This window comes from Bacillus sp. F2HM (assembly GCF_019266135.1).
Taxonomy (GTDB): domain Bacteria; phylum Bacillota; class Bacilli; order Bacillales; family Bacillaceae; genus Bacillus; species Bacillus safensis.
In genome coordinates, this window is record NZ_LRMO01000006.1 from 1 (window position 1) to 57,671 (window position 57,671).

Consider the following 57,671-nt stretch of genomic DNA (forward strand, 5'->3'; position numbering starts at 1 on the left):
TGTCCATGGCACTTGTTAGTGCTTTTGCATCAAGTATCTTGCCCAGAAGAAGTCACTCCCTCCATTATTGATCATAAAGTCTATTTTACCTTTCTCAGCGAATTGGAAAAATAGGCTTTAAGTTACAAAAATAATTTCCATATATTTTTAGAGGAAATAAAACAAGTGATAATTGAAATATTTTTTCTTTCATCACAAAAAAGTCAGTCCTCTTTTGAGAGGACCGACTACATTTTGTTTAGAAAAAGCGTTTTAAACTTTTCTTGAGTGGAGGGATATCCAGCTCGCCTTTTTCAAAGAATTTTTTCAGTAAGTACTTACTAAAACCGGCTGCTTGTGTGTACGTAATTTTCCCAGGTAACGGCGGTTCATTGGTGACAGCAACATCAATAATGACGGGTTTATCAGATTGAAGGGCTTCACTAAAAGCTGGAGCTAGTTCTTCATGTGATGACACGGAGATTCCTTTGCCGCCGCATGCTTCTGCAAACTTAGCAAAATCAATATCTTCCAGCTCTATACCATAATTGATGTTTCCTTTTACCTGTTGTTCATATTCAATCATTCCAAGGTTGTTGTTGTTTAAGATCACAACAACGATTGGCAGTTTATATTTTACCGCTGTCACAAAGTCTTGCATGACCATTGTGAAGCCACCATCACCACAGACAGCAACCGCTTGACGATTCGGTTCATTTAACTTAGCAGAGATCGCTCCAGGCAAACCACAGCCCATTGTGGCAAGCCAGCTGGAAATGATGAAATCCTGCTGTTTCATTTCGAAATGTCGTGCCATCCATACGGTCACATTCCCTACATCAACAGAAAGAATGGCGTCGTCTTCGACTGCTTCTTCTAGTCTAGCAATGACTTGCTGCGGTTTAAGCGGTGATGTGGCAACGGATTTTTCCTTATCCATTTCTTCTCGCCATTTCATCATATGCTCTGTACAAGCTTCAAGGAAACCACGCTGCTCTTTATATTCAATGTAGGAGGTCAGTTCCTGCAAACCACTCTTGCTGTCACTCACGATTCCTACGTCTACTGGATATCTTTTACCGATTTGATCTGGTTTAATATCCAGTTGAATGGCAGGTGTGTCCTCTGGTAAGTAGTCTCTATACGGAAAGGAAGTTCCAAGCATAATTAAGAGATCACACTCTTCCATCGCTTCATAAGCTGGCTTCGTTCCAATTTGACCTAGGTTTCCTAAAAAGTATGGATGCCTGTCTGGTACAACCCCTTTTGCAGGAAGTGTGATGACAATAGGTGCAGCAGCCTTTTCTGCAAATGAAAGAAGCTCTTCTTTTGCATTTCGTAATCCTTTACCTGCTAAGATGACTGGCTTCTTCGCATTGTTAATTAGCTGTGCTGCCTTTAGCAGTTGATCTTTCTTTGGCCGTACCTCTCCCTCAACATAAAGAGGAGATGTATAAACAGGCTTACGCTTAATTTTTTGAGAAAATAAGTCATCTGATACGGTGAGAACAGCCACCCCTTTATGGGTATAAGCTGCTTTAATGGCTTGATTCAATAAATCAGGCAGAGCTTCTGCTGTTTGTACCTGCTGATTAAAGACAGCGACGTCGTCAAACATCCGCTCTAATTTGATTTCTTGAAATGTGTCTCTTCCTACTTCATTCGACGCAACCTGCCCTGCAATTGCTAAAACGGGTGCGCCATCTGCTTTTGCATCGTATAGTCCATTTAATAAGTGGACAGCACCCGGTCCAGCGATGGATAAGCAGACACCGAGCTTACCTGTTAGTTTGGCATCAGCCGCCGCTGAGAGTGCCGCCACTTCTTCATGTCTCGTTTGTATAAATTGTATTTGGCTTGATTCATGCCTAAGCTCTTCAATCAATTCGTTTATGCTGTCGCCGGGCATTCCATAAATATGTTTTACGCCCCACTCTTCCAGTAGCGCTGTTACTTCTTTTCCTGCGGTTCTTTGCGGCATGTGAGAAAACTCCTTTTTTCTTACTCCATACCACCGCACCCTTTTGATCAAACGTTTCAACTTGCTGCTACTTTTTAAAATGATATGGAAGGGTGGCGACCACAATATCCCGTTTCCATAATAGACGGAACCTTAATAAAAAGGCAGATTGGTTATGCAAGATCGTATGCCATCTTTTTTTCGGGATAAATTGAGGCACAAGCACCATCACTTTATATTGATGCGCATTTGCTTTTGCCTCAACCGTTTCAAGAAATTTATCAAGCGGATGAATAAGACTTCGATAAGACGAATGCAATATCACAAGCCGCACACCGCTGTTCAGTTTTTCCCAATCCGCTTCAATTTTCTTATCTTTTTCTTTATCAAAAGATACATGAACTGCTATGACTTGCTCTGATAAGGATTTTGCATATTGAACAGATTGCTCGACGACACGTGTTACTCCTGCTATTGGCACGATGACCACATTTCCTTTTATCTCAACAGGCTCTGTTTCATTCATTAAACGCAATTGTTCTCCAACAGACAGATAATGCTTTTTAATGGAATGAAAGATCAATAGCACAATTGGCATGAAAACAAATACTGGCCATACAAGATGGAACTTGGTCAAAATGAGAATCATGAGAACGGTGAAAGAAATCAGTGCTCCGACTATATTGATAGGCATTTTCGTTTTCCAGCCCTGCGGTTTTTCACGAATCCACTTCACACACATACCGGTCTGTGACAACGTAAATGGAATAAATACACCGACGGCATATAGCGGAATGAGGTGTTCCGTTTTCCCATCAAATAACCAAATGAGCAGCATAGAAGCTACACCTAAAAAGATAATGCCATTAGAGTAACCGAGTCGATCCCCTCTTACAGTAAACATGCGCGGCATATATTTATCCTTTGCTAAGTTGACCGCCAATAAAGGAAAGGCGGAAAAACCGGTGTTTGCCGCTAATATCAAGATTAAAGCTGTGACAGCCTGAATGACATAATAGAAAAATGTACGTCCAAATGTATCTGATGCAATTTGTGATACAACCGTTTCTTCTGGCTTTGGTGAGATGCCAAAACCAAACGCAAGCAATGTTACACCCACAAATAAAACAGCTAGTAATCCACCCATCATCAATAATGTTCTCGCTGCATTTTGTGCAGCTGGTTTTTTAAAAGATGGAATGGTATTTGAAATGGCTTCTACCCCAGTCAGTGCTGAACAGCCAGACGAAAATGCTTTTAATAAAAGAAATAATGTAATGCCAGGTACATGTGTGCCGATCGCTGTATGCTCAGGTGCTGGCGGGATGCCTCCTGTTAATAATTTAAAGCCTCCGACTCCAATTAGTATAAGGAGTGATAATACAAACAAGTATACGGGATAAGCCAAAATAGATGCTGATTCTGTCAATCCACGAAGGTTAAGCACCATAATCAAGATGACCAATACAATTGAAATCAACACATGATATGGATATAGTGCCGGAAAAGCCGATGTGATGGCATCAGTACCCGCTGATATGCTCACTGCTACAGTCAAAATATAATCTACAAGCAATGATCCGCCAGCGACCAGTCCTGGTTTTTCACCTAAGTTTCTGCTAGAGACAACATAGGCCCCTCCGCCTTCTGGATAAGCATAAATAATTTGACGGTAAGATAAAATTAACGCCATTAAAAGAATTAATACACAACCTGCAATCGGGAGTGAGTACCAAAATGCAGCTGCACTAACGACTGAAAGAACAATCAAGATTTGTTCTGTACCGTATGCAACGGATGACAATGCGTCTGATGACAATAATGCCAATGCTTTGATTTTTGATAGTTTTTGTTCTCCTGCTGCCTGTGATTTTAATGGTTTCCCAATTAAAATACGCTTCATCAAACTGTACATGTGATGCCCGCTCCTTTAGTGTCAAACGTTTTATGTTACAAAAGATGGATCGCCAAAAAGACACAGAGGCAATAGAATGCCCCTGCGTCTATTGTTTAGATCACAGGTTGGTCTTTGCTCTCTTTAACGCTTACGAGGTTAGCTGACGGATTCGGGCGCATGAGACTTTGCCCTACCTAAAAAGGATTCACCCCATGTGGTGTCTTGCACCACTAATGGTTCCCCCGCTCATCGAAATGATTCAGCGATTGGTCTTTTATAAAAGAGATCATACTCCCGTTTGACACCAAAGTAAAGACATTTTTTCATGGTCTTTTGATCGTTTATCAATCAGTCTTATTGCGGTTTTTTCGCAGGAAATAAATAATCAGCCCGACCACAAAAATAATCAGCACAGCGATACATGCAAAGTAAATCCAAGAATCATCGATGCCTTGCTTTTCATCTTTTTGGAGATCATTTGTTGTGCTGCTGACCGTTTGATGATTAGAGAACATGTCTTTGTTTCTGCTCTCGATTGCGACTGTTGCCGTTTCCGTATTTGTTTGCAGGAAATGAAGCACTTCATGTGAAAGATCAGCATCAGCTGCATTCATTCCTGAAAAGACGGTCATTGTCTGTTCTTTATTCCATACAGATGGCTGCGTCCATACAATTCGAGCAGTCGTTTCGTTGATCATGCCAAAGGAGGATACATCATACTGATCCTTTTTTACTGGAACGATGAGATCGCCTGCCTTTTCTTTTAAAAGAGAGAACGTTTGAATGCCCCCGATGAAAATGAGAGAGTGATCTTTCAATTGATCATTTGTCACATTTGAAGCTTTAATCAAATGATATTGGGCAGCTTCCGGCTGACTAAATGATTCTGTCAGCATCGCCATTTGATTGATCGTTTCTTGCTTGATTTGATCTGGCATGATGATCAATGTTTTTCCTTGCTGCGTTTTTGATGTGAAAGGAAGCGGCCATGCGGCTAAATCCGGTGTATCACTAGTCGTACCTTCTGGTATTTGAAGAGAGCTATTCTTATCAATGTAAATCCAGCCTTCTTCATCCGTATGTCTGCAGGATTCCATGTTTTTAAAGCCTGTAGTAACAAATTGCAAATCAATATATTCGTTCTTTTGGAGTACTTGTGAATCTACTGGAATTGACACATGATAGAATCCATTCTCATCTTTGTTTCCTAGTTTTGTTAACGGTACATCGTGCGGCTCGTTATTCATCATGACTGTTAAGCGTTCCGACTTGTTCGCTGTATCAGATTTTTTAAATGATAGATTTAGCTTTGCACCTGATTTTTGATTAGCGATCAATGCCTTCGGATAATAGTAATGTTCAGACGACGTCTTTTTGGTTCCAACTGTGACATCCTCTCCACCGAAATCTTTTAAACGAATTTGATGAGATGGTTTTGATGCTTTAGCCGTAACCTTTTGAAGCAGTAAATCGCTACCAGTGAGCTGACCAGTCAGTTCTGGTTGAGTCAGGACATTGATTTTTTCAGCAATTGTTTTTGGCTGTTCAGCAGTGACAAATAAAATGGGCTGTTCTTTTTTCTTTCCTGTCAAGGTTCTCACCGCTAGTGTGAGCTGATCACTTGCTGTTTTCATTTTCGCAGCTTGCTCGATCGATTTCACTCGTCCATCCCAGTTTCCTTTTGCTCCCACAGCAATGGTTGGATGCGCGATTTGCTTGAGGTCCTTTTCTTGGACAATTTTGAGGTCTGCTTGGCGGTCTTTGTTTTTCAACGTACGGTATACTTTCATAGCCGCTTCTAATTCAGCTGCTTCCGGTGAATTTGGAATCACAATATCTGTTTGTTCTTTCTGATCACCAGTTTGAATGAAAGGTGAAGGGAAGCTGTCTAGCGTCACGTCTTTCGTTTGAGTTCCTTTGAAAGCCAGCTCACTTTCCGGATATACTTTCAGCCAGTTGGCAGGTGTCTCTTGGTTGATACACACACCTTCTTTTAACACGCCATAAAATGCGAGCTGAATTTGATGAGAACCTTTTTTCAATTGCGATTTGCTCAATTTGATTTGAATCGACTTCTTTTGGTTTTTCCCTGTTACAGGAATGGTTTTTTCAATTTCTCCATCAATCATGACTGTGAACGATGATGGCGAAATGAGTAATGGTGATGCCTCTATATTCAATGTAAGAATGCTAGACTCTACTTTTTCTTTCTCTATTTGATAGGAAAATTCAGTGCGGTCTTCTTGTCCATACAAGGTCACTACATCTTCTGATAATGCTTGCGTTTCTGTTTGACTTCCTTTTGACGAGCGAATCCAGTCATCTTTCACTTGTACTCGATTTGATTGTGCCATTGCTTGACCCGCCATGAAAAAAGGCTGAATGGCAAGGGATATCATCAATATAAAAATCATCCATTTTACCGATTTCAATTTGTCACCCGCTTTTCTTTTGTTGTTGATCGTATCGCTCAGTTTTGTACCATTTTACTTCTTGTTTGAATAGACGGCTCTTTACCTCTACACATAAGGAGTACACGACTAGCGCAATCCATACTTGAGAATAAGTGAAGTACATGAGCGCCACAATGAGTATATTTTGTTTGGTGAGCTCTGTTTTCTCAATACTTAGTGTAATCATCACTTCTGTTAGAAAGAGGAAGAAGGCCAATCCCCACAGGATCAGTGCAACAGCTCCTACAGATAAGTGAAGGTCAACAAATAGGTTCACGATAAAGATCCCATTTGAGAGCAGGACACCGAAGAAAAATAAGAAATACGTAAAGAAGAAATAAAACAAATCAAAAATCATTCGTTTTCGTTTCAGCTTCATAAACTGTTTTAAAAATTTGAGTACAACATATTGATTGCCTCGAGCCCAGCGCGTTCTTTGCCGCCACCAGACCTTCCACGTCTCAGGCTCTTGTTCCCATGTAATCGCAGCCGGGAAAAATCGAATGACATAGCCAAGGTTATAGACACGAATCGTTAATTCGGTGTCCTCAGCCAGCGCATGAACATCCCAGCCGCCAAGCTCTTCTAAAATGTGCCGGCGGATGGCGAAGTTGGTGCCCGGTATTGTCGCAATGCCAAACCACTTCCATCTTCCGCCCTGCGCCATCCATTGGAAGCAGATGGTCTCAATATTAATAAATTTGGTCAGGAGATTTTTGGCTGCATTGATGACCCTGAATTTCCCGACAACAGCGCCTGCTTTTGGGTCATTCAATAAACCAAGAACCAAATGATAGACGGCCTTTTGTTCGGGCATGTTATCTGCATCGTATACGCAGATAACTTCTCCTGTTGAAGCCTTTAAGCCTTCATTCAGTGCAGTGGATTTTCCCTTTCCTGCAAATGGCGGCTTCGTTTCAATCATATGGACATGATCATATTGTTCACTGAATGACTGCACGATGTCCCCTGTTCCATCAGAGGAATTGTCATTAATCACAATGATTTCAAGGAGATGTTTAGGATAGGATAGCTGGACCATTGCTTTTAGCGTTTGCCGGATGACAACTTCTTCATTATGTGCAGGAATCAGAATGCTGACGGTCGGCAGTTCTTTCCCTTGTTTCGTCCATTCAGGCAGCACTTTTTCGTAGGTCAGGTAGTGCTGAAAGCCGCCCTGCATGAGAAACATGTGGTATAGGAGCATGATCCAAATCAATATTAATGAAAGATAAAATAAGACATCAGCCACCTAATTTTCTCTCCTTAAAAATTCGTTTTTTCATTGTCAGCCTTAAATACAATGTGTAAAAAGCAAATGCCGCAATAAACAGCATCACCACGACTGTGAGAATTCGCAGCATATTTTCCATGCCGCTTCGTTTAACTGTTTTGGTTTCTGCTCTATTGGATTGTTCTACTTGAATATGTCCATTCCCTGATGTTTTGATTTGTACATGTGGTGTTTGGACTGTTTGTTTTGTTTTCTTTAAATCCAGCCATTCACTAGAAGGAATTGCATCCATCAGCGTCATCAGATTCTGCAATCCAGTTATTCCCGATTCCACATCATAGGACAGCCCGATTGCGGCTGATTGAAGATGCTGGATGGATTGAATCTTTTGTTCTGTTAAAATATTTGAACCTTCTTGGTCAGACGCTGGCTCTACTGATTGCTGAGGATATAAGGTCATGCCATGAAGCATGGCGGGCTTCGTCACGAACGGCGGAGCACCGGCTGTTTTCCAAGTATGGTCCGACAGCTGTACCTGTCCAAACAGACTGGACACATGCCTTGATATCACTTCATAGCCTTGTTGAGATATGGCATCATGCGGCACCTCGAATGCCAGTGGATAGAGACCTTGCTGCGCAAGAAACTCAATGCCTTTTGTCAGTTTTTCTTCTGTATAGATGGTTTCTTGCTGCTGATTCGATCTCGTATAAGCATGGAAGTCTTTTTCATTCGAAAAATGGCTTTCTCTTTGCTTCTTCTCGACTTTTTTTGGGTCATTTGACGTAATGGACTGATCATTCTTTGCATCCCAGAACTCAAAGTCCTGACCAGAATCCTCTGTTCGATACGTACGGCTAAATCCATGAAGAATAATGCTGGCTCCATCGCTTTGCAATTGTTTTAACACTTTTACGAGCTTCGGGCGGTCACTCAGTGTCACTTCATCGCCTGTTGTTCGATCCACCCAAACAGGGGTTACCGCTATCAGAAACGGGATATGCCGAGTGGATACATATTGTCCAAGCTCAAGCAGCTTCTTTTCGTCAGTGACAGGACTGATGTTCCCAATCCTTAAGTACTTTGTGGTCAGCTGATTAGAAGAAGGCAGGTGTTTTTCTAGCACTTCTGCAAGAAGCTCGCTGTGCTGCACGACATTTAAGAGTCCAATATAGGCCGCACCTTCCTTTGTTTGAATCACAAATGGAAGATCAGCTTCATGCTTCTTCAATAGAAATTCTCTTTGCAAGTCTGCCCCTTGAACCGTTAACGCAATAATCTTTTTCTCTAGCTGACGGTATGCTTTATCATCTGTATATTTGATTTGACTCGTGTGTTCTTGTTTATGAAAAGTAAGCTTGGAAAATGGGCGCAGCTGGTCCGCATTGTATCCAATGGCTATGATCTTCTGTGCTTCGTTCATTACACGAATGGTCTGTTTTGGTAAGGTTCTCTTTATTTCACCTAGATAGATGACTTGCTGAAATGCGCTGATCTTCTTTTCAGCCAAATGTTCATCAGATACAATCGTCGTCTGTTGGGAAAAATGTCCGGCGAGTAGATCCAGCATATGCACTGCTGGAGTCGCTTCTCCTGATTCTGTCGAATAAACGATCAGGGTATCTGGCTTGGCAAGAGCGTCGGCTGAAGCCATATATTGAAACGAAAGAATCAAAAAAAGAGCAATCATCAAACAGCATTTCATTAAAGAATTAAAGTTCATTCATCATCATCTCTTTTTCTAGTTCTTCTAAAAATTGTTCTGGCGTGCGATACTCCGAACTGCTTGTTAAATGACAGACATGAAATGTCAAGGTGACTTCACGGCCGTTTAACAGCACATGCTTTTTCAATTTATCCTTTAGCTTCTCAAGGACGACAGAGACATTTTCTTCTGGTGTGTGAGTAAGCAGCAGGCCTATTCGTTCTTCAGATAATCGAAATTTCTTATCGGTTTCTCTGACACTTTCGCGAATCTTGTTACTTAATTGCTGAAATAGGTGCTGCATTTCTTTTTCTCCATATAACGATTTGAATTCTGCTGCATAATGGATGTGAAGAAGGATAAAAACGAATGGCTGTTTGTAACGTTCTGCCCGTTTCATTTCCTCAGACAATTCCAGCCTCATCCGTTCTGCATTGTCAAATCCAGTGGTCGAGTCAATCGCCACAAATTGTTTCATCGCCTGCTTTTGTTGTTCAATGGTTTGCCGCATCGTCTTGATCCGCTCATGCAAGCTTCCTGCTGAAATCGCGAAAAAGAGTAGGGCTGCGCCCCAAATCACCACATCTTGCAATGTTTGATTGGAAAAGAAAGGGTTTGTGTGGCCAAGCTCTGTAAAGAACATAGCACTTCCTATAAAGAACAGCATCAGCAAGGTAAAAATTAATGCTGGTAAGATGCCAAATAAAATCCCGCATCCTAACACGACAAAAGTCAGTGTAATCATCAAAAAGCTCTCTGCATCATGTACGCCAAGGTAGCCCATAAACAAAATAAGACCTGCAAACGTGAGGAGCAGAGAATAGTATAAACGATACGTATTACTGAATAACCGATTCATTAAAAAGCTCCCTTTCTGCAATGAGAGGCAATAAATTGTCAAATGAGTGTGTGTCTTTTTCGTTCATGTACCCTCCATAATCATCCTTGAGAGGATCTTGAATTTGTAATTCTTTCATGCGGTCATACACCTCTTTTGCGAATTCCGGTTCGTTTCGTTTAAGAGCATACAAGATGACCAGCGCATATACAGAAGGCGATTCATACGTCACTGCTGGCTGCAATGTGCTCAGTTTATATCTACCGTACAGCTTTCCTTCTTTTTTAAAAGTCGTTTTAAGCCATTTCATGATCGCGGACGTACTCACCTTTGCACGATCGGCATGTAGAGCCGTATAGAGTTGATCAATCATATTGATTTCTCGATCAAATGAATAGGCTTTTTTCTTTATGTCATAGGATTTAGGAAAGAATCCTTTTTTTCTCGGTGCTTGTTTTAGAATGGTCAATTGGTTACTCGTCATTTGTTTCGTGAATATTTTGAGGGATTCCAATTCTTTGATTGCTTTTGGGTCTAAATATGAGAGTGTGATTGTGTGTGAAGTTCGATTTGTTGATGCATCATAATAATCGGACAAGATGCCTCTATACATATTTTTGTCTTTTAACGCTTGTGCGATTTCTTTTGCTGTGGTTTGATACGCTGCATTCTTCCATAAACGATCTGCCTTTTGAAGTGCCGCCACTACCCGTAAATCATCAACCAAGGCATTGGCTTTACTTTTTTGATCAGATTCGATTTGCCAGCTGAGAAGATGATGGTCTAGTAAAAATTCATCTTGCAGGACACCAAATTGTTGGTCAAACGAATTTTGGTCTTTTTTTCGAACAAGATAATCCATCCAAAGCCCAAGCGATTCAGATAAGTAGATATGCTGCTCTGCAAATGAAGTGCGAATCATGCCTTGATCTGTCATGAGGTGATGAGTAATAAAATATTCTCCAGGCAATACAGGCTGTGGTGATACTGGATAAGCTGATTCCTTCTGCTGCTTCCAGGTACATCCGCCTAGTAGAATGACAATGAGTAAAACAATACCTATGCGATGTATGGGTGTATCCATTCGTGTCCCCTTTCAACTCCCGTTCTCTTAGCATTCCAACGATTTATTATAGGTTGTTTCTGTTTAAATTTAAATAAATATTTTATACCAAATTACGAGTCTTTTCGCATAGACATTCCCATTTTCAGAAAAACAATATGTCGATATGCTTGATTACATTGGAAAACCCATGCGTTTCCGCATGGGTTTTTATAATACTATTGATCTAATTTTAATTTCTTTAATTGCTCAGCTAGTGCGTTATTGATTGGTTCTTCCACTTTCTTTTGTTTCTTCATATATTTAGACACATCATGCTTACTGGCTCTCTTTTGATTGGATTGTGATTTACGTTTTTCGAAAACAGACAGTTTTTCTCTATGGCCGCACACACAAGCGAAGATTTTGCCATCGCCTTCTCCGCGCAGCTCGAGCTTTTTATGGCAGTTCGGGCAGCGTGCGTTTGTTTTCTTCGCCACATTTTTACGGTGGCCGCATTCTCGGTCTTGGCACACGAGCATTGTGCCATGTTTTCCATTTACTTTCAGCATAAGTTTTCCGCAGTCGGGACAATGGGTGCCAGTGACATTGTCATGCTTAAAGGTTTGGTTCGTCTGTTTGATTTCAGATACGGCTTGTTTTGCATAGGACTTCATTTCACTCATGAATTGAGAAGCCTTCAGCTGTCCTTTTGCGATTTTAGAAAGCTTTTGTTCCCACTCTGCTGTTAATGCTGGAGACTTTAAGTCTTCAGGCACTAAGGAGAGCAGCTGCTTCCCTTTCGATGTGATGAAAATATCTTTGCCCTTTTTCTCGATTAAGAAGCTGTTGAACAGTTTTTCAATGATATCGGCTCTTGTGGCTACTGTCCCTAGTCCGCCTGTTTCACCAAGGGTTTTCACTAAGTCCTTTTCCTGATTCTGCATAAATGCCGCTGGGTTCTCCATAGCAGATAGCAAGGTTGCTTCATTAAAACGAGCAGGAGGTTTCGTTTCTCCTTTTGTTTCTTTCAGCTGGCGCACTTCTAGTGATTGCCCTTCAGAAAGTACCGGCAGATGCTGATCTGCTTCGGCTGATTCCTCGTCTTCATAGGATTCATCATACACGGCTTTCCAGCCGGCTGATTGCACGGTTTTTCCTTTTGCTGTGAATGTTTCACTGCCTATTTTGGCGATCACCGTTGTTTCCTCGTATTCAAAAGGATTCATGAGTACAGCAAGGAATCGTTTGGCAATAAGATCATACAATTTACGCTCTTTATCACTTAATGCACCAGGATACAGCTCTTCCTCGGTTGGAATGATCGCATGGTGATCTGACACTTTTGCATCGTTGACGAAGCCTTTGTGCGCTTTCACACCTGATTGTAAAATGCGGTTCACATGCTGAGCGTACGGTCTGACATTCATTCCTTTTAATCGATCTTTTAATGTAGGAACGATATCCGCTGAAATAAATCGTGAATCTGTACGCGGATATGTCACAAGCTTATGCTGCTCATACAACCGCTGAAGCGTAGACAAGGTTTCTTTCGCTGAGAAGCCGTAGCGTTTATGCGCATCACGCTGCAATTCAGTGAGGTCGTACAGCCCTGGAGCAAAAGCTTTTTTCGCTGTTTTTTTCAATGCATCGATCACTGCTGGTTTTCCTTTGCAGCCTGCCAAACGCTCTTTTATGGCATTCTCTTGGAATGTGCGGTTTTGCTTTGTTTTGGCATCCTGCCACGTCAAGGTGAGTCCATCTACTTGTGCAGTCATTCCATAAAACGGCTTCGGCTGGAATTGCTGAATGTCTTCTTCTCGTTTGGCGATCATGGCAATCGTTGGTGTTTGTACCCGTCCGCAGGAAAGCTGTGCATTGAATTTGGTCGTCAGCGCTCTTGTTGCGTTGATCCCTACAATCCAGTCTGCCTCTGCACGTGCAACCGCTGAGCGATACAGATTATCATATTCTCTGCCGTCTTTTAGTCGTTTGAAGCCTTCTTGAATGGCTTTGTCCGTAACAGATGAGATCCATAGTCGTTTTAGGGGCTTTTTCACATGCGCTTTTTCAAGAATCCATCTTGCGACAAGCTCCCCTTCACGTCCAGCATCTGTTGCGATGACAATGTCTTTTACATCTTTTCTTGCAAGCTGTGCTTTTACTGCTTGAAATTGTTTGCCTGTCTTTTTCATGACGACAAGCTTTAGCGGCTCTGGAATGATCGGCAAATCCTCTAAACGCCAGGATTGAAATTCTTTTCCGTAGCCTTCTGGATCAGCCAGTGTGACCAAATGGCCAAGGGCCCACGTTACAATGTATTGATCTCCTTCTAAAAAACCATTTCCTTTTTTATGACACTTCAGTACACGTGCTAAGTCACGTCCTACTGAAGGTTTCTCTGCTAATACAACTGTTTTTGACACTAGATTTCACATCTCTTTCTTCTATCCATCCTTTTATTATAGCAGACTTGGAGATGCGGTTCTAATGACGGATTATTTCTTCAAGCGCGTGATGATTTCGTTTGTGATTGCTTGTGTTTGATAAGCCCCGCCGATGTCTGCCGTTAAAAAGCCGTCTGCTGTGACTGATTCGATGATTTCGAGCAGGTGTGTACCCAGTTCTTCCTCACCGAAATGATCAAGCATGAGTTTAGCGGTCCAAATTTGACCGATTGGGTTGGCGATTCCTTTTCCTGCAATGTCTGGGGCTGATCCGTGTACAGGCTCAAACATGGATGGATATTTGCCATTCACATTGATGTTGGCGGCAGGCGCCACGCCAATACTTCCCATAATCGCAGCCCCAAGATCAGTTAAAATATCGCCAAATAAATTGCTGGCAACAATCACATCGAATTTCTCTGGTCTTGTCACAAAGAAGGCTGAGAGCGCATCAATGTGCTGCGAGTCTGCTGTCACCTCTGGATAATCCTTTGCTACGTCTTGAAACACTTCATCCCAAAATGGCATTGTATGAACGATTCCATTCGATTTGGTTGCACTTGTCACATGCTTTCGTCTTTTTTCTGCTAATTGAAAAGCAAAGCGCATGGCTCGCTCTGTCCCTTTTCTGGAGAAAACAGCATTTTGAATGGCAAGCTGATCTTCCCCTTGATAGATGCGGCCCCCGATTTCACTATATTCACCTTCACCGTTTTCTCTTACAACAAGAAGATCGAAATCCTTTGGCTGAGCAAGCGGGGAGCGAATACCGCTCAGCTGTTTTGCAGGTCTAACGTTAATCACCTGCTCAAATTCACGTCTAATTTTAATCAGCAATCCCCAAAGCGATACATGATCCGGCACTAAATTGGCATCTCCGACTGCCCCTAAGAAAATGCTGTCAAAGGCTTTCAGTTGTTCCAATCCATCCTTTGGCATCATTTCGCCATGCTCTAAATAATATTCACAGCTCCACGGAAAATCCTGAAAGGTGAAAGACAGACCGCCATGCACATCTGATACCGCTTTCAAAACTCGGATGGCTTCAGGTACAACTTCCTTTCCAACCCCGTCTCCTGGTATTGCTGCAATTGAAACATGCTTCATTGATTTTTCCCCCTTCGTCATCGGTCGACCGTCGACCATTTAATTCGAGTTTACTAGAGAGTGTCTGTTCTTACAATGGATAAAAGACGCTTTTTTGATCAAAGCGCCTTTTTATCCTGCATCAGCACACGGGGCTTCTGTTTCTTTTTTCCCGTACTTTTTTTATCTGAAAGCAGCAAGCCTCCTAAGGTCAGTGCCGTTCCAAGCGCAGACATGAGGGTCAATCTCTCGTGAAGAACGATTATTGAAATGACCATCGTAATAATGGGCACTCCATAAATATACACACTTGATTTCACCACACCGATCGTCTTCACGGAAAAGCTCCATGTCAGAAAACAAATAGCAGATGCAAAGACGCCTAAAAACAGCAAGTGGAAGGCAAACGATGGATTCGTCAATCGTTCCCAGTCTAAACGAATTTTAAAATGCCAGATCAGTGGAATCATCCATAGCAGTCCATAAAAGAAGACACGCCTTGTTACCTGAATGATATGGTAGCCATATTGGTTGATCATCTTCGATAAAATGGAATAAAATGCCCAGACGATGGTAGCCATAAATGCTAAAGCATCACCGAGCGGATTCAATTGGAACGTCGTCATCCCATTAAAGCTAATCAGTACAATTCCCATCATCGCGATGAAAAAGCCTATGAAAAATCGGCTGTGCAGCGGCTCATCTTTTAATAAAAAATAAGACAATAGAAAAGAGAAAAAAGGGACAACGGAGCTGATGACACCTGCATTCGAAGCGAACGTATAGGTAAGTGCAACATTTTCTAAAAAATAGTATAAGACCACACCGCATAACCCTGCGAGCGCAAACATCCCTTCATGCTTTCTACGCTGCACCTTCATGGTGACTGGATAAATGATCATCAGGGTAAGGTACCCAAGGAAAAAACGAAAAAATAAAATCTCTGTTGGAGAAAAAGCCGTTAATAATATTTTGGTTGATATAAAGGTAGATCCCCATAAAAAAATGGTGAACATGGCTGCTAGATGACCAAGAAGCTGTTTATTTTTCATTTTGCTGTTACCTGCTTTTCAAAAATTTGCTGATACTGCCCTGGCGTAAGCCCAATAAATTCCGAAAAGAAATGAGTCAAATGACTTTGATCAGAAAATCCAGCGGCAGCAGCTACATCTATTGGCTTCATTCCTTGGGCGAGAAGCTCCTTCGCATAGTTCACCCTGATTGTCTGTAAATAACGATACGGCGTAATTCCTCTGAACTTTGTAAAAGCACGCAGCAATGAATATTTGTTCATGGACACGAGCTCACCTAAGTCATCTAACGATATATTTTCCGTGAGATGTGTTTCAATATATTGCTGTACGTCTTGGACTTTTTGTTCATTGGCATTGGCATTGGCTGCTGATGCTTTTTCCTCTGGTGTATCAGAATAGGTTTCGATCAACTGCTTCATCAAAAAGTAAAAGGCTTCCTGTTTATTCAAAGCAGGAGCTTCTTCTGTAATCATTTGATGAAGATCATATAATTGCTTTGCTAGTTCACTTTGTGAAACCACAGGGGCTTTAAAATGCGGCTTGTGCTGAAAGATCTTCTCCAGCAACTCTGGTTCAATATTTAAGCTGCGATAATCTAGCGGCTTGTGATCAAATTGTTCACATCCGTGATTATCGTACGGATTGAAAAGAAGGATATCTCCTTTTCCAATGATGTATTCTTGATTTTGGCAGAACATACGTCTTTGACCGCCTTCAATAAATCCAATCACATAGTATGTATGAAAATGTTTTGGGAACTTTTTGATGATGGCATGAAAGCGATACGCCTCTATTTGCAAGTCCTGGTCAAAATGGACTGTTCGTTCCTCTAATGTTCTCATGTCGATCCCCTCTTTTCACTGAACTCATCATTAGTGTAGCACACCCTTTTTCTCTTGGATTGTACGATATTGACTTTTCGATACAGGCTTGCCTAGAGGGAAAAACTTGGATAACATGAGACAAAAGATGATGTACAAAAGAGGGAATGATGGGATGAATTCATTCGAGATGGAAAGACCAATACCGTATCACATGCAATTTTATGAACAGCTGAAGCAAATGATTTTTGATGGCCAGTTTCAACCAGGGGAGCGCATCAATGAGACACAGCTTGCCAAGCAATTTGGCGTAAGCCGATCACCGGTAAGAGAGGCCATGAGGCTGTTAGAGAAAGACGAGCTTTTAATCGCGGATCATCGCTCAGGCTATTCCGTCTATACGTTAACAGAAAAAGATGTTGAGGAGCTTTATCAAATTCGGGCGGCCTTAGAAACACTTGCTGTTGAGCTTGCCTGTAAGGAAGCCTCGCAAAGAGAAATGGCTGAAATTGAGCAGGTTCTCACGCAGGCAGGCGAAGCGATCAAGCAGCAGCTGCCATCTAAAGAGATCGTCCAGTTACATGAAGCCTTTCACCAAAAAATCATTTTAGCGAGTCACAATGACCGTTTATCCAAACAATTGAATCACGTGAATGCACTCATTCACTATTGCCGCATCTTCCATTTTAGCGGCGGGGCTCGTGCTGAAACCATTCAAAGGGAGCATGCAGCCATCTATTCTGAAATAAAAGAGCGCCGCTCCACAGAAGCGGTTCAAGCAATGAGGGAGCATTTATTACATGATGTCATGCACTTAAAGCAAGTACTCTCTAAAACAAACAAAGAGTAAAGGACTTTTCCCATTTTTTAAGCATTCCATGAACATATTTTGAATTTTTCGTAGATTTCAGCATGTCCAGACGATCTTTCGTTTATATTAGAAGATGAGAAACTAGCTTTTATACAGGAGGATTTGTATATGCATACAAGTATTAGCCGTCTTCGACAGGCGGGTTTTATTGAGGGTATGTCTCTTTTAACCCTTCTTTTAATTGCCATGCCTCTAAAATATTTTGCGGATATTCCGATGGCAGTCACTATTGTAGGCTCTCTTCATGGCGCATTGTTTGTCATCTATATGCTTATTTTGGCATATGTGACTTTTAAAGTTCGCTGGCATTTGAAATGGTCCATCGCTGGTTTTTTTGCGGCTTTCATTCCTTTCGGTAACTTCGCCTACGATAAGGTGCTCCGCCAATATGATACAAAAGCTTAATCAAAAAGGGCTAAAACGACATTCGTTTTAGCCCTTAGTCTTCACGCTGAAGCGTCCTGATAAAGGAACGCTTTTTTATATTGATGCATATTTCACAATGGCTGCTCGACGCGTCATGTCGTGATACGCCACCCATAATTCATCACCAGGCAAGACGCTAGTGATTGGATCGATTGGCTGTTTCACTTCATACATCATGCCATTTCTCTCAACCTGAATGATCGCTAACGGCAGATTGCCGATGACGCCCGCAAATTCAACATTGGTCACTTTTGCACTTCCTTGTTTCTCTTGCATGAGACCCATTTCTCTATCCAGCTCTTCTTTCTTTGTCTGGATCGTGATTTGAGTGCCCGCTGCGACCTGCATATGATCAGGGATAAACTGGCTAACCGTTTTTGTGATGGACTCATCTCCGTTTGAAACCGTCACATCAAGCTGAATAGGCTTTTGTTCATGGATGGCCATTGGATATTGCTTCACACGCTGGATCGTTCCTGTTAACGTCACATCTTTACCCGATCGATTCCGCACTTCATGGCCATAGGCTGCCATTTTGAGCTGGCCGTTGATGTCGACGAGATCGGCTTTTTCTCCTGTTGTAAATTCAAAACCAGCGGCTTGAATCATTGGAATGATATACGTTTTCTGATCCAATTCAAATGTGAGTGATAAGACAGTACCTCGTCCTACGGTTCCATATGATTCTATATTTCTTAAAACAGCGCCTTTGATGAACTTTGGCTGACTTGGCTGCGAGAAGTCACCTTCTTTTAAGAGCATTGCCTTTTTCTTCTTCGGATCATAGTGAATGACAATACGCTGTCCCGGCTGCGGTATCTGGGTGTAGGATACAACCGTTTTAACCGTCTTTTCTATGCGCTGCCCTTCATATTCAAATTGAAGCCGCATGCTGACAACTGGCTGTTCGTTAATGTAGGTGCCCGTTTCTTTAACAGACACAATATTGGCTTCTAATGTGACACTGTCCTTTATCTTGTTTCTCCTCACCAGTCTTAAAATCGGCGGCAGGAAGATCGCTAGCACAAATAATAATAGCGGGATCAAGATCCATATCGCCCAGTTAAGAATGAGCGGTCCGCCCTTCATTACATATTGCGTAAAGGTATCAACAGACGTTTGGTGGGCTGGACTGGCGTTTTCAATTGAGATGACCTTTTGCAAAGGAAATTCCTTTAGCTCTTTGCTTTTCGTCTCAAAAGCACCCGTTAATTGATTGTCAAATGAATAATAGAGCCAGTCGCTCTTCACATTTTTATTGAAAGAGAGCCCTTCTTTTTGTAAAGATTCATATGAAAACGACTGCAAAAGCTTGCTGGCAGACGTCGCCTTATTCGTGCGATGATTATAAATATAACCAGTCAGTTTGCCTTTTGCTTCGTCCTTTGCTGTCGAGCCTGCCAGAAGAACTTCTTCTTCATTAAGCTGGTACACATTCGTTTGGTAAATTGGCTTTGGTGTTGGAACGACTTCTTCAAGCCTTCCCTCTGCATTCACTTTCCTTGCCCTTTTTGGATATTCCGATTCCACGGCGACAGCAAAGTTTTGTGATGATCCAATCGTTTTTTGCAGCCGCTGCTCAACTGTATCTTCTACAAGGCTAAACGGTTCAGCGTTTTTGGAGACATAAACCCCAAGCTGATGCTTCTCGTTTGAGATTCCGCTGACATACGCCTTCTGATCATTTTTCAAAGTTACTTCAAATATAGGAATTGGCGTCTGCCCTCTAAAAGAATTCATGACGACATCGATGGAAACGGGTCTTGCTGGCAGCTTTAGGTCGTTCAGATTGTGCACATGAAACTGACCATTCTTCAACTCACCGATGACCGCAGCAGCGCCTTCCATTTCTCCTGTAAATACGAGCCGTCCATTCCATTGGTATGTATTCGTTTTTAAAAATGAGGGAATCTGCAGGTTATTTTGAACGAGCTCTTTCTTTTTTCCGCTTGGTGTTAGTTTCTCGATCAACAGCTTTCCGTCTTTATTTTTTAAAGCCAGTAAGAGATTGTTTCCTTGAATGGATGGCAGCATTTCATGAAACGTATCACTTTCTGTGGTCCATTCACTGATTCTTTTTCCTGATTGAGGATCATACATTGCAAAATGGAGCTGCTGGTCTTTTGATACAGCACTCACCACTCGTTTTCCTTCATCAAAAGTAAACATTCCTTTGACGTCATACTCTGTTACTTTCCCATCTGATAAATCATCTTGGTAATGGTTCCACACCAAGACACTGAGAATGATTGCTGGAATAAAGAAGACAATATATCTGAGGAAGATGACTGGTACTCTTTTCACTTGATCGCTTCCTTTCATGAGGTTCCTTTCACTTATACGTCAGTACAGCGAAAATGTTTCATGCTAGAAGAATACCATCAAAGCCTCTAAAATCCATATTTTACAAACTTTGTTGTTTACGATAAAATCCAATCAGATTCAAAAAAGGAGTTATCTCATTGGATAAGCTATCATCAATCATTCTAGCAGCTTGGCTGCGTGTCCCTCGCTGGTTCAAGCAATGGGTACTCGTATCCATTTCCATTTTCTTTTTTTATATGTGTTTTGTAAAGGGGCTGCTGACTAGCTGGCACACCTTGCCGCCTGTCACTTTGCTCTCATGTGTGATTGGTTCCTTCATCATTTGGCTGATGTGGCTTAAGGGTCAAAAAAAGAAGTGAAAAGAGGACAATGATGAAAAAATTGATTCTATATTTTGCGATCTCTTTTGTGCTGCAATTCGTTTGGTTTGGTCTTGTGCACCCAAATAGAGGCGTGACAATGCTGGACATGTTCATGTTTTCTATTTTGTTTGCGGTCATGTTCTTTTTTATTGAGCGGATTTGGCAGTATCAGAAGAAAGGACGAAGTAAATGATCATGAAGCTCGCTTTATTCACTCTGATTATTTGTGCATTTATCGGTCTGCTGTTAATGTCAAACCCTTTTGGGGCGGACGCTATGCGATTGGTTTGTATCTTCATCTTCCCTTTTCTTGGGCTTATTGGTTTCGGGTTCCTATTGTTTGCCCTAATGAAAAAGGCTGCCAAATAGATGGCAGCCTGTTCCTTACTCTTTTCATGCAAATAAATAATCAATGTTTAATCTCCGTTACGGAGTGTATGAATTAAGATTCGATCATATCAGTGTGTCATATGTGTTCCGAGTGAACCTACGTTTGAAAGTAAACGCCATGGAAGTTCTGGATAACAAGACAACGAAAGCCCTACCTCTCATTCGTCCTTACGGCTCCGAAGCCGTGCCAGTGTGAATTGTAAATCAAAACGTCTTTTTTCCATTCTTCCGCTTTTATAGGGGGGCGGGTGCAGAAGGAAAAGAATAAGTTTGTTCGCTTTGACAGCGTCTCGTTCTTATCAAGTAGAAGCTCTATTGCTTCTCATTATGTCATAGAAAAAAGAAAGTTTACTTTCTTTATTTATTTGCTTATTTCAACACTAATATAAAACTATAACACATTCCCCCTGCTTACGCAAGTGTTAAAGTGATAATTCTGCTGGAGTACGGCTTCCTTCATTCATATAACGAATGGAGGTTGGCTCAATCTTCAGAATCACTAGATTCGGATCCTCTTTTCCTTTAAACCATTTCTCCATCTCATCAGACCAAAGACGGTCAATCAGTTCCGGATCGTCGGTTAATGTTGCGGTGCCTGCAATCTCTGCATACGTATCACCGAATCCTTCGCCTGAATATCCAATGAGAATATGAACTTTCGGATTTTTTTCAATTTCTTCTGCTTTATGTGTTTCTTTACTCGTTGGTGTATATAACGTCAAACCTTCATGAAAAAAAGTCATATAGCGGGTATGCGGCTTATCCTGTTCAACAGTCGCTAGTGTTCCCACCTTTTGTTCATCTAACAGGTTTAATACCTTTTGTTTTAATTCTTCTTGAGACATATCGTTTCACTCCTTCAAAATTTCATCCGTATGCTTAGGTTTCCACGACAGCCCATTCATTAAACAAAGAAATGTGTTTTTCATAAAAAGAGACCTTCTGGCTGATGCTATAGAAAACAGGTTCAATGAAGGGAGAAATTGAACATGCATCATGAAACGATGTTCCATTTGAGTTCACTTGTCATTGCGGCAGTTGTTGTAGGCATTATCGTATGGTCTGTCATATCTGTGCAGAAGAATCGCAAGAAATACTAAAAACACCGCCCAATCAAAGCTGGGCGGTGCCGCGGTAGATCATGTATTCATAAAGGAACCGCCATTGACATGAAGTGTTTGTCCTGTCATATAAGACGATTCGTCAGAAGCCAGCAGGACAAAGCAGCCGACATGCTCAACAGGCTGTCCTGGTCTTCCCATCGGAGTTTCTGCTCCGAAGCTTTCCACACTGTCTTCATCAAATGTAGATGGAATGAGCGGCGTCCAAATTGGACCTGGCGCTACACCGTTCACCCGAATCCCATCTTTCACAAGCGATTGTGCCATAGAACGCGTAAAGCCGTTAATGGCTCCTTTTGTCGCCGTATAATCAATCAGCACTGGGTTACCCCGATATGGGTTAATGGATGTTGTATTAATGATGGAGCTTCCCGGTTTTAAATAATCCAGAGCCTTTTTCGTAAAATAGAAATAGGAATAGAAGTTGGTTCTAAAGGTTTGATGAAGCTGTTCACTCGAAATATCTTGAATACGTTCTTGCGGATGCTGTTCAGCCGCATTATTTACTAAAATGTCTAATTGACCAAAGGCTTCAACTGTTTTTTCTACTGCTTTCTCACAAAAGGCTTCGTCACCGACATCTCCTGCAATCGTTAAGCATTTGACGCCTTCCTGTTCTACACATTTTTGCGTATCCTCTGCATCCTCATGTTCATTTAAATATACAATGGCGACATGTGCACCTTCCTTTGCATAGGCAACAGATACTGCCCGTCCAATTCCACTATCTCCGCCTGTAATCAGGGCCACTTTTCCTTTTAGCTTGCCAGAACCTTGATATGATTCATCCTCAAAGATCGGTGCTGGATTCATTTCTCTTTCACTGCCTGGCTGCTGATCCTGCGTTTGGCGCGGAATGCCATTTGTTAAATATTTACGTAAATCCATGTGTAAGCTCCTCCTTGATTTGTTGATGTATCCTTTCATTACCACCTCATTTTTTCACTCAAACATCATGAAGCTGTACTGATGTGTTCCCGAAAATCAGCATGTTTGAAGAGGAGGAAAATCGGTTACATGATCATCAAAAAGGAGCGTTCTCACATGCTGTCTACTATTTCGAAAACCTTTAGCAGACCAAAAGGCTGGCTCGGAAGTATTGCTGGGCTCATTATGGCAAATGAAAATAAAGCATTGAATCAGTGGGCCATCCGCCACTTAGATTTGACAGATGGTGAAAACATTCTGGAAATTGGCTATGGACCCGGCTACAGTATCAAACATATGCTCAAGCATTATCAAGATCTTCACATTGATGGGCTTGATGCTTCTTCCACCATGCAAGAGCAAGCACAGTCCCGCGTCAGCAAACGGGCAAAAGACAAACAGGTTCGTCTGTATGTCGGCAAAATCGAGAAAACACGTCTTCCCGGAGAGCAGTATGACAAAGTGCTGTCTGTTAACAATTTTACGATTTGGGATGATCCAAAAACGGGCTTACTCAATCTTTATCACACCTTGAAACCAGGCGGAACACTCGTTATTGTGATGCAACCAAGAGAAAAAGGAGCTGATACCAATCGGACAAAAGAGATGGGTGAAAACATATTAAATGACTTGCAGTTTGCAGGGTTTGACGAATTTTCTATTGAGTATGAAGAAATTCGCCCCACCCTTGCTGTCTGTGTCACAGCAAAAAAGCCGAGAAGCGACTAAGCTCTCGGCCTTTTTCTTACCACTTTGCCTCTTTGACAAATTGATAGAAAAGCTGATGTAATTTCTGTTCAATGTCTTCCTTTGTTCCTTGTCCATAAAGCGCCATGCTTTCTTCACTTTCAATGATGGATGAACTGATCAGGCTAAACATTTCTGATCCTTCCTTGCCCAGCTTTTGCGGTGCAAGCATCATGAGCATTCGTGACATCTGCTGCTGCCCGCCATCCATGCTTTTAACCTCGTATGCCTGATCAAGATCGTAAATATGAAAGATTGGTTCCTTGATGAATGTATGTTTTAAATGATAAAGAGCAAATTTAGTGCCAGGTATGCCTAAGCCGCCTTGCTGTTCACGTTCCAAAAGGCCGCCCGCTACATCATCCGCATGTATGATAAACCCTTCCTCTTCAAGCTGACGAAGCAGTTGCCTGATGGTGTCATCATGCTGCGGCATCGTCTTTCTTTTTTCGATGGTAAAATGGGACAAGATGCTGCGAATCACAAACATATAATTCGTCACCTGCTCTGCAACCGCCATCATATCAACAGTTTCTTGCACCAATTCTTTAGGAGATTCTTTTGTTCTTTTTTTCTCGATGATATAAGGAATCTTCCGTTTAATATGAGCCTTCACACGCATGGCATCATCCTCGTTTAAAAGGGGGCTGACCATAATGTAATCGATATGCTCATATGGAATCGGAACGGTCGAGACAATCATGTCATAGCTCGATGCATCGATTTCCTTTAGCTCCATCAAGGAGGATAGATCGAATTTGGCGATCTCCGGCAGTTCTTTTTTCAACCGGGAGGCGAGCATTTTAGATGAACCAATCCCGCTTGAGCAAACAACCAGCGCATGAATTTTTGTTTCTTCTTTTTTGATTTCAAGCACTGAGCCAAAGTGAAGCACAAGAAAGGCAATTTCATCCTCTGGAAATTCAATCTCTGGAAAGAAACGCTCGACTCCTTCTTCAATCGCCATAAACAGCAAAAAGTAGTCTTTTTTTATTTGTTGTGTGAGCGGATTATAGATTCTCATCTTTTCCTTTAGACGGTTCATGGCAGGCTCAAGATGAGACACGAGCCCCTCATACAATGAATCATTTTCATTGAGATGATAGCCGGTTTTATTTGAAATAAAATCAATGAGCTTTTTCGTTCTCAGCGCTATATCCAGCTCAATTTCATCAATACGGTATTCTGCCCCAAAGCTGCGATTTGCACTGCGTAGATGGATGGTCATATAACCGACCTCCGCTTCAGGAATTTCCACATTAAACATGCGTTCAAGTGCTCTTGCCATTCGAAGTGATGATTCAAATTCCTTCGTCCGCTTTAATTCCAGCAGCTCTTCCTCTTCCATTCGAATGGTTTCCCCAAGCTGAATACGTTCGATAGCATAGGTTAAGTGAACAACAAGTGCAATATAGGCACTATCAGATAAGGAGAGTGACAGTCGATCTTTCAAATGAAAGAGCAGCCTTTCTACCTTAAGCAGCTGCCCTCTGCTGACAACGCCAAACACCTTTTCCGTCGCTTTCGTTCGATGTTTGATATTCATTTCAATCGTTTCTAAAAATAATTGAATGTCGAGCCGGTCAACAATGAGATTGCCGACAATTTTCCGTTTTGCTTCCTCCGGCCCTTTTAATTCAATGCCGTACCCGCGCTTGCGGATAAGCTGCAAACCGTATGGAGCAATCCACTCCGTCAGTTCATCTAAATCATAGCTGATCGTCGCATTTGTTACCTGCAAGTCAGCTGCGAGTGTGTATAATTTCACCGGTTCCTTCGCTTCAAGTAGCGCACATAGGATTAAGAGTTTTCGTTCATCTGAACTATATTCGATTTGATCCTCATTTGACATATGAGCAAGAAGCCGCTGTTTATCCTCCTGTTCGCCGACTGCCTTCAAACCTTTCCCCGGCTGTTTATCTAATGAAAGATGATAATCTTTTAATATTGGTTTAATGGATTTTAGTTCTCTATGGATCGTTCTAGTACTCACCTGAACAGAATCGGCTATCTCACGAATGGTGACATAACGATTTTGCTGAATGATGTATTTAATGACTTTCTGTTCTCGTGCCGTTATGTACATGAAATGCCTCCTTCTGTATAAATAGGTCTATTGTCACACCTTAATATAAAACGCTTTCAATGAGCGATGCAATCTTAAGTTGATCTGAATTTGGCACAGCGGCTGTGACAAAATATAAACAAGGGATCATCAGACACTTCTCCAAAATGAAGGTCCATAATCCTTTTGATGAAATTGAACCTTTCGTTCTTGAAAAGGCAGTGAACCCCCGGCTTTTAAAGAATAAGTCGGATTGTATACTGGAGAGCCAAAGCAATAATCGATTGTGCCTTCTTCTGGACGGAACATGACGGTTCGCATCGTTCCAAACAGCTCATCATAATTGTGCACAGTCAGACCATCAGGATATTCTGTCTGGAACAGTTTCACAAGAGAATCACTTGATCGTTGCTCTTTTAAAGCTTCCATTAACATATCGTATCTGACAACAGAATGATGTTTGGTCATCCCTTTTGCTGTTTGAGCAGCTACCGGATGATTCGTTGCAGCAATATAACCTCTCTCCGGTTTTCTCACCCTTTTTTGACCATCAATGATTTCAATCACAGCCGCCTTTCCTTTTCGATCGGCAAGCATGATATGAACATTTGAGGCAACGGGCATTTCCTCGATAGAGCGAATGGCTTCCTCGACCGTTGAACAGGATTCCAGAACAGAGCGAATCACATGATACACCTGCAAACCGGCGACTGCTGGAGGCTTTAAACCGGGTTCATTGCCAACCGGCGGACCGCAAGCAGAGAAAGTCACTGCAAGACCATGCTCATTCATTCCATCAGATCTGCCAAACAACAGCAGCGACGAGCCTGTATGATATGCCGAGCCTTTCACATGTGTCGTCACAAGACGCATATCATCAAAAATCGGAGAGAAATCATAGTTACGCAGCATGACCGTTTGTTGGCCTGCCGCCATATTCCCTTGCCTCACACAGTGGGAACAGCCTGGCTGAAGATGAGATGAATAGAAAATGGTCAAATAACGCTCATCTAATTGCATTTCATCACATAACCCAGCAATCTCTTCATCTAATTGAGGAAGAAAGGGACGGATCAGCTGCTTCGTTTCTTTCACAGCCTGTTGTGTTACCGGTTCTGTTCGAATATATTGTGTCTTTAGCAACGGGTTCTCCTTAAGCCAGACAGCCTGCTGTTTTCCTACTTCATAAGCCGTTCCTGTCATCTTTTGAAAAAACGCACTGATTTCCTCCATGCCTGTACACCTCTTTCACCTTCGTTTCTTTTATCATATCGAAACCGTCATATATTGAAAAAGATGAAAAAAACTGCAATCCCACGGATTACAGCTGTTTACAGTATGCTTTAAACAATGCTTCTGCCATCGCTTCATACCCCTTAGGATTCGGGTGAAATTGATCAATCGATAAGTAGGCTCTTTCATGTCCTTCAAACGCCCGGTACACATCCACAACTTCTACATGTGGATTCGCAGCAAGCAAACGAAGCTGTTGATTATATTGCTGAAGCCACCGCCCGGCTATTGGTATTTCTGGAAATGGGTTATATAAATTCATGAAATACACGTAGTAGGGCTGATGCTGTCCTCTTTTAATTTGAGCAATTTCTTGAATCATCTTGCTAAAATTCGCCTGACAATGTATGACTGCTTGCAGCAGTTTCTTTTCATCTTCACCTTCTTCATACTGCTGAACAGCTTGAACAAGGTCATTCCCACAGCCTGTGATGGTGATGATGTCAGCTGCCGCAATCGCACGTCTCACCTCTGACCGTTTGAAGAGCTGTAAAATCTGCTCAGTCGTTAACCCTGATTTTGCAAATACGGACAGCTCGACCGGTGCATGCGTCTTTTTTTCAAGCATCCACCAAAACCGCTGAACAAATCCTCCGCCAAATAAACGTGCCCCCACCCCAACTGTTAAGGAATCTCCAATCGCAACATAGGATCGTCCCACTCTTATCCCTCACTCTCTCCTGCCTTCTCTTATATATACGAATTCGAAGAACAGATGCTTGTAGCAGATGACTTAGGGGCATTCATTTTTTTTTGAGATGCAGCGCCTTTACAAACTCTTTACTTGCGGTATCGAACGATTTTTTGTTCAATAAGAGTAGGCTTTTTGCGCTGAAAACTGCGTGTTTACGCGTTCCAGAAAAATTTACAAACTTTTTATCTTGATTTCGAGACTTTATACCTTGACTTCAAACTACATTGTGATTACAATGAAAATATCAGTTTTCATGTAACTGTGCTTGTTACATCTTTTTCATAGCATTCCAATATGATTAAAGATGCCACATATTCAGTGTACCTTTGGGATACGCTAAAAAAATAACCGAAACAGAAAGGATTGAATGAACATGGCAAAAGTTTTATACATCACTGCACATCCGCATGATGAAACAGTTTCTTACAGTATGGCTACTGCTAAGGCATTTATCGAATCTTATAAGGAAGCAAATCCAAGTGACGAGGTTGTACATATCGATTTGTACAAAGAAAACATCCCTCACATTGATGCAGATGTATTCGCTGGCTGGGGCAAACTTCAATCTGGCGCTGGTTTCGATACACTTTCAGCTGAAGAGCAAGCGAAAGTTGCTCGTCTAAACGAATTAAGTGATCAATTCGTTTCTGCTGACAAATATGTATTTGTTTCACCACTTTGGAACTTCTCATTCCCACCAGTTCTTAAAGCATACATCGACTCTGTTGCTGTAGCTGGTAAAACATTCAAATACACTGAGCAAGGTCCTGTTGGATTATTAACAGACAAAAAAGCTCTTCACATCCAAGCACGTGGCGGATACTACTCTGAAGGTCCTGCTGCTGAACTTGAAGCAGGTCACCGTTACCTTGGTACAATCGCTAACTTCTTCGGAATTCCTTCTTTCGAAGGTCTTATCGTTGAAGGTCACAATGCTGAGCCTGCGAAAGCAGAGCAAATTAAAGCAGATGCAATCGAACGTGCGAAAGCTTTAGGAAAAACTTTCTAATAACTGCACGCAAAAAGCCAATGATCTTTACGGTCATTGGCTTTTTATTTGTTCAGAAAAACCTAATTCTCTCGAAATATCACTGGCGGCTTTTTTCACCTGTTGAATTAAGTAAGGTAAGCGTTCTTTTTGATAGCCTGCTTCAAATCCTGCAATGCTAATACCTGCTGCCACTTCCCCCAGATGATTGAAAATAGGAGCTCCAATCGCAGCTGTATAGTTTTCAAGCTCAGAATAGCTTAGCGTATATCCCCGCGCATTTGATTCTTCCAGCATGTTTCTTAGAACCTCTTTATCTGTGATGGTCCCAATCCCGATCTTCCCCAGCTCTATTGAGTCAATATAGGCAAGTCTCTCGCTCTCTGGCAAAAAGGAGAGAATACTTCTCGCACAGGCACCCGCATATAGGGGAGACCGTCTGCCAACGGCGGTGTAGAGACGAACAGGCTGCGTACCTTCAATCTTTTCCACGTAAATGGCTTCGTCGCCCTCACGAACAATGAGCTGTACAGCTTCTCCTACTTCATCCCGTAAGCTTTCCATAAATGGTCTTGCAATCCTTCGAATATCAAGGCGGTCCGCCACAAGCTGACCGTATTCAAGGAACATTAATCCTAATCGATACACACCTGTTTCTTGCTTTTCTAACAGTCCCATATCGGCTAAAGAGCTCGCCATACGATGGACAGATGTTTTCGGCATACCGGAAAGCTCGATCATTTCATTTAATGTTAATTGATCGTGAGCGATAAACAGCCGCAAAATCTCCATTGATTTCACAACCGTTTTATTTGTGTTTTGCATCTTCTTCACCTTTTCTAAACGAGAATGCTTCCAGCTTGATTCTTGCGGCCAGCTCCCTCAGTTCTGCTTCTTGCTTAAATAACGCCTGCTCTGCATCCCGATGATCTATTTGTTCAAAATACAGCTTTGCCCCAGGCATCGCCTGTGCAATAAGCGGCAAATCAACAGTCGCTACTTCTCCAATACGCGGGTATCCGCCTGTCGTCTGCCGATCTGCCAGCAGAATAATCGGCTGGCCATCGGGTGGAATTTGAATAGATCCAAAGGCGACAGCTTCTGAGATCAATTCCAGCTTTTCTTTTAAATGAACCGGCTCTCCCTTTAGCCGGCAGCCCATGCGATCTGATTGAGGTGTGACCTGATAAGACTGCTCAAAAAACGCGGTTTGAGATGTTTCTTGAAAATGAGAAAGATGCCTGCCTGCCAGCACACGAATCACTGGTGATTTCCGCAGCGGTAAAAAATGATCATGACTCACTGTCCAATCGGGTGCGCCATATCCCGCCTGATTCACTTTATTTTTTAGCCTATCAAACAAATGATCCGCTACGATAGACGGCTCTCCAATGGATAGAACGTCACCTTTTTCAAGCGGTCGTCCTTTCAGTCCACCGATCCCTGCTCTGACATAGGTGCTTTTGCTCTGCATGACTGGTTCCACATCAAATCCACCTGCCACAGCAAGATAAACGCGGCAGCCTCTCTTACAAAGACCAAAGGTGATCGTGCTTCCTGATCGGACAAAGAGCGGCTTCCATAATGGTGCCCGCTCTCCATCAATATCAATCTCAACATCAGCACCAGTGACGGCGATGAGCTGATCCCTCTCAAATGTGAGCACAGGCCCCGGCCCCATCAACGTCACTTCCAGCACGGCTTCATTTTCTTGGTTGCCAGTGAGAATGTTGGCGATTCTAAGTGAGAGCGGGTCCATGCCGCCGCTCGTTAAGACGCCATACTTTTGATAGCCTTGCCGCCCTTTATCTTGAATGGTTGTGTAGATCCCTGGCTTGATGACATGAATACTCAACGTTCTGCCTCCTTCATGCTGAAAAATTCCTTTTCAGACATTTGGACAAATCTGACCTCGTCCCCTGCTTTTAATAAACTCGGAATTTCCTCGTCTGGGCGAAAAAGCGGCAGCGGGGTTTGTCCAATGAGCTGCCAGCCCCCGGGTGTGGAAATTGGATAAACGCCTGTCTGCTTTCCTGCAATACCAACAGAGCCTTTTGGAATGGACATCCTTGGTGTTTCTCTGCGTGGTGCTGCGATCTTTTCAGACAGCCCGCCTAAAAACGGAAACCCTGGGGCAAATCCAACCATATAGACAAGGTACGTACCGGCAGTGTGAATACGCACGACTTCCTCTGGCGTTAAACCATTGATACGGGCAACCTCTTCTAAATCAGGGCCCAGCGCTCCCCCGTAACAGACTGGAATGTCAACGATGCGTCGCTTCACCTGAACTTCATCTTGCCATTTGTCTTCAAGAAGTTGTTCAATATAGCCTTTGACCCATTCATACGGAGACAGGTCATGTGTTTGAAGCTGGGCCGATTGATGAACGGTATAAGGCTCGTAAAAAACAGTCACGTTTGTAAAGGCTTGAACTGCTTCTACATACCCTTCAAATGGGTGCTGTTCAATACATGCAAACAGCTGCTCAACCCGTGCATGAATCTCCTCACGTATGTCAGCTCCAGCTTGGATGACGATCGCTGCATCTCCCAGCGGGTGGTAGGTGATAGAATCTTTTATCGTTGAAAAAGCCACTTGAGGACACCTCTCTTTCTACAGTACACCGAGCTTTTGATCTCTTCGATCTGTGATGAACATATGCCCAGGTGCATGAGTAATCGCAATGTCGGGTTTTGTATGCATGACAATGGCTTGCGGCGTCACACCACATGCCCAAAACACCGGGACCTCTCCTTCTTTGATCACAGATGGTTCTCCAAAGTCAGGCTGATTCACATCGGAAATGCCAATCACCGCTGGGTCCCCTATATGGATCGGACCGCCATGGACTGATGGAAATCGAGATGTCACTTGAACACTTCTTGTGACTTGATGCGCCGGAATGGGTCTCATGCTGACCACCATCGGGCCGTGAAAGACTCCTGCTTTTTCACAAGCTATATTCGTTTGATACATGGGTACGTTATGACCGTCTTCAATATGGCGGACAGGAATGTCATTCAGCATAAGCGCGTGCTCAAACGTAAAACTGCATCCAATGAGAAAGGCAACCATATCACCCTCCCAATAAGCAGTGATATCTGTAACCTCTTCTTCAAGAATCCCTTTTCGGTAAATACGGTACTTAGGAAAGTCCGTACGAATATCCGCTTGAGGCGCCGACCGTCTTGGCACTGGATCACCTGGGTCCAGTACATCAAGCAAGGGACATGCAGCCGGATTCCGCTGACAAAACAAAAGAAAATCAAAGGCAAGTTCCTTTTTGACAATCATTAAATTGGCTTGAGCAAACCCTTCTGCAAAGCCAGCCGTTGGTCCTGTGATCTTTTTTTCGCGAATCAATTCTCTCATCTGTGATGGCTCATATGTTTGATAAGTATTCATCTGGATCAGCTCCATAGTTTAGGGATTTCATTCATGATGGTATAGCCGCCCATCATCGCCATAATGACCACAACAAATGCACCAGTCACTGTCAAAAAGAATGGATGACGATAATCTCCAACAATGTCTTTCTTATACGCCGCAACGAGTAAAGTGCCAAGGGCGAGCGGCAAAATCAATGCATTGATTGCTCCAACTAATATCAAGATGTTCACAGGTCTTCCGATCGTGATAAAACAAAGGGTTGAAAGAGCAATAAAACCAATGATAATGCCACGCTGGTTTTGCTCAATTTTTGGTGAGAAGGTTTTGAAGAAAGAAACAGATGTGTATGCTGCTCCAATGACAGACGTAATCGCCGCAGCCCACATAATAATCCCGAACATTTTATAGCCGATATTTCCTGAAGCTAATTGAAAAACAGAGGCAGGCGGGTTGGATGGATCAATCTGCAAGCCTTTTGAAACAACCCCTAATACGGCAAGAAAGAGTGCTACACGCATGACAGATGTAATTAAAACACCGAAAATAGAGCTTTTCGTCACTTGCGGCAGTGCTTCCTTCCCCTTAATACCTGCATCCAGCAAGCGATGCCCGCCAGCAAAGACGATATAGCCGCCTACCGTTCCGCCCACAAGTGTCACAATGGATAAAATATCAATCGTCTCTGGGACAAATGTTCTCACGGCCGCTTCTCCAACTGGCGGCGCTGTTGAAATCGCCACATACAGCATCAGGCCAATCATGACAAAACCAGCTGCCTGTGTGAAACGATCCATCGCTTTCCCAGCCTCTTTGATCACAAAGATAAGAATGGCAATCACAGCACTGATCCCTGCGCCGATTCGCGGATCGACTCCGAAGATCACCTGGAAACCGAGACCAGCTCCAGCGATATTTCCGATGTTAAAGGCAAGTCCTCCAATGACAATCAAAAAGGCCAGCACATAGCCGAGACCCGGGAGCACCATATTTGCGATATCCTGACCTCGTTTTTCTGACACGGCAATGATGCGCCATACATTTGTTTGTGCAAAAATATCTAATAAAATTGAGATCAAAATGACAAATCCAAAGCTAGCCGCAAGCTGCTGTGTGAAGACGGTTGTTTGTGTTAAAAATCCCGGTCCGATCGCGGACGTCGCCATTAAAAAGGCTGCGCCCATCAGCATAGACCGATTCCCCTTTGGTGCCTTCATTTGTTTGACTTTCTCTGTTTTCATGCTGTTTCCCCCTTTGATGACGATTTTTATTGAAAGGCCTTCAGATGGATGCCGGCTTCTTTTAGCTTTGCTGTAATGATCTTCGCAAATTGAAGCGCATGACTGCCGTCTCCGTGAATGCAAACCGTATCTGCTTTGAGCTCGATATCTTCTCCTTGAACTGTACGAACCCTGCCTTCTCGCACCATACGAACAACCTGCTGGACGGCCCGTTCATCCTCTTTAATGAGTGCATGTGGTTCGCGGCGCGATGTCAGCGTCCCGTCTGTTTGATACGTCCGATCAGAAAAAACTTCATGTGCCACTTGCAGACCTATTCGTTCACCTGCTAACGCAAGTTCACTGCCTGACAGACCAAATAACACAAGGTTTGGGTCCACATCATATACAGCCTGCGCAATCGATTCAGATAATTCATTATTTTTAGCTGCCATGTTGTAGAGGGCGCCGTGTGGTTTGACATGCTGCATCGTGCCGCCCTCGGCCTTGAGAAAGGCTGATAGAGCGCCAATTTGATAGATGACAAGATCATAGGCTTCCTCTGCGGAGATAGCCATTGGACGTCTGCCAAAGCCGACCAAATCTTGCAAACCTGGATGTGCACCAATTTTAACCCCTTTATCCAGTGCCATTCTAACTGTCTTTCTCATGACCGTTGGATCTCCTGCATGAAAACCGCAAGCAATGTTGGCTGAGGTGACATATTCTAAGATTTGTTCATCTGCACCGATTGTGTATTGACCAAAGCTTTCTCCCAAATCACAGTTGATATCCACTTGATACATAGAACCCCTCCTTGTTGTTCCGAAATACGGAATATAAAGTCCGAATATTCGAATTTATATTGATTATACCAACTTTGGATAGACTGCACATGAAATTGGCAGAAAACATAACAATAGAACTAGGAGAAAACAAAAAAAGCGAGAGGCAAAATCCTCTCACTTTTTCTGTAATGATATGCACCTTATTTAGACAGCACCCAATGTTGGATGGCTTTTGCCACGCCGTGTTCTGTATTAGGCGCTGTAATCCAATCAGCGGCCTCTTTCACCACTTCCTGCGCATTTCCCATGGCAATGCCTAATCCAGCTTCTTGAATCATGGCTATATCATTGAGGCTGTCGCCAAGTGACATGACGTTGTCCATCGTACAGCCAATGCGTTCTGCTACTTTTGCAAGAGCTGCCGCTTTGTTAATGCCGGCTGCATTCACTTCGATATTCGTTGGACTTGAGTTTGTGATCTCTAGATGCTTATTTGTTTTCAATGTATTGAGTACTTCCTCACGAACGTCATCATCATGAATATCAAAGCCAAATTTCAGCCATTCATGGTCATGAATTCGTTCAGGGAATTCACCTCTCCACACCTTATCCACAGTCGAAGCCCAGTAATCGGTTTCGTACCTATTTTTTAAATCCCACATCATTTGGACGTGATCAGGATGCAGCAGATCTCGTTCGATCAGCTGGAAGTTTGAATCCCAGATTTCACTTCCGTTTGCTGTCACAAGGTAAGACGATAACTTGAGCGGCTCAACCAGCTCTCGGCATGTCATCAGTGTCCGCCCTGTGCTAATGACCACATGGACCCCTTTTGCTTCAGCCTCTTTAATGGCTTGTTTATTTTCCTCTGGAATGATGTGCTCACTGTTTAACAGCGTGCCATCCATATCAATGGCAATCAATCGGATGTCTTTCTTATGAGCTTGTGTTGACAAATTGAGTACCCCACTTTGTATCGATTTTTGAAACTATCTTTATTTTAATATAAAGATGAAGCTGGCACAAAGGGACGAGTTTGATCCCATAGAAAAAAGACCTTGTGACAGGTCTTTTCACATGTGCTTAGCGTTCACACGCAATGCCGTCTTTATCGCGGTCAAGCCGCATATTTTTTTGATAAAGTGCTTTTGATACATAAGGCTTGTACTTTGTTTTTCCGCCTTTGTTTTTCGTGTTTTTGCTTTTTGCTACGCCGCCTTTATATACTTTGTTCAGCGCTTTGCAGTTTTTGTAAGACTTGACCGTTTTTGCATCTGCTGTGTGGGTGTCGACTTGTGTAAAGCTTAGTAAAAGACCTAAAGACAAGACAGCCACCATGATTTTTTTCAACATGTAAAATCCCCCTATTTTTTCTAATTTTACATTTTTATCATATGTCACCACTTTTTGTTTTTCAAGACTATCGAGCTAATTATTTTGATTTTTTTGTAATGAAATACATCTTATATCCTATATGGTACAATGAGTGGGAAACCTTTCCGTTTTTGACACGTATATGAAGAGAGGAGCTTTTCACATGAAAATGAAATATACCATTCTATATGTAAACGATGTGGAGGCGAGTATTCATTTCTATCAGCATGTACTTGGTTTCCCAATAAAATTGAGGGTTGAATCCTATGTTGAGTTTGACACTGGAGACGTGACGTTATCGATTAATTCACGACAGGATGTCAAAGAAGCACTCGGATTGCCTGTCCCTGAAGCAAATCAAGCGTCTCACACGTTTGAGATTGGCTTTGTTGTGGATGATGTGGAGCAAACGATTGCATCAATGAAGGAAAAAGGGGTTCCAATCATCAAAGAACCTGCAAAAAAACCATGGGGTCAAACGGTCGCTTATGTGTCTGATCCTGATGGTCATTTCATTGAAATATGTGATGCGGTCTCCTAATTGTCTTTGAAGGGAGTGAACCAGAATGAGAAAAAAACATGCCTTTTTCGCCGGTGTTTGCTCAATGATTGTGATTTACAGCGCCGCTATGCTGTTGCAGCACCTTGAATGGATTGGGTTTGTCAGCGGCGGGATTTCTATTATTGGGGTCGTGATGTCTGGGGTGCTAATGGGTGCTTGGACAAGTGGAGAAGAGACACGAGCAGCCTATCATTCTGAAACAAAAGAATACCGCATGTGGCGCCTTGATACGGCTTTTCTTGTGATGATTTTTGCACTTCCACACATGGCTGCTTCGGTCTTTTATGTTTTAATGTAAACACTTGTTAAAAGGAGTTCGCAATATGGCTGTTTTTATTCTATTCATTGTATTTGGCTTTCCTATTATCTCTGTGCTGATTGGCATTTTGGGCACGCTCTTTTTGAAGAATGTTTGGATGCCTACTTTGATTGTGCTGTTAGCGAGCATGATCTTCATGTTCACCTCTATTGGCGGGAATGTATCTTTTCTCATTTGGGTCATCGTCTACACCGTCTTTACGTTCCTTACTGGATGGATCACAAAGCGGCTCAGCGTGTAGACAAACCCTCGCATTCGGTGTCAGGTCTGCATGCCGGTGCTCACGAATGTCAAATTCGCTCCGCGCCGGTACTCGTCCTTCCTAGACTTCAAAGGTTTTCTATCACGCTGAAAAAAAGAAGACAAAGGGCTAAAATAAAGATCATTTTAGCCCTTTGTCAACAATTTGAAAGAACAGTTTCCACTGTTCTTTTTTTGAATCATATATCCGCACACCATAGTTCAATTTCAATTTTCAGCTCCGGCCATCCTAAAGCTGATACATAAGCAACCGTCATTGATGGGTAAGCTGTTTTAAAGATCGTATCCCACTGAGGATATAGATGGTCCCAGTCGATTTCTTCTGTTGCCCATATATTGACCTTGATCACATGTTCTTCATTCAATCCTTCTGATTCAAGGATTTTTTTAATGTTTTCAAACGTATTCGTTACTTGGTCGTTTAAGCTTGATGGGATCTGCCCATCTATATCTGTCCCTACCTGACCCGATGTAACAAATAATCCCGCACCCCTTGGCACCCTTGTGATATGACTGTAATGACCAACAGGTTTCGGCATACTTTCTGGGTTTTTTCTCGTGATTTTTTCCATGTTATATCCCTCACTCACGTTTATTTTTCTGCTAGTTTCTTTGTTTTGTAGACAGACTTCACCAATTTCTATCTATCCTAAAAGAAAACAGCAGTGGAGTATCCATAGCCACAAGGTAAGAACATCAATATCTTCTTTTTCATGACCGGAACACTCCTTTTGATTGCGTGAGCAAGGTTTTGATTAACTTCATCGTACCTGACAAGTGATACATCGTCAAAATGATTTATAGACGATAACGCGCAATTTCCTGATTCAATCGCATGCTAAGCTCATTAAGTCTTTCTGCTGCTTTTGCCACATTAGAAATGGCTGTCACTTGTTCGTCTGTGGATGCAGTGATTTCTTCGATCGCCGCAGCATTTTCTTGAGAAACATGTGCTGCGCCTTGCATGGCTTTTGTGATGAGGTCGTTTTGCTCCAGCAGTGTATTCAGCTCTTTTGCCATCGCGTTTGTTTCAACGATGGTTTGTGAAATCAACGTAGAGATGGCATTGAATTCATGTTCTGTTGCATGCACCGCTTCATCCAGCTCGGCAAAACGATCCATTGTGCTCGACATGATGCCGGCTGTTGCCGTCGTTTCTTCTTTAATGCCTTGAATCATTTGCTGAATTTGAACGGCTGATTGTTTTGTCTGTTCAGCTAAATTCCGCACTTCACTCGCCACAACTGAGAAGCCTTTGCCATGCTCTCCCGCCCGTGCTGCCTCAATACTTGCATTCAGTGCCAGTAAATTCGTCTCATTTGAAATGCTTTCAATCGTATCTGTGATTTGAGAAATATCCTGTACTTTTGTACTTAACTGCTCGATTCCTGCTCTAATGCCTTGAGACGCCTGAATCGATTGTTCATTCGATTGTTTTAATTGCTGTACGATTTGCTGACCCTGCTGTGATGATTGACTCGATTGGTCGGAAATCCGTTTAATTTGATCACTCTGTTCTTTGACGTTCTCAATAGATTGATTAAACTGGGTCATTTGTTGATTGGCTACTTCAAGATCAGATGCTTGATGAAGTGTTCCAGTCGAAATGTCTCCGATGGCTCGTCCAATTTCTTCACTGCTGGCTGAGGTTTCTTCAGATATTGCCGATAAATCTGTCGCTGATTCAACAAGCTGACTGCTCGTTTCCTGTAAACCGCTCACCAGTGTTCTGAGCTCTCCTGACATATGGTTAAAGCCTTTTGCCAGCTGGCCGATTTCATCCGTTGTTTCCTTTAAGTTTGTGCGTTCAATATTCCCCGCCGCAATTTCCTTTGAAGCAGCAGTGACTTGCTTCAGCAGTCTGACTTTTCCTCGAGCAGTTAAATAAAAGACGCCTAGACTCAGAAGGGCGACACCTGCTGTAATGAGAATAATATAGAGCTTCATCTGCTCTAATTCTTTATAAAATTCGTCCTGGAAGACAGCGATACCGACACTCCAATTCCACGGCGTAAACTGGCTCATATAGGCGAGCTTTTCTTTTTCTTCGCCGGTTGCATCGTCCTTATCCATATAGGTCACATAGTGTGCATCCTCGCCTTTCGCATTGGCGCCAGCGACCATTTTTTGACGATTGGTCGTGTTATCTGGAATGACGCCAATGTCGTTGACCGGATGGACCTGGGTTGAATAGTCAGTGCCATATGCGATCAGATAGCCTTTATTTTTATAGATAAAATCTGATTTTTGAGGTTGGTATCCCTTCCCGTTGTCATTTTTGGGTCCACTCAAGTAAAGCCGGGCTTGTTCTTGCGCCTGCTCAATCGTCAGTTCTTTTTTCTCCACACGGTCATTCAACTGTGCAAGTGTGGCCATCGCTCCATTGACGATGTGTTTTAAATCTGCTTTTCCCGCATCAATTAATACGCTTTTCGCTAAAAAATACCCCGTTGTTCCAACTAGTCCGCCCGTTAAAATCGTGATCACGATAATGGCAGACATTAATTGAAAAAAGACACTTCTTGACGCAAACGCTTTCTTTTTCATGTACAAATTCCCCCTTGCTTTATATATCGTCAAGCAGGGAAAAGTATTAAAAAAGTCATAGAAAAAATCCCTTCCGCACGTTGGAAAGGGATTTTCTGATTAATGAGCTGTTTCTTTAAGAATGGCTTGATAAAGATCGTCTGTTGGTGAGAGTCCACATACCTCTTCCAGCACACATTCAATGCCTTTTTCTTTTCTTAATGCCTGCAAACGAACAGCTTCTTCGTCTTCAGTAAAGTCGTAAGCCAAAGCTGCCACGATTCCTTTTACTAAATACTGTGGCTGTTTGATCTTTTTCGCTGGACCGATTAAACGGTCATTTGCTCCAAGCTTTCTAAGCGGGGAACGTGCGACGCGCGTGACTTCATCAGAGATAAAGGCATTTTCAAATCGTTTGATGATTTTTTGGATATACGCATCATGTTCTTCTTTTTGAAAGCCATATGTGTCGATTAAATAGCTGCCCGTTTCGTGAAGTGCACCTTCGACCACTTGACGAATCTCTGGTGTATCGACAGCTTCTTTAATCGTTTGAACGCCTTTCTCGTACCCGACATAAGCAGCTAGTGCATGTCCTGTGTTGACAGTAAAGAGCTTACGCTCAATATAAGGCGTCAAATCTTGTACAAAGGTCGCTCCATCGATCTGAGGAACGTCTCCAATAAAGCCTGTCTCATCAATCACCCACTCGAAAAATGGCTCGACTGATACTTTCAAAATGTCCTCATGGTGCTGAATGGGGACAATGCGGTCAACCGCAGCGTTTGGAAAACCAACTGTGTGTGACAGCGCTTCTTGTTCATCAGCTGTTAAATGAGAGAAAACGGCTTCCTTTAAATGAGAGCTGCCGCCAATCATATTTTCACACGCCACAATGTTGATGATATGATCAGTCTTTTTCTGTTTTAAACCTTCAGCAATCGATGAAGCAATGATGTTCAAAACAGCTGGTCCAACAGCTGTTGTAATGAGATCAGCTGTTGCAACTGCCTCTGTTAATGCGGCTGGATCTTTTGCGGAATTGATGGCTGACACAGGACCAACCACTTCTTGCTGCTGCCCTGGTGCTGCAAGTTCCACTGTGTATTCTCCTTTTTCATTCAGCTCGTTGATCACCGCTTCATTTACATCGGTAAAAACGAGCTCAAAGCCTGATGCTTTTAACAAAGATCCGATAAACCCTCTGCCAATATTTCCTGCTCCAAAATGAAGTGCCTTCATGTTAGTTCACCTCGTTAAAGATGGCGATCAGTTCATCCTGATCCTTTGCATGAATGATACGCTCTACGTTTTCTTCCTCTGAACAGACAATTGCAATTTGAGAAAGAATATCGAGATGTTCATTGTTTTTACCAGCGATGCCAAATACGACTTTGACAATATTCCCCTCGCCATATTCAACGCCATCTGGAATTTGGATAATGGAAATTCCTGAATGAAGAACAGCCGCTTTCGCATCCTCTGTTCCATGAGGAATGGCAATTCCGTTGCCCATAAATGTAGAAGAAATATTTTCTCTTTCAAACATTTTGTCCACATAATCACTTGTGACATAACCGTTTGCCACTAGGACTTCGCCCGCTTTTTTAATGGCTTCTTCTTTAGAGCCCGCTTGTTCGTTTAGAAAAATATTGTCTTTTGAAAGTACTTGTTTCATGAAAGATCACACACCTTTTTTAGAATGGAAAATCAGAAAACAACCAAAACGGGGAGTTCAATTAGGAAAAATTGGACTCAACCCGTTTCGTCATGTTATTTTTTCAATTTCTCAATCAGCTCATCGTATTTCGGGCTGTTTAAGAAATTATCAACTGAGATATGCACAGCTCCTGGCAGTTTTGCCTTGGCTCTATCTGTTAAATCTTTATGAGTAAAGACCACATCGGCATCATCTGGGATATTGCTGATGGATGTATTTGTTACATCAATATCTAGCTCTGCCTTTTTGACTTTATTCTTTAAGACGGATGCGCCCATCGCACTTGAGCCCATTCCTGCATCACAGGCAAAGATGATTTTGTTCACGTCATCTGGATTGATTTCATCTGGAGATGCTGCTTGCTCGCTTGCTTCAGCACCTTCTTTTTGTGCTGTAAGAGCTGCTGCTGCTGCACTTTTCTTGCCTTTCATGTCTTGCATTTTTTCAGTTGCTGCTGTTAAATCTTCGTCCACTGCTTTAGACGCTTTCAAAATGACAGAAGCGACAAGGAACGATACGACCGCTGCCACGACAACACCTGCTAGAACGGCAAGGTGGCCGCCTTTTGGTGACATGAGCATCAGAGCGATGATACTTCCTGGTGACGGCACAGCCTTTAAGCCTGCATTTAACAGTGTAAAGGTCAGAACGCCGCTCGCTCCCCCAGCAATAACCGCCAAAATGAGCTTTGGCTTCATTAAGATGTATGGGAAGTAAATCTCATGGATTCCCCCTAAGAATTGAATGACAATCGCACCAGGTGCAGACTGCTTTGCCGTCCCTCTTCCAAAGAACATGTAGGCTAGAAGAACACCGAGACCTGGTCCAGGGTTTGTTTCAAGCAAGAACAGAACGGACTGGCCTGTCTTCGCCGCTTGCTCTACTCCTAATGGACCTAAAATCCCTTGGTTAATTGCATTGTTTAAGAACAATACTTTCGCTGGTTCAATGAAGATACTTGCCAGCGGAAGTAAATGTGCATTGACAATGATATCTACACCTGCCGCAAGGGCTTTATTCAGGCCTAGTACCACTGGACCGATGGCGTAGAAAGCAATGGCGACTAAAATGGCACCTAGTATACCTGCACTAAAATTATTAATCAGCATTTCAAAGCCTGATCTGATTCGGTCTTTGAACAGCTGGTCGATTTTCTTAATGAGATAACCGCCAAGCGGTCCCATGATCATCGCACCTAAAAACATTGGGATGTCCGAACCGACAATAACCCCAATCGTAGCGGTTGCACCGAGTACCCCGCCTCGATGATCATATACGAGCTTCCCGCCTGTGTAACCGATTAAAAGCGGCAGCAAGTAGTTGATCATTGGACCAACAAGTGTATTTAATTGTTCATTTGGAAAATAACCACTTGGAATGAACAATGCGGTGATGAGTCCCCAAGCGATAAACGCTCCAATATTCGGCATGATCATACCGCTTAAATAGCTTCCAAAGCGCTGTACTTTTACGCGAAATCCGCTTTTTTCCTGCATCTATGAAAACTCCTTTCTTCTCTCCCTTTATTTAGGGCTTTATAGGTCAAAAGATATAAGAACAAAATTCAGTGAAGCCCTTATGCCTATCGTAAAACGCTTTCACGTTCTCTTCAATTGAAACTAAATGTCACTTTGTCACATAGTGTGTGACAAAATTGAAAAATGATGTGTCATCACCTTCAGATCCCAATACAAAACGGGTGAAAAGGTTGATCTGCCGTTGTTTTGACGAAAAATTCATGGGAATTTCACAACTTTCAAATGGTCTCTTCTTGTTTCCTCTTCTTAAATCGAATAGGCTTATAATTGATCAAACCTATTCAATTAAGAAATGTCTGCGCAGACATGACACAGAAAAAGTGAACCATCTTGCTGTTTGTTTCGTTTACCTTTTAGAGTGGGCGGCACAATAGGAAGAGCGGTTTTTTCTGTGACTCACAGTTTACTGCCGCTTTCTTTCTGATACATGAGACATTTTCATAGGTAGAAAGGCGGTTATTCACCTTGTTTAAAAATAGTAAGTGGCTTCTGCTTCTTATGATCATGTTCGCTTTTTTCATTCCAAAGGAAGCATTTGCTCACGCATACGTCGTGAGCTCAAACCCAGCGGCAAATGAAGAGCTGGATCAGCAGCCTCCTTCAGTCTCGATCACATTTAGTGAAGGGATTGAAAGCGGATTTCATGCCATTAAGGTGCTAAATGCAAAAGGTGATCGTGTGGATAAAGGAGATACGGTCATTAAAGATCAAAAGATCATGGAAGCAGCTTTAAAAAAGAATTTACCAAAAGGGATTTACACCATCCAGTGGAATGCGGTATCAGCGGACGGACACTCTGTCTCTGGTATGATTCCGTTTAGTATTGGAAAAGCGGATGGCGGTTTTGACCAATTAGAGCAAGGTCAATCGAATGAATCCATTGATGTGGCCTCAACTATTGATAAAGCCTTTCTTTATACGTCATTCAGCTTATTCCTTGGGACCATTTTGTTTGGACTGCTTTGGTTTAAGACTGCGATTTCACCTGTATTGGCGAAACGAATGAAGCGGCTTTTGACCGTGTCATTGATCATGATGGGCGGAGCACTTGTCTTCCAGCTGCCGATTCAGACAAAATCAGCGGCAGACGTGTCCTTTTGGGGGGCATTTCAGCCTTCGCTTTTACAAGAAACGATTGCGTCCACTTCTGGCGGTAGTCTGTGGATGATGCTTATGGCGTCATTTGTTCTTCTCACCATCTGGACGATTGTGGCGGTGAGAAAAGGGGATTTCTCTTCTTTTCGAGTTTGGCTGTTTCCACTGCTTCTTTTCATAGTGCTTCTTTGGCTGAAGGCACAAATCGGACATCCAGCCGCAACAGACAATAAAATACTCACAACATCACTTGATTTCATCCATCTCGTCTCTGCTTCAATTTGGGTCGGTGGTTTAACAGCCATTGTCCTTCTATTGATGAAGAAACTGCCAAATGAAGATCAGCCGCTCATACGGAGTACGCTAGCAGCATTTCATCCTTGGGCACTGCTCTCTGTTGGACTCATTGTGTTCTCAGGATTTGTGAATGCCATCTTTATTTTGCAATCGTTTGACGCTCTTTTCCAATCAGCATACGGACGCACCTTTTTAATCAAGCTTGGTTTATTTATCATCATGGGCCTTCTTGGGCTGATGCATTACTTGATGCTGAGATGGGAAAAGAAGCAGAAACGCAGCATTTCCTTACGAGCTGAATGGATGATCGGGATCGCCATTTTGTTATTAACGGCTGTCTTTACCAATATTCCGAGCCCTCCTCCGCCTGCACCTGAGCCCTTCTTTGGCGCAAATCAGGTCGAGCATCGTGACATTGTGTCCTTGAGCATTACCCCGAATGCCCCGGGGAAAAACTCGTTCGAAGTGGCATTTACAAAGAAGAATGGAGAAACGATCACTGATATTCAATCTGTGACAGCCAAGATCCATAAAGTCGCCTTATTCGGCGAAGAGAAACCGAGTGAATTTCAGCTGAAACGATTAAAAAATGGTCATTTCTCTGCTGAAAATCTCTTATTAAATGAAAAAGGCACATGGAAAATTGAAATCCATGCGTTAACTGGTTCTTTTAAGAATATCGATACCACATTTATTAGAAGAAACTAAAAGGAGTTATCACATATGAAAAAATACGTTAAAGCTTTACTACCAATGCTTCTCGCCTCATTTTTATTGGCAATTCCTGTGAGTGCGCACGTGACAGTCAAGCCTGATACATCTGCGACAAATGCTTGGGAGACCTATACATTAAAGGTTCCTTCTGAGAGTGACAGCCCGACGACTAAGGTTGTCGTGACAATTCCTAAAGGCGTAGAATTCCAGCAATATGAGCCAGTACCTGGCTGGAAAACTTCAACTGAAGAAAAAGATGGCAAGGTGACAAGAGTGACTTGGGAAGCAACGGGTAAAGGTGTGCTTGCTGGACAGTTCCAGCAATTCGTTTTTGTAGCGAAAAATCCTGAAAAAGCAGGTGAAGCTGCATGGGATGCGTATCAATATTATAAGGATGGAACGGTCGTTGAATGGACTGGCGATAAAGATGCTGACAAGCCGCATTCCATCACAAACATTGTCGCATCTAATACGGTAACGGATTCACATGGTCAAGAAAAACCAAAAGAAGAAAAGGCATCTGAAACAGCTTCCTCTTCTTCCTCACCACTTGTGCTTGGGTTGTCCATTGCTGCTCTAGTCGTGGCACTGATTGCACTTGGACTTGCTTTTAGAAAAAAATAAAGGCTGTATGAGCGATCGTTTTCTGAGAAACGATCGCTTTTTCTTTTATGCCTAATCAATTATTTTCCATTTTCCCAACTTGTTATTACCAATATAGGATTGAATAGGATAAAGCCGCGTGACATAATGAGACAGATGACCACATAGGAGGCTATGAGATGAACCATGTAATCATTTTTGCTCATCCCCAGCAAAGTTTAAATCAAACCTTATTAGATCTTGTTGTGAGCACTCTATTGAACAATGGTCATAAAGTGACTGTTCGTGATGTCTATGCCCTAGGTTTTTCACCAGAGCTCACCATTGCAGAAAAGGCTGCCATCAAATGCGGGGATGTCCCGATTGCCATTCAAAGAGAGCAGACACTGATTCAGCAAGCGGATGTGTTGACGTTTATTTTTCCAATATGGTGGACCGGCTTGCCGGCCATGCTAAAAGGATATGTAGAGCGCGTCTTTTCTGAAGGTTTTGCTTATCAGACCAATGAGGATGGAGAAATTGAAAATCTGCTTCGGCACAAAAAAGGTGTCATTATCAACACCCACGATGCACCGAGGACTTTTCTTGATTCCAATAAGGTCTTCAGCTCCTCTCATCACATGACAACTGATACTGAAGTCTTCAATTTTATTGGCGTTCAGCCTGTCGAACGGCTTTTGTTCAGCAGCATGGAGCAGGCATCTGCAGATTACATACATGAAATTCTGAAAGAAACGAAAGAAACGGTGGATCAGCTTTTCCCGCCGGCTGTTTAACATAAAAAAGACTGCCGAGATTCCTCTGACAGTCTTTTTCACGTTTATTCGTCTAAACCAATCGATACATATTTTGTTTCTAAATAAGGTTCGATCCCTTCGATGCCGCCTTCTCGGCCAATTCCGCTCTCTTTCATACCGCCAAAAGGTGCTTGAACAGCCGATGGACCGCCATCATTCCAGCCAATAATCCCATAATCGAGATGTTCTGAAATGTAGAGTCCGTTCCGATAATTTTCTGTAAAGAAATAAGCTGCAAGGCCAAAAGGTGTATTGTTGGCTAATTCAATTGCCTCGTCTAACGTTTTGAATGTCGTAATTGGTGCCACTGGACCAAAGGTCTCTTCATGCATGATGTTCATCGAAGGATCCACATGTGTAAGAACCGTTGGCTGGACAAAATAATACGACTTGTCATCGTCGAAATGCGTATCGCCGCCGACAAGAACTTTCGCCCCTTTATCCACTGCATCTTGAATTTGATCGACAATTTTATCAAAGCCGCGCTTGTTGATAATTGGTCCAATAGATGTGCCTTCTTCAAAGCCATTTCCTACTTTCAGCTTTTCTACTTCTTTACTGAAGCTTTGCGCAAATGCTTCATGAATGTCTTCATGCACAATTAAGCGGTTGGCACAGACACAGGTTTGTCCTGCATTCCGGAACTTAGATGCCACTGCCTGTTTGACAGCTAGTTCAAGATTCGCATCCTTGTCTACGATGAGCGGAGCATGACCGCCAAGCTCCATTGATACATGTTTGACTGTGCTGGCACTGTTTTTGATCAAATGCTTTCCGACGGGCGTTGAGCCTGTAAACGTGATTTTTCGAATCAATGGACTATCTGTGAAGATTTCACCCACTTCTTTGCCATCTCCCACAACCCATTGCAGTGCATCCTCTGGAATGCCAGCTTCATGACCTAATTTTACTAGTTCAATGGCTGTCAGCGGTGTGTCTTCAGCAGGTTTTACAATAAACGTACAGCCTGCTGCAAGCGCAGGAGCTGCCTTTCTCGTAATCATCGCCGCAGGGAAATTCCACGGAGTAATGGCAGCAACCGGACCAACTGGCTGTTTTGTGACGAAAAGGCGTTTGTTCGTCGTATGTGACGGGATGGTTCTGCCATAGATTCGCTTTGCTTCTTCTGCGTACCATTCAATATAACCAGCCGCATAGACGATTTCCCCTAATGCTTCTTGATATGGCTTTCCGTTTTCTTCTGTGATGATTTTTGCAAGTCTTTCTTTATGTTCAATCATCAGATCAAACCACTTGCGAATGATATTGGCACGTTCATGCGCTGACGTTTTCGCCCATGATTTAAATGCTTTGTGTGAGCGGGAAATGGCGTCTTCGATCTGTTCTTCTGTATGCTGAGCAACTGAAGCAATTTCTTCTCCTGTTGCAGGATTATACACTTTGAGTTCGTTTGTCATGCTCTACCGTCTCCTTCGTTCTTGGATTCATTACATATAGTATATACCCAATGAGTACCCAACCTAAAAGCAATATCCATTCAGCTGGCCACGATAAGGAAGCCGGCATTCCTGGAAAGTAAAATGAAAGGAAAAGAAGACTCAATCCGATGGCTAAAACACCTGTCGTCCGCCAATATTTAATGCTGTATGGACGCTCCAGCTCAGGTTCTGTTTTGCGAAGTCTCATAAAGGCAATGGACACGATTAAGTACCCGACGATGATTCCGACACCGCCCGCATTGACAATCCATACGAGGGCAGGACGCCCTAATAATGGAGCGAAAAAAGCTAAAGCTCCAAGAAATAAAATGGCATTTGTCGGTGTTTTATACTTTGGATGAATATACGCAAACCATTTGGAAATCATACCTCTTTCCGCCATAGCATATAGAATACGGCTTGCACCGATAATAAAAGCATTCCAGCTCGTCACAATCCCTGCTACACCGCCAATAACCAGCACTGTTCCAAATGCTTGATGACCGAGAAGCTGTACCATCGCATCTGCTGTCGCTAATGAAGAGGCTTCAAGCTGTCCTTTTGACAGCCCAGCTGCTACCCCAAAGACAATAAGTAGATAAAAAATGACCGCGCTCACGATGGAGATAATCAAGATTCTCCCGATGATTTTTTTTGGTGCGTTAATCTCCGCCGCCACTTGCGGAATGACATCAAACCCAACGAATAAAAAGGGAATCATGACTAACACCGCCATAAGACCGCCAACCCCGCCTTGAAACATCGGCTCAAGGTTTGCAAAATCTCCATTGAATGTTGCGCCGCCTAAAAGGAGAAAACCTGTCAGAATAATCGCCACTGTGAACACGGACTGAAAAATGGCAGCAGGCTTCGCTCCAATGTAATTCAGCGCTGTTAAAAACAATGCACCGCCAGATCCAATCAATACCCATGTGAAATAAACGTCCCATCCCCCTATATTCCATAAGAAACCAACATGCTGTGTTGGAATCACATAATCAATGACGGTCGGCAAGGCGACAGCTTCAAACGTAATCACAGACACATAACCAAATAATACGCCCCACGCTGAGACGAACGCTGCTTTCATCCCAAATGCCCGCTGGACAAAGACGAGCCCTCCGCCTGTCTCTGGAATTGCAGATGAAAGCTCGGCATACGTAAGTCCAATAAAGATGACGAGAATACCGCCTATAACGAAAGCAATCACACTGCCTAAAAATCCAGCTGTTAAAATCCAATCTCCCGAAAGTACAACCCAGCCCCAGCCAAGCATTGCACCAATGGACAAAAACAGTACGTCAGACTGCGACATGGTTTTTGCCATTTGTTGATTTTGCATACAACCATCCCCCTTTGTTGTTTAGCGTGCTTTGAAGGCGTCCTCGATGATCCCTAGTCCTTCGTGAAGCAGCTCATCTGTGATGACGAGTGGTGTTAAGAAGCGAATGATATTCCCATTAATCCCTGCCGTTAATAAGAGCAGTCCGTGCTCGTTTGCATATGCTGCAATCGCTGCGGCTGTTTTTTTATCTGGTGTACGCGTTGTTTGATCTTCCACAATTTCAATCGCCGCCATTGCCCCTAACCGGCGGACTTCCCCAATGAATGGATACGCCTTTCTCCATTCATTTGCTTTGTCCTCAATGACTTGTCCAATGTGCTCAGATCGTTGATTCAGTTGTTCTGTTTCAATGATATCAAGAACAGCCAGTGCTGCCACACAGCCTAACGGACTTCCTGCATATGTTCCCCCGAGCTCCCCTGGATCTGCCGCATCAAGCAGTTCTTTTCTGCCAACGACACCGCTGAGCGGTAAGCCAGCTGCAAGAGATTTTGACACAGTGATTAAGTCCGGCACCACATCAAAGTGCTCAATCGCAAAGTATTTCCCTGTTCTCGCAAAACCGGTTTGGATCTCATCTGCAACAAAAACAATCCCGTGCTGCTGACAGAAGGAAGCGACATGATGAACGAAACGCTTCGATGGTACAATGAACCCGCCCTCCCCTTGGACTGGTTCCATGACCACACAAGCAACGGTTTCTGGTGCAACGGCTGCGACGAAGAATTGATTGAATTGATCAATGATGTACTCGTCGTAAGCAGCATCGCTTAATCCTTCAGGTTTTTGATAGTAATAAGGGTACGGTGCTTGGTACACCTCAGATGCGAAAGGCCCGAACCCAAATTTATATGGCTTGACCTTGCTTGTCATGCTCATTGTCATATTCGTTCTGCCGTGAAAACCTCTTGTAAACGACACAACGGCCTGTCTTTTCGTATATTTACGTGCAATTTTCACCGCATTTTCAACAGCTTCTGCACCTGAATTAAGAAAAATGGCTTTCTTATCATGATCCCCTGGTGTGAGATGGCACAGCTTCTCTGCCAATTCGATATACGATTCGTACATCATCACGTTGAATCCTGGGTGAATCAGGCTATCCGCCTGTGCTTTGACCGCTTCCACGACCTTTGGATGTGAATGTCCTACGTTTAATGTGCCAATGGCGCCTGCAAAATCAATAAATCGTTTCCCATCAATATCGAACAGCTCGGCTCCTTTCCCCTTCGCTGCAAGATGACGGTTGCCATTACTCACGCCTCTTGCGACGTATTGATCTCTTTTCCCCTGCCATTCTTCGGTTGAAAAACGGTTTGTTGTCGTTTGACTCATTGTCATCCATCCCCTTTATATCCTTTTTTATTATTCTGAATATTTTTTGGTATGATAGAAAGTACCAATATCATTTTTTTCATGGTACCAGAGAGGATGGAATGGTGAGATGCTGACAATTCAACTAGATCAAACAGGGCAAAACGGATATATTTATCATCAAATTTATACGAAAATTAAAGAAGAAATCTTAAACCGCAACCTGCAGCCGCATGATCAATTACCGTCCAAACGAGAGTTAGCCGATACCTTAAACGTCAGCGTTAATTCAGTGAATGGCGCCTATCAGCAGCTGCTTGCTGAGGGATATTTATATTCGGTTGAACGCAAAGGTTTTTTCGTGGAATCACTAGAAACATTTCATGAATCTGGTCAGCTGAAACCCTCTTCTCTTCCTGTAGATTTAAAGGAAGAACCGATTGCACGAGACGACTGGTATTCCTTTTCACATATCTCCGTCGATACAGCGAACTTTCCATTTAAAAGCTGGCTGAAAAGTGAACAAAAGGCGATCCATCTCCACCAAGAAGCCTTTGGTGAGCTTCCGCATCCACAAGGTGTGTATGAACTGCGGGAAACGATTGCCCGATTGATCGGACTTGCACGAGGGGTCAAATGCTATCCGGAACAGCTCATTTTAAGTGCAGGCACACAGTCACTGATTCATTCGTTATCAAGCATTCTTCCGGCCGATCAAATATATGGGTTAGAAAACCCTGGCTACCGCCGGCTCTATCAAATGCTGAAAAACAATCATCACCAAATTGAAACGATTGGCATTGACCAAAAAGGTGTGCGGATGAGCGATATTCATAAGAAACAGCCAAATGTGTTGATCATTACCCCTTCACATCAATTTCCAACAGGGGTGATTATGCCGATTTCCCGGCGTATTCAACTGTTAAACTGGGCAGCTGATCAGCCAGACCGTTATATCATTGAGGATGATTATGACAGTGAATTTAAATATGGCACAGACAGCATTCCGGCGCTGCAAAGTCTTGACCGATATGACAAAGTCATTTATATGGGCACCTTTTCAAAATCATTGCTGCCCGGCTTGCGGCTAAGCTATATGGTGCTGCCTCAGCATTTATTGAGACGCTATAAGGAGGAACAGCATTTTTTCATTCAAACAGCTAATCTTTTTACACAATACACCCTTCTTCATTTTATAAAAGATGGGGCGTATCAACGGCATATTAAAAGAATGAATGGTTTATATGAGGAAAAACGGAAGCAGCTCATTGAAGAGCTCAATACGATTTTTGCTGACAATGTGCGGATTATTGGAGAAAATGCCGGTCTTCATTTTATTGCAGAGTTCCGCTCAAATCGAACGCAGCATGAGATTTTACAGCGAGCAAAAGAAAGAAGGCTGAAAATGTACGGAATGGATCGTTTTACCCTAGATGAGCAATTGCCGGGGCATCAGCCAGGCTTTGTTCCGCTCGTCCTCGGCTTCTCACATATGAAGCAAGAGGATATTCAGCCGGCAGTGAAACGGCTGTATGACGCCATTTTGGGGAAATAAAACAGCCAGCTGCTCTTCACAGACAGCTGGCTTACCACCGCTTTTTATCTATAGCTAGAATCGATGACACGAGTCCAGGAAAAGCGGTCTCGATGTCTTCTTTTCTTAAAGAATAGTAACGGTGCTTCCCGTCAATTCTCACTTTCACGACGCCTGCCTCCCTCAGCACTTTAAAGTGATGGGAAAGCGTGGATTTGGCAATATTCATCTCATACGTGCCGCATGTCCTCTCCCCCGCTTCCGCTAAGCAGCGGACAATTTCTAACCGGATTGGATCAGCCAATGCGTGCAGCACAGAAATCAGTCTCATATCTTCTTTGTTTGGATGGTTTGGATTCGTCATACGATAAATGTATCGTATTTTGTGCTTACATACAATCTCATTCACCTGGAGCTGACTAGTCAAGTAACGATATGACTTCACAAACGTCCGTCCATTATTCATGAGACTGTCTGAAGGAACCCATTTTGATCGCCGAACTTCACGGCAAAACAAAAATATATATACCGCACATGCGGAAGGATAAAATACTTGTCACAGACGGGTATTTTTTTAAGTTCATTTTCTTGTCATGGGTCATTGGTTTTGTTATGATAGCCAAAGTGACCACTCGGTTTCCATTGTGACCATATGGTTTTGCCGATTCGGAAGGGACTTATTGAAGATGAACGAAAAGCAAGAAGAGATTTTGCGGGTTTCAAAGAAATTATTTTCTCAAAAAGGCTATATGAGTGTCTCCATGCAGTCAATTGCCGATGCCTGTAAAATATCAAAAGCGTCTATTTATAAACTGTTTGATTCAAAGGAAGCTCTTCTACTAGAACTGATTAAATACAATCAGCGCAAAATGAGAGAGATTTCCCGCATCATTCATTCAGAAACGACGCTGTCCAAAAAGGAAAAATTCACAAAGAAGATCAAGCTTGAGCTTGAAGAGTTTAAAGAGAATCATAAATTTTTGAACATGCTGTCTTTTGAAGCTTTTTCTCAGCATTCGCCTATTGTCATTAAACACTTACGCGAGACACGCTCCATTATCATGCAGCGGCACAGAGACATAATTTTGAGCACATATGGTGAATCTGTCGCTCCTTATGTCTGGGATCTCGTGATTGTTCTCAATGGATTAATGAGAGAATTCATCTTAATGCTGGCGATTGAGCACAAGAACATCAAATTAGAAAATGCTGCCGAGATGATCATCGGTGTGATGGACCGTGTATCGAAAAAGCCTTGCTCAATTGAGCCTGTGTTAACAGATCAGCTCATGGACTCTTATTTGTTTTCCTCACAGGACGGATATGATGAAGAAAAACTTGTCATCTCGTACTTAACGAAGATCAAACAAGAGCTTCACGCACTGTCAAACGGAGAAGAAAAAGACGATCTCCTCTCTGCGTATGAGCTGCTCAATCAAGAATTATCAAAGGATGAACCGAGAACCTTTTTGGTCAGCTCACTGCTCGATTATTTAGGCAAAAACAGCGTTTTATCACAAAACGTGTCACAGCTGAAAAGCATCATTTTATAGATAAAGAAGGGATAACATGAACCAATCAACTACATCGTATAATCGATCTGTGATTGTTGGGATTTTCCTCGTTGGGGCATTCGTTGCGATTTTAAACCAAACGCTTCTCATTCCAGCGATCCCGCATATCATGGAAGATTTCAATATTGAGGTCAGCAAAGGACAGTGGCTTACAACAGCCTTTATGCTGACAAACGGGATTCTCATCCCCATTACGGCTTTCCTCATTGAGAAATTTTCAAGCCGTTCTTTAGTTTTAACGGCACTTAGCATCTTTACAGCCGGTACAATTCTTGCTTCATTTGCAACGAATTTCCCGGTGTTACTTGCAGCGCGTATCGTACAGGCAGCCGGTGCAGGGATTTTAATGCCGCTGATGCAAACGATCTTTTTAACCATTTTCCCGAAAGAAAAACGCGGGCAGGCAATGGGCATGGTCGGACTTGTCATCTCGTTCGCACCTGCGCTTGGGCCAACACTTGGCGGCTGGATTGTTGATTCCTTCAGCTGGAAGTTCTTGTTCTATATTGTTCTGCCAATCGGTATCATTGATCTCATTCTTGCTTTCTTCTTAATGAAAAATGTGACGCAGCAAAGAGAAACACGTATTGATGTCTTATCTGTCATCTTGTCGTCGTTCGGTTTCGGCGGGCTGCTTTACGGATTTTCTAGTGTCGGCACGTATGGATGGACGAGTGCGACTGTTCTCATTTCGCTGATTGTCGGCGCCGTGAGCTTGTTCTTCTTTATCCTGCGCCAGTCGAACTTAACAAGACCGATGCTTGAGTTTGGCGTATTTAAATTTGCGATCTTTAGCTTAACAACCTTCCTCGGGATGCTTGTCTTTGCTTTATTAATTGGGACAGAGACGATTCTGCCGCTTTATACGCAGAATGTCAGAGGGCTGTCTGCACTTGATACAGGGCTTATCTTATTGCCAGGTGCTCTCTTCATGGGACTCCTGTCACCGATTATTGGACGGATTTTTGATAAAGTCGGCGGAAAAGGGCTGGCATTAGGCGGATTTACGATACTCACCGTTACCACCCTGCCATTTATGCTGCTCACTCTTGATTCATCGATCGCCCTCATTACGGTCGCCTACACGCTTCGGTTAATTGGGGTTGGGATGATCATGATGCCGCTGACAACCGCAGGTATTAACTCTTTACCGCCTCATTTGATCCCTCATGGGACAGCGATGAATAACACGATGAGACAAATAGGCGGTTCCATTGGAACGGCTGTGCTTGTTTCCATCATGAGCAGCTCTGCTGCAAATGCAGAATTAGCCAATCCATTAAAATCGGCCGTTCATGGAATGAATACGTCATTCTTCATTTCTGGTCTGATTGCGGTCATTGGACTCGTCCTCTCCTTTTTCTTAAAGGAAAAAAAACGTGAGAATAAAGTAATGAAGCAGGAGCTATCTTCCTCCTCGTCTTCTTCATAAGAAAAAGAGCTCGGCATATGGCCGGCTCTTTTTTCATATACTCACACAATATTGTCCTCTCTATAAAAACATTTGTATTTCTAGTGAAGAAAAACCTTGATAATTTAAGGAAAAGAGTTGATAATAGGAACTATTCAATTTGTGAGAAAATTTTTACTATAGGAGATGTATGCATTGAAGGTCGTTAAATTTGGTGGCAGTTCACTTGCCTCTGGCAAGCAGCTGCAAAAGGTATTTGACATTGTAACAGCAGATCCAGCTCGAAAAGCAGTCGTTGTTTCCGCACCAGGAAAACGGCATTCAACGGATACAAAGGTCACCGATTTATTAATTAGCTGCGGTGAACAATATTTACGTTTAGGCGAAGCACATGATTTAAAGGAAGCAGTCATCGAGAGGTATGCCTCAATAGCGGATGAACTCGAATTAGGTCAAGACATTATCGATACCATCAGGCAAGATCTAGACACATTATTACAGGCTGATTCATCCCGCCCTGAGTGCTATCTTGATGCCATTAAAGCAAGCGGTGAAGACAATAACGCTAAGCTCATTGCCGCCTATTTCCGCCACCAAGGTGTGGAAGCTCATTATGTGAATCCAAAGGAAGCTGGTTTGTTTGTGAGCGATGAGCCTGGCCAAGCGCAAGTTCTGCCGGAGTCTTATGATCATTTGTACAAATTAAGAGAGCGCTCTGGCATTATTATATTCCCTGGCTTTTTTGGCTTTAGTCTCGCGGGAGACATCGTCACCTTTTCGCGAAGCGGCTCCGATATTACCGGCTCCATTTTGGCGAACGGTTTGAAGGCAGATGTATATGAAAACTTTACAGATGTCGATGCTGTCTATGCCGTCAATCCAACGATCGTTCATGAACCAAAAGAGATTACAGAGCTGACATACCGGGAAATGCGCGAGCTGTCCTATGCTGGTTTTTCTGTGTTCCATGATGAAGCACTTATTCCTGCCTTCCGTGCAGGCATTCCGGTTCAGATTAAAAACACCAACAACCCGTCGGCAAAAGGGACAAAAATCGTAAATCAGCGGGACCATACAAATGGACCTGTTGTTGGAATCGCCTCAGACAATGGATTTTGCAGTATTTACATTAGTAAATATTTGATGAACAGAGAAGTCGGTTTTGGACGAAAGGTGCTGCAAACACTAGAAGAGTATGGGCTTACGTATGAGCATGTTCCTTCTGGCATTGATGATATGACCATTATTTTACGGCAGGATCAGCTGGAGGAGCAGCATATTGAAGAGGAGCTGCTAGACCGCTTGAAGCTCGTGCTTGATGCAGATGAGGTCATTTTAGAGCGAAATCTTTCGCTGATTATGGTTGTAGGAGAAGCGATGCGTCATAATGTTGGTACAACAGCAAGAGCGGCAAAGGCGCTGTCAAAAGCGAAGGTCAATATTGAAATGATCAATCAAGGCTCTTCAGAGGTCAGCATGATGTTTGGCGTCAAAGCGGCTCAAGAAAAAGAAGCTGTTCAAGCCTTGTATGAGGAATTTTTCTCTATGTCTACTGTCCCTGTCTCTCTTTAATCAGAAGGCTGCCAGATCTTTGGATCGGCAGTCTTTTTTCATCTCGACGATCAGAGTGTTTTTGCGCATTAAAGTGTATCTATTTCTTGTTTGATTTTGTATGATAGAGACAAATCAACTATCCGTTCCGGCCTATGATCGGAGCTACAAGGAGTCCTAAAACAATGCCTCTTCAACAACTATTAAAACAGTTTCGCAATTTTCATGATGCTTCTACTAGTATTTTAAACATGATGAGTCAATTCATTGATGTGAATACACTGTTTATTGCTAAAAATGATCAAAACACCAATCAAATTGTAAAGGTGCTAAATCATGACGAGCAGCTTCTTGAAGAAGGAGAAGAACTTCCTTACGAAAAGACATTTTGCAAGCTTGTGGTCGATCATCGGGATACACTTGTGATTCCTGACATTTCGAAGGATGACCGTTTTAAATACTTAGAGGTTACGAAAAATCTTCAAGGCGGCTCGTTTATTGGAGTTCCCATTAATTTCACAGATGGGACGAACTACGGAACGATTTGCGGACTTGATTTGAGGCCGAAGCAGTTCACAGAAGAGCATGTATATATGTTTGAAACGATGGCTTCATTATTAAGCTATGTCCTCGAACTAGACCGTGCCAACCGGCAAATTCGGCAATTGTCTGTACCGATCGTACCAGTTGTTGACGGTGTCGCTGTGCTTCCTCTGCTTGGTGACATCGAAGAGACACGTGCTCAGCATATTTTGGAAACCATTTTACAGGAAAGCTACAGGCTGTCGCTCTCTCATTTGGTCATTGATGTATCGGGAACAAAAAGCCTGAATGAACAAAGCATTCAATATTTGGTCAGCTACGCACAAACGCTGAGACTTTTAGGGATTTCGGCAGTTTTAACAGGTATTAAGCAAGACCTTGCTTTAAGTGCGATTCATTCCAATATATCGTTTAAAGACATCACTATCCGGAAAGACTTGCCGCAGGCACTTGCTCATATTGGGTTGACGTTTACCAAAAATGAATAAGTGGTGATTCACCAAAAAGGGCTAAAATGAACTTCATTTTAGCCCTTTTCTTCTGGAAACGGCAGTCGTATGGTAAATGTCGTTCCATTGTTTTTTTCACTTTTCATATCAATATGCCCTTCATGCAGGTCCACAAGCTGCTTCACGATAGACAAGCCCAATCCGTATTCTCCATACGGTGTATTCGTTCTTGAGATATCCGCTTTATAAAAACGTTCCCATATGTGTTTGACTTCGTCTGGCGCAATGCCAATTCCTGTGTCTTCCACTTCGATGATCGTCTCTTGATTTTCTTGTTTTCCTCTTAAGTAAATACGGCCGTCTTCTGTGAATTGAATCGCGTTCTTTGTGATATTGACAAGTATTTGAATGAGCCTGTCATAATCTGCATAAACCTTTAGCTCGGGATCAACGTCCACGATCAGCTGATTGTTTTTCTCTTCGGCGATTCGGCTCAGCTGCTCTTTCATCACTTCAAATGTGTCAATGAGTGGATAATGAAATTTCTGAAGGGTAATTTGATTCGATCTAATTTTCTCATAATCCATATTTTCATTGACGAG

The 57,671-nt window shown here is 42.8% G+C and carries 52 protein-coding genes and 1 riboswitch (1 of these 53 running past the window's edge); of the genes, 17 read left to right on the forward strand and 35 right to left on the reverse strand.

Annotated features, from left to right (window positions below; translation table 11 throughout):
• Positions 1-238: 238 nt before the first annotated feature.
• From AWT60_RS04115 to AWT60_RS04165, 11 genes are all read right to left on the reverse strand, one after another.
• Positions 239-1,960 carry a pyruvate oxidase gene (locus AWT60_RS04115; RefSeq protein ID WP_041106467.1) on the reverse strand — a complete coding sequence of 574 codons (1,722 nt, stop codon included), beginning with the start codon at positions 1,958-1,960 and terminating at the stop codon, positions 239-241.
• Between the two features lie 67 nt (positions 1,961-2,027).
• On the reverse strand, positions 2,028-3,854 hold the full coding sequence (locus AWT60_RS04120; RefSeq protein WP_024425576.1) for an APC family permease: 1,827 nt from the start codon (positions 3,852-3,854) through the stop codon (positions 2,028-2,030).
• A gap of 112 nt (positions 3,855-3,966) precedes the next feature.
• A riboswitch (cyclic di-AMP (ydaO/yuaA leader) is annotated at positions 3,967-4,111 on the reverse strand.
• 69 nt (positions 4,112-4,180) lie between these two features.
• Entirely contained in the window at positions 4,181-6,268 is a 2,088-nt protein-coding gene (locus tag AWT60_RS04125; RefSeq protein ID WP_218676925.1) for a cellulose biosynthesis cyclic di-GMP-binding regulatory protein BcsB, read from the reverse strand.
• A gap of 4 nt (positions 6,269-6,272) precedes the next feature.
• Positions 6,273-7,496: a glycosyltransferase family 2 protein gene (locus AWT60_RS04130; protein WP_237727733.1), complete on the reverse strand. Its 1,224-nt coding sequence runs from the start codon at positions 7,494-7,496 to the stop codon at positions 6,273-6,275.
• A 37-nt stretch (positions 7,497-7,533) separates the two neighbouring features.
• Positions 7,534-9,246 carry a DUF2334 domain-containing protein gene (locus tag AWT60_RS04135; RefSeq protein ID WP_218676926.1) on the reverse strand — a complete coding sequence of 571 codons (1,713 nt, stop codon included), beginning with the start codon at positions 9,244-9,246 and terminating at the stop codon, positions 7,534-7,536.
• On the reverse strand, positions 9,236-10,087 hold the full coding sequence (locus AWT60_RS04140; RefSeq protein WP_163114277.1) for a diguanylate cyclase domain-containing protein: 852 nt from the start codon (positions 10,085-10,087) through the stop codon (positions 9,236-9,238). The genes AWT60_RS04135 and AWT60_RS04140 overlap by 11 nt, the downstream gene beginning before the upstream one ends.
• A complete protein-coding gene (locus tag AWT60_RS04145) occupies positions 10,068-11,150 on the reverse strand; it encodes a glycosyl hydrolase family 8 (protein WP_218676927.1) in 1,083 nt (360 codons plus the stop codon). The genes AWT60_RS04140 and AWT60_RS04145 overlap by 20 nt, the downstream gene beginning before the upstream one ends.
• A gap of 197 nt (positions 11,151-11,347) precedes the next feature.
• Positions 11,348-13,534, reverse strand: coding sequence for a DNA topoisomerase III (locus AWT60_RS04150; RefSeq protein WP_034622892.1), 2,187 nt, complete (start codon positions 13,532-13,534; stop codon positions 11,348-11,350).
• A gap of 72 nt (positions 13,535-13,606) precedes the next feature.
• Positions 13,607-14,662, reverse strand: coding sequence for a tartrate dehydrogenase (locus tag AWT60_RS04155; RefSeq protein WP_135032882.1), 1,056 nt, complete (start codon positions 14,660-14,662; stop codon positions 13,607-13,609).
• A 98-nt stretch (positions 14,663-14,760) separates the two neighbouring features.
• Complete coding sequence (locus tag AWT60_RS04160) at positions 14,761-15,693, reverse strand: DMT family transporter (RefSeq protein ID WP_218676928.1); 933 nt, start codon at positions 15,691-15,693, stop codon at positions 14,761-14,763.
• A complete protein-coding gene (locus tag AWT60_RS04165; protein ID WP_041089152.1) occupies positions 15,690-16,517 on the reverse strand; it encodes an AraC family ligand binding domain-containing protein in 828 nt (275 codons plus the stop codon). Before AWT60_RS04165 ends, AWT60_RS04160 begins: the two co-directional genes overlap by 4 nt.
• 154 nt (positions 16,518-16,671) lie before the next feature.
• On the opposite strand from AWT60_RS04165, the gene AWT60_RS04170 reads away from it, so the two are divergent.
• Both AWT60_RS04170 and AWT60_RS04175 read left to right on the forward strand, forming a co-directional pair.
• A complete protein-coding gene (locus AWT60_RS04170; protein WP_218676929.1) occupies positions 16,672-17,346 on the forward strand; it encodes a GntR family transcriptional regulator in 675 nt (224 codons plus the stop codon).
• Positions 17,347-17,475: 129 nt separating this feature from the next.
• A complete protein-coding gene (locus AWT60_RS04175) occupies positions 17,476-17,772 on the forward strand; it encodes a DUF3817 domain-containing protein (RefSeq protein WP_008347156.1) in 297 nt (98 codons plus the stop codon).
• A gap of 75 nt (positions 17,773-17,847) precedes the next feature.
• Here AWT60_RS04175 and AWT60_RS04180 read toward each other — a convergent pair whose 3' ends face one another.
• Positions 17,848-20,097 carry a hypothetical protein gene (locus AWT60_RS04180; protein ID WP_226015163.1) on the reverse strand — a complete coding sequence of 750 codons (2,250 nt, stop codon included), beginning with the start codon at positions 20,095-20,097 and terminating at the stop codon, positions 17,848-17,850.
• A 158-nt stretch (positions 20,098-20,255) separates the two neighbouring features.
• On the opposite strand from AWT60_RS04180, the gene AWT60_RS04185 reads away from it, so the two are divergent.
• Positions 20,256-20,477, forward strand: coding sequence for a hypothetical protein (locus AWT60_RS04185; protein ID WP_076840754.1), 222 nt, complete (start codon positions 20,256-20,258; stop codon positions 20,475-20,477).
• Between the two features lie 13 nt (positions 20,478-20,490).
• The gene (locus tag AWT60_RS04190) at positions 20,491-20,673 is read left to right on the forward strand and encodes a hypothetical protein (RefSeq protein WP_041106487.1); all 183 of its coding nucleotides are present in this window, start codon (positions 20,491-20,493) and stop codon (positions 20,671-20,673) included.
• Positions 20,674-21,292: 619 nt separating this feature from the next.
• Here the strand turns inward: AWT60_RS04190 and AWT60_RS04195 are convergent.
• Complete coding sequence (locus tag AWT60_RS04195; protein WP_076840753.1) at positions 21,293-21,715, reverse strand: pyridoxamine 5'-phosphate oxidase family protein; 423 nt, start codon at positions 21,713-21,715, stop codon at positions 21,293-21,295.
• Positions 21,716-22,009: 294 nt separating this feature from the next.
• A complete protein-coding gene (locus AWT60_RS04200) occupies positions 22,010-22,879 on the reverse strand; it encodes an SDR family oxidoreductase (RefSeq protein ID WP_218676931.1) in 870 nt (289 codons plus the stop codon).
• 129 nt (positions 22,880-23,008) lie between these two features.
• Between AWT60_RS04200 and AWT60_RS04205 the strand changes: the two genes are divergently transcribed.
• Positions 23,009-23,647 (forward strand): class I SAM-dependent methyltransferase, encoded by a 639-nt coding sequence (locus AWT60_RS04205; RefSeq protein ID WP_226015161.1) that lies wholly within the window; start codon positions 23,009-23,011, stop codon positions 23,645-23,647.
• 16 nt (positions 23,648-23,663) lie between these two features.
• Here AWT60_RS04205 and AWT60_RS04210 read toward each other — a convergent pair whose 3' ends face one another.
• From AWT60_RS04210 to AWT60_RS04220, 3 genes are all read right to left on the reverse strand, one after another.
• The gene (locus AWT60_RS04210) at positions 23,664-25,751 is read right to left on the reverse strand and encodes a BglG family transcription antiterminator (RefSeq protein WP_076840751.1); all 2,088 of its coding nucleotides are present in this window, start codon (positions 25,749-25,751) and stop codon (positions 23,664-23,666) included.
• Positions 25,752-25,880: 129 nt separating this feature from the next.
• Positions 25,881-26,963 (reverse strand): C45 family autoproteolytic acyltransferase/hydrolase, encoded by a 1,083-nt coding sequence (locus tag AWT60_RS04215; RefSeq protein WP_218676932.1) that lies wholly within the window; start codon positions 26,961-26,963, stop codon positions 25,881-25,883.
• 88 nt (positions 26,964-27,051) lie between these two features.
• On the reverse strand, positions 27,052-27,684 hold the full coding sequence (locus tag AWT60_RS04220; protein ID WP_076840749.1) for a GDSL-type esterase/lipase family protein: 633 nt from the start codon (positions 27,682-27,684) through the stop codon (positions 27,052-27,054).
• A gap of 406 nt (positions 27,685-28,090) precedes the next feature.
• Here AWT60_RS04220 and AWT60_RS04225 point away from each other — a divergent pair, with 406 nt between their 5' ends.
• Positions 28,091-28,726, forward strand: a complete 636-nt coding sequence (locus AWT60_RS04225; protein ID WP_024425558.1) for an FMN-dependent NADH-azoreductase — start codon at positions 28,091-28,093, stop codon at positions 28,724-28,726.
• Positions 28,727-28,759: 33 nt separating this feature from the next.
• Here the strand turns inward: AWT60_RS04225 and AWT60_RS04230 are convergent, their stop codons facing one another.
• The 8 genes from AWT60_RS04230 to AWT60_RS04265 form a co-directional block, all read right to left on the reverse strand.
• Positions 28,760-29,530, reverse strand: a complete 771-nt coding sequence (locus AWT60_RS04230; RefSeq protein WP_076840748.1) for an IclR family transcriptional regulator — start codon at positions 29,528-29,530, stop codon at positions 28,760-28,762.
• Positions 29,514-30,560 carry a 5-oxoprolinase subunit C family protein gene (locus tag AWT60_RS04235; protein WP_076840747.1) on the reverse strand — a complete coding sequence of 349 codons (1,047 nt, stop codon included), beginning with the start codon at positions 30,558-30,560 and terminating at the stop codon, positions 29,514-29,516. Before AWT60_RS04235 ends, AWT60_RS04230 begins: the two co-directional genes overlap by 17 nt.
• Positions 30,557-31,303, reverse strand: a complete 747-nt coding sequence (gene pxpB / locus AWT60_RS04240; protein ID WP_075622361.1) for a 5-oxoprolinase subunit PxpB — start codon at positions 31,301-31,303, stop codon at positions 30,557-30,559. The genes AWT60_RS04235 and pxpB overlap by 4 nt, the downstream gene beginning before the upstream one ends.
• 18 nt (positions 31,304-31,321) lie before the next feature.
• Positions 31,322-32,113 (reverse strand): putative hydro-lyase, encoded by a 792-nt coding sequence (locus AWT60_RS04245; protein WP_076840746.1) that lies wholly within the window; start codon positions 32,111-32,113, stop codon positions 31,322-31,324.
• A 5-nt stretch (positions 32,114-32,118) separates the two neighbouring features.
• Positions 32,119-33,336 (reverse strand): NRAMP family divalent metal transporter, encoded by a 1,218-nt coding sequence (locus AWT60_RS04250; protein ID WP_076840745.1) that lies wholly within the window; start codon positions 33,334-33,336, stop codon positions 32,119-32,121.
• 26 nt (positions 33,337-33,362) lie between these two features.
• Positions 33,363-34,121 (reverse strand): LamB/YcsF family protein, encoded by a 759-nt coding sequence (locus tag AWT60_RS04255; protein ID WP_218676933.1) that lies wholly within the window; start codon positions 34,119-34,121, stop codon positions 33,363-33,365.
• A gap of 182 nt (positions 34,122-34,303) precedes the next feature.
• Positions 34,304-35,059, reverse strand: a complete 756-nt coding sequence (locus tag AWT60_RS04260; RefSeq protein ID WP_041106513.1) for a Cof-type HAD-IIB family hydrolase — start codon at positions 35,057-35,059, stop codon at positions 34,304-34,306.
• 127 nt (positions 35,060-35,186) lie between these two features.
• The gene (locus AWT60_RS04265; RefSeq protein ID WP_080769491.1) at positions 35,187-35,456 is read right to left on the reverse strand and encodes an excalibur calcium-binding domain-containing protein; all 270 of its coding nucleotides are present in this window, start codon (positions 35,454-35,456) and stop codon (positions 35,187-35,189) included.
• A gap of 184 nt (positions 35,457-35,640) precedes the next feature.
• Here AWT60_RS04265 and AWT60_RS04270 point away from each other — a divergent pair, with 184 nt between their 5' ends.
• The 3 genes from AWT60_RS04270 to AWT60_RS04280 are packed head-to-tail and all read left to right on the forward strand — an operon-like array spanning position 35,641 to position 36,599.
• Positions 35,641-36,018 carry a VOC family protein gene (locus tag AWT60_RS04270; RefSeq protein ID WP_095357097.1) on the forward strand — a complete coding sequence of 126 codons (378 nt, stop codon included), beginning with the start codon at positions 35,641-35,643 and terminating at the stop codon, positions 36,016-36,018.
• A gap of 25 nt (positions 36,019-36,043) precedes the next feature.
• A complete protein-coding gene (locus AWT60_RS04275; protein ID WP_218676934.1) occupies positions 36,044-36,337 on the forward strand; it encodes a DUF5316 family protein in 294 nt (97 codons plus the stop codon).
• A 25-nt stretch (positions 36,338-36,362) separates the two neighbouring features.
• Entirely contained in the window at positions 36,363-36,599 is a 237-nt protein-coding gene (locus AWT60_RS04280) for a DUF2651 family protein (RefSeq protein ID WP_218676935.1), read from the forward strand.
• A gap of 199 nt (positions 36,600-36,798) precedes the next feature.
• On the opposite strand, the gene AWT60_RS04285 is transcribed toward AWT60_RS04280, so the two are convergent.
• The 5 genes from AWT60_RS04285 to AWT60_RS04305 form a co-directional block, all read right to left on the reverse strand.
• Positions 36,799-37,191 (reverse strand): RidA family protein, encoded by a 393-nt coding sequence (locus AWT60_RS04285; RefSeq protein WP_218676936.1) that lies wholly within the window; start codon positions 37,189-37,191, stop codon positions 36,799-36,801.
• A 226-nt stretch (positions 37,192-37,417) separates the two neighbouring features.
• Positions 37,418-39,166: a methyl-accepting chemotaxis protein gene (locus tag AWT60_RS04290; RefSeq protein WP_218676937.1), complete on the reverse strand. Its 1,749-nt coding sequence runs from the start codon at positions 39,164-39,166 to the stop codon at positions 37,418-37,420.
• Between the two features lie 99 nt (positions 39,167-39,265).
• A complete protein-coding gene (locus AWT60_RS04295) occupies positions 39,266-40,387 on the reverse strand; it encodes a mannitol-1-phosphate 5-dehydrogenase (RefSeq protein WP_218676938.1) in 1,122 nt (373 codons plus the stop codon).
• 1 nt (position 40,388) lies between these two features.
• A complete protein-coding gene (locus AWT60_RS04300; protein WP_041106527.1) occupies positions 40,389-40,823 on the reverse strand; it encodes a PTS mannitol transporter subunit IIA in 435 nt (144 codons plus the stop codon).
• Between the two features lie 95 nt (positions 40,824-40,918).
• Positions 40,919-42,361, reverse strand: a complete 1,443-nt coding sequence (locus tag AWT60_RS04305) for a PTS mannitol transporter subunit IIBC (RefSeq protein WP_039176553.1) — start codon at positions 42,359-42,361, stop codon at positions 40,919-40,921.
• A 507-nt stretch (positions 42,362-42,868) separates the two neighbouring features.
• Between AWT60_RS04305 and AWT60_RS04310 the strand changes: the two genes are divergently transcribed.
• From AWT60_RS04310 to AWT60_RS04320, 3 genes are all read left to right on the forward strand, one after another.
• A complete protein-coding gene (locus AWT60_RS04310) occupies positions 42,869-44,503 on the forward strand; it encodes a copper resistance CopC/CopD family protein (protein ID WP_218676939.1) in 1,635 nt (544 codons plus the stop codon).
• Positions 44,504-44,518: 15 nt separating this feature from the next.
• Positions 44,519-45,133: a YcnI family copper-binding membrane protein gene (locus tag AWT60_RS04315; protein ID WP_218676940.1), complete on the forward strand. Its 615-nt coding sequence runs from the start codon at positions 44,519-44,521 to the stop codon at positions 45,131-45,133.
• Between the two features lie 158 nt (positions 45,134-45,291).
• The gene (locus tag AWT60_RS04320) at positions 45,292-45,888 is read left to right on the forward strand and encodes an NAD(P)H-dependent oxidoreductase (RefSeq protein WP_076840735.1); all 597 of its coding nucleotides are present in this window, start codon (positions 45,292-45,294) and stop codon (positions 45,886-45,888) included.
• 44 nt (positions 45,889-45,932) lie between these two features.
• Here AWT60_RS04320 and AWT60_RS04325 read toward each other — a convergent pair whose 3' ends face one another.
• The 3 genes from AWT60_RS04325 to gabT are packed head-to-tail and all read right to left on the reverse strand — an operon-like array spanning position 45,933 to position 50,028.
• Complete coding sequence (locus AWT60_RS04325; protein ID WP_218676941.1) at positions 45,933-47,327, reverse strand: NAD-dependent succinate-semialdehyde dehydrogenase; 1,395 nt, start codon at positions 47,325-47,327, stop codon at positions 45,933-45,935.
• A complete protein-coding gene (locus AWT60_RS04330; protein ID WP_076840733.1) occupies positions 47,302-48,690 on the reverse strand; it encodes an APC family permease in 1,389 nt (462 codons plus the stop codon). The genes AWT60_RS04325 and AWT60_RS04330 overlap by 26 nt, the downstream gene beginning before the upstream one ends.
• A gap of 21 nt (positions 48,691-48,711) precedes the next feature.
• On the reverse strand, positions 48,712-50,028 hold the full coding sequence (gene gabT / locus AWT60_RS04335) for a 4-aminobutyrate--2-oxoglutarate transaminase (RefSeq protein ID WP_041106539.1): 1,317 nt from the start codon (positions 50,026-50,028) through the stop codon (positions 48,712-48,714).
• 109 nt (positions 50,029-50,137) lie between these two features.
• Between gabT and gabR the strand changes: the two genes are divergently transcribed.
• Positions 50,138-51,562 carry a MocR-like transcriptional regulator GabR gene (gene gabR, locus AWT60_RS04340; RefSeq protein ID WP_218676942.1) on the forward strand — a complete coding sequence of 475 codons (1,425 nt, stop codon included), beginning with the start codon at positions 50,138-50,140 and terminating at the stop codon, positions 51,560-51,562.
• Between the two features lie 31 nt (positions 51,563-51,593).
• Here the strand turns inward: gabR and AWT60_RS04345 are convergent, their stop codons facing one another.
• The gene (locus AWT60_RS04345) at positions 51,594-51,905 is read right to left on the reverse strand and encodes an ArsR/SmtB family transcription factor (protein WP_076840808.1); all 312 of its coding nucleotides are present in this window, start codon (positions 51,903-51,905) and stop codon (positions 51,594-51,596) included.
• Positions 51,906-52,227: 322 nt separating this feature from the next.
• Between AWT60_RS04345 and AWT60_RS04350 the strand changes: the two genes are divergently transcribed.
• From AWT60_RS04350 to AWT60_RS04365, 4 genes are all read left to right on the forward strand, one after another.
• Positions 52,228-53,094 carry a TetR/AcrR family transcriptional regulator gene (locus tag AWT60_RS04350; RefSeq protein ID WP_076840730.1) on the forward strand — a complete coding sequence of 289 codons (867 nt, stop codon included), beginning with the start codon at positions 52,228-52,230 and terminating at the stop codon, positions 53,092-53,094.
• Positions 53,095-53,110: 16 nt separating this feature from the next.
• Positions 53,111-54,547 (forward strand): MDR family MFS transporter, encoded by a 1,437-nt coding sequence (locus AWT60_RS04355; protein WP_024425533.1) that lies wholly within the window; start codon positions 53,111-53,113, stop codon positions 54,545-54,547.
• Between the two features lie 174 nt (positions 54,548-54,721).
• Positions 54,722-56,098, forward strand: coding sequence for an aspartate kinase (locus tag AWT60_RS04360; RefSeq protein WP_024427311.1), 1,377 nt, complete (start codon positions 54,722-54,724; stop codon positions 56,096-56,098).
• A gap of 164 nt (positions 56,099-56,262) precedes the next feature.
• Positions 56,263-57,108: a GAF domain-containing protein gene (locus AWT60_RS04365; RefSeq protein WP_218676943.1), complete on the forward strand. Its 846-nt coding sequence runs from the start codon at positions 56,263-56,265 to the stop codon at positions 57,106-57,108.
• A gap of 38 nt (positions 57,109-57,146) precedes the next feature.
• Here AWT60_RS04365 and AWT60_RS04370 read toward each other — a convergent pair whose 3' ends face one another.
• A protein-coding gene (locus AWT60_RS04370; protein ID WP_218676944.1) for a sensor histidine kinase crosses the window boundary here: on the reverse strand, positions 57,147-57,671 show its final stretch. The gene runs 903 nt beyond the window's last position; the window shows 525 of its 1,428 coding nt (coding positions 904-1,428); its start codon lies off the right edge, out of view; its stop codon occupies positions 57,147-57,149.

Excerpts from the sequence above, each read along its gene's own strand:
- AWT60_RS04130 (WP_237727733.1), bottom strand. The coding sequence starts at position 7,496 with ATGCTCCTATACCACATGTTTCTCATGCAGGGCGGCTTTCAGCACTAC.
- AWT60_RS04135 (WP_218676926.1), bottom strand. The coding sequence starts at position 9,246 with ATGAACTTTAATTCTTTAATGAAATGCTGTTTGATGATTGCTCTTTTT.
- AWT60_RS04225 (WP_024425558.1), top strand. The coding sequence starts at position 28,091 with ATGGCAAAAGTTTTATACATCACTGCACATCCGCATGATGAAACAGTT.
- AWT60_RS04320 (WP_076840735.1), top strand. The coding sequence starts at position 45,292 with ATGAACCATGTAATCATTTTTGCTCATCCCCAGCAAAGTTTAAATCAA.
- AWT60_RS04305 (WP_039176553.1), bottom strand. The coding sequence starts at position 42,361 with ATGCAGGAAAAAAGCGGATTTCGCGTAAAAGTACAGCGCTTTGGAAGC.
- AWT60_RS04245 (WP_076840746.1), bottom strand. The coding sequence starts at position 32,113 with ATGAATACTTATCAAACATATGAGCCATCACAGATGAGAGAATTGATT.
- AWT60_RS04160 (WP_218676928.1), bottom strand. The coding sequence starts at position 15,693 with ATGAAAAATAAACAGCTTCTTGGTCATCTAGCAGCCATGTTCACCATT.
- AWT60_RS04145 (WP_218676927.1), bottom strand. The coding sequence starts at position 11,150 with ATGGATACACCCATACATCGCATAGGTATTGTTTTACTCATTGTCATT.
- gabT (WP_041106539.1), bottom strand. The coding sequence starts at position 50,028 with ATGAGTCAAACGACAACAAACCGTTTTTCAACCGAAGAATGGCAGGGG.
- AWT60_RS04350 (WP_076840730.1), top strand. The coding sequence starts at position 52,228 with ATGAACGAAAAGCAAGAAGAGATTTTGCGGGTTTCAAAGAAATTATTT.
- AWT60_RS04200 (WP_218676931.1), bottom strand. The coding sequence starts at position 22,879 with ATGGATTTACGTAAATATTTAACAAATGGCATTCCGCGCCAAACGCAG.
- AWT60_RS04175 (WP_008347156.1), top strand. The coding sequence starts at position 17,476 with ATGCATACAAGTATTAGCCGTCTTCGACAGGCGGGTTTTATTGAGGGT.
- AWT60_RS04120 (WP_024425576.1), bottom strand. The coding sequence starts at position 3,854 with ATGTACAGTTTGATGAAGCGTATTTTAATTGGGAAACCATTAAAATCA.
- AWT60_RS04250 (WP_076840745.1), bottom strand. The coding sequence starts at position 33,336 with ATGAAAACAGAGAAAGTCAAACAAATGAAGGCACCAAAGGGGAATCGG.
- AWT60_RS04315 (WP_218676940.1), top strand. The coding sequence starts at position 44,519 with ATGAAAAAATACGTTAAAGCTTTACTACCAATGCTTCTCGCCTCATTT.
- AWT60_RS04205 (WP_226015161.1), top strand. The coding sequence starts at position 23,009 with ATGATCATCAAAAAGGAGCGTTCTCACATGCTGTCTACTATTTCGAAA.
- AWT60_RS04155 (WP_135032882.1), bottom strand. The coding sequence starts at position 14,662 with ATGAAGCATGTTTCAATTGCAGCAATACCAGGAGACGGGGTTGGAAAG.
- AWT60_RS04330 (WP_076840733.1), bottom strand. The coding sequence starts at position 48,690 with ATGCAAAATCAACAAATGGCAAAAACCATGTCGCAGTCTGACGTACTG.
- AWT60_RS04190 (WP_041106487.1), top strand. The coding sequence starts at position 20,491 with ATGAAAAAATTGATTCTATATTTTGCGATCTCTTTTGTGCTGCAATTC.
- AWT60_RS04140 (WP_163114277.1), bottom strand. The coding sequence starts at position 10,087 with ATGAATCGGTTATTCAGTAATACGTATCGTTTATACTATTCTCTGCTC.
- AWT60_RS04170 (WP_218676929.1), top strand. The coding sequence starts at position 16,672 with ATGAATTCATTCGAGATGGAAAGACCAATACCGTATCACATGCAATTT.
- AWT60_RS04355 (WP_024425533.1), top strand. The coding sequence starts at position 53,111 with ATGAACCAATCAACTACATCGTATAATCGATCTGTGATTGTTGGGATT.
- AWT60_RS04325 (WP_218676941.1), bottom strand. The coding sequence starts at position 47,327 with ATGACAAACGAACTCAAAGTGTATAATCCTGCAACAGGAGAAGAAATT.
- AWT60_RS04230 (WP_076840748.1), bottom strand. The coding sequence starts at position 29,530 with ATGCAAAACACAAATAAAACGGTTGTGAAATCAATGGAGATTTTGCGG.
- AWT60_RS04300 (WP_041106527.1), bottom strand. The coding sequence starts at position 40,823 with ATGAAACAAGTACTTTCAAAAGACAATATTTTTCTAAACGAACAAGCG.
- AWT60_RS04210 (WP_076840751.1), bottom strand. The coding sequence starts at position 25,751 with ATGTACATAACGGCACGAGAACAGAAAGTCATTAAATACATCATTCAG.
- AWT60_RS04255 (WP_218676933.1), bottom strand. The coding sequence starts at position 34,121 with ATGTATCAAGTGGATATCAACTGTGATTTGGGAGAAAGCTTTGGTCAA.
- AWT60_RS04165 (WP_041089152.1), bottom strand. The coding sequence starts at position 16,517 with ATGAGAACATTAGAGGAACGAACAGTCCATTTTGACCAGGACTTGCAA.
- AWT60_RS04295 (WP_218676938.1), bottom strand. The coding sequence starts at position 40,387 with ATGAAGGCACTTCATTTTGGAGCAGGAAATATTGGCAGAGGGTTTATC.
- AWT60_RS04285 (WP_218676936.1), bottom strand. The coding sequence starts at position 37,191 with ATGGAAAAAATCACGAGAAAAAACCCAGAAAGTATGCCGAAACCTGTT.
- AWT60_RS04280 (WP_218676935.1), top strand. The coding sequence starts at position 36,363 with ATGGCTGTTTTTATTCTATTCATTGTATTTGGCTTTCCTATTATCTCT.
- AWT60_RS04275 (WP_218676934.1), top strand. The coding sequence starts at position 36,044 with ATGAGAAAAAAACATGCCTTTTTCGCCGGTGTTTGCTCAATGATTGTG.
- AWT60_RS04365 (WP_218676943.1), top strand. The coding sequence starts at position 56,263 with ATGCCTCTTCAACAACTATTAAAACAGTTTCGCAATTTTCATGATGCT.
- AWT60_RS04270 (WP_095357097.1), top strand. The coding sequence starts at position 35,641 with ATGAAAATGAAATATACCATTCTATATGTAAACGATGTGGAGGCGAGT.
- gabR (WP_218676942.1), top strand. The coding sequence starts at position 50,138 with ATGCTGACAATTCAACTAGATCAAACAGGGCAAAACGGATATATTTAT.
- AWT60_RS04290 (WP_218676937.1), bottom strand. The coding sequence starts at position 39,166 with ATGAAAAAGAAAGCGTTTGCGTCAAGAAGTGTCTTTTTTCAATTAATG.
- AWT60_RS04265 (WP_080769491.1), bottom strand. The coding sequence starts at position 35,456 with ATGTTGAAAAAAATCATGGTGGCTGTCTTGTCTTTAGGTCTTTTACTA.
- AWT60_RS04215 (WP_218676932.1), bottom strand. The coding sequence starts at position 26,963 with ATGGAGGAAATCAGTGCGTTTTTTCAAAAGATGACAGGAACGGCTTAT.
- AWT60_RS04345 (WP_076840808.1), bottom strand. The coding sequence starts at position 51,905 with ATGACGAATCCAAACCATCCAAACAAAGAAGATATGAGACTGATTTCT.
- AWT60_RS04115 (WP_041106467.1), bottom strand. The coding sequence starts at position 1,960 with ATGCCGCAAAGAACCGCAGGAAAAGAAGTAACAGCGCTACTGGAAGAG.
- AWT60_RS04195 (WP_076840753.1), bottom strand. The coding sequence starts at position 21,715 with ATGTCTCAAGAAGAATTAAAACAAAAGGTATTAAACCTGTTAGATGAA.